47 protein-coding genes (2 of these 47 running past the window's edge) are annotated in these 57,671 nt (G+C 65.3%); 31 read left to right on the forward strand and 16 right to left on the reverse strand.

What is annotated here, in order from left to right; translation table 11 throughout:
• From IC762_RS11525 to alkB, 7 genes are all read left to right on the forward strand, one after another.
• Positions 1 to 350: the 3' portion of an ABC transporter ATP-binding protein gene (locus IC762_RS11525; RefSeq protein ID WP_195788918.1), read on the forward strand. The gene continues 370 nt to the left of window position 1, outside the view; only the last 350 of its 720 coding nucleotides appear in the window; the start codon falls outside the window, past its left edge; its stop codon occupies positions 348 to 350.
• A complete protein-coding gene (locus IC762_RS11530; protein WP_195788919.1) occupies positions 350 to 1,687 on the forward strand; it encodes an acyclic terpene utilization AtuA family protein in 1,338 nt (445 codons plus the stop codon). The genes IC762_RS11525 and IC762_RS11530 overlap by 1 nt, the downstream gene beginning before the upstream one ends.
• Before the next feature lies 1 nt (position 1,688).
• The gene (locus IC762_RS11535; RefSeq protein WP_195788920.1) at positions 1,689 to 2,027 is read left to right on the forward strand and encodes an AtuA-related protein; all 339 of its coding nucleotides are present in this window, start codon (positions 1,689 to 1,691) and stop codon (positions 2,025 to 2,027) included.
• Positions 2,028 to 2,032: 5 nt separating this feature from the next.
• Positions 2,033 to 3,382, forward strand: a complete 1,350-nt coding sequence (locus tag IC762_RS11540) for an amidase (protein WP_195788921.1) — start codon at positions 2,033 to 2,035, stop codon at positions 3,380 to 3,382.
• Complete coding sequence (locus IC762_RS11545) at positions 3,375 to 4,061, forward strand: DUF2848 domain-containing protein (protein ID WP_195788922.1); 687 nt, start codon at positions 3,375 to 3,377, stop codon at positions 4,059 to 4,061. The genes IC762_RS11540 and IC762_RS11545 overlap by 8 nt, the downstream gene beginning before the upstream one ends.
• Positions 4,062 to 4,276: 215 nt before the next feature.
• Positions 4,277 to 5,017, forward strand: a complete 741-nt coding sequence (locus tag IC762_RS11550) for a 2OG-Fe(II) oxygenase (protein WP_195788923.1) — start codon at positions 4,277 to 4,279, stop codon at positions 5,015 to 5,017.
• 16 nt (positions 5,018 to 5,033) lie between these two features.
• Positions 5,034 to 5,687, forward strand: a complete 654-nt coding sequence (gene alkB / locus IC762_RS11555; RefSeq protein ID WP_195788924.1) for a DNA oxidative demethylase AlkB — start codon at positions 5,034 to 5,036, stop codon at positions 5,685 to 5,687.
• A gap of 13 nt (positions 5,688 to 5,700) precedes the next feature.
• Here alkB and IC762_RS11560 read toward each other — a convergent pair whose 3' ends face one another.
• The 6 genes from IC762_RS11560 to hpaH form a co-directional block, all read right to left on the reverse strand.
• Positions 5,701 to 7,329: a thiamine pyrophosphate-dependent enzyme gene (locus tag IC762_RS11560; protein WP_195788925.1), complete on the reverse strand. Its 1,629-nt coding sequence runs from the start codon at positions 7,327 to 7,329 to the stop codon at positions 5,701 to 5,703.
• Positions 7,330 to 7,352: 23 nt separating this feature from the next.
• On the reverse strand, positions 7,353 to 8,225 hold the full coding sequence (locus tag IC762_RS11565) for a fumarylacetoacetate hydrolase family protein (RefSeq protein ID WP_195788926.1): 873 nt from the start codon (positions 8,223 to 8,225) through the stop codon (positions 7,353 to 7,355).
• Positions 8,226 to 8,386: 161 nt separating this feature from the next.
• Positions 8,387 to 9,370 (reverse strand): 3,4-dihydroxyphenylacetate 2,3-dioxygenase, encoded by a 984-nt coding sequence (hpaD, locus tag IC762_RS11570; RefSeq protein ID WP_195788927.1) that lies wholly within the window; start codon positions 9,368 to 9,370, stop codon positions 8,387 to 8,389.
• Between the two features lie 126 nt (positions 9,371 to 9,496).
• Entirely contained in the window at positions 9,497 to 11,041 is a 1,545-nt protein-coding gene (gene hpaE / locus IC762_RS11575) for a 5-carboxymethyl-2-hydroxymuconate semialdehyde dehydrogenase (protein ID WP_195788928.1), read from the reverse strand.
• A complete protein-coding gene (locus IC762_RS11580) occupies positions 11,034 to 11,432 on the reverse strand; it encodes a 5-carboxymethyl-2-hydroxymuconate Delta-isomerase (RefSeq protein WP_195788929.1) in 399 nt (132 codons plus the stop codon). Before IC762_RS11580 ends, hpaE begins: the two co-directional genes overlap by 8 nt.
• A gap of 22 nt (positions 11,433 to 11,454) precedes the next feature.
• Positions 11,455 to 12,261 carry a 2-oxo-hept-4-ene-1,7-dioate hydratase gene (gene hpaH / locus IC762_RS11585; protein ID WP_195788930.1) on the reverse strand — a complete coding sequence of 269 codons (807 nt, stop codon included), beginning with the start codon at positions 12,259 to 12,261 and terminating at the stop codon, positions 11,455 to 11,457.
• A 109-nt stretch (positions 12,262 to 12,370) separates the two neighbouring features.
• Here hpaH and hpaR point away from each other — a divergent pair, with 109 nt between their 5' ends.
• Positions 12,371 to 12,907: a homoprotocatechuate degradation operon regulator HpaR gene (hpaR, locus tag IC762_RS11590; protein WP_195788931.1), complete on the forward strand. Its 537-nt coding sequence runs from the start codon at positions 12,371 to 12,373 to the stop codon at positions 12,905 to 12,907.
• A gap of 24 nt (positions 12,908 to 12,931) precedes the next feature.
• On the opposite strand, the gene IC762_RS11595 is transcribed toward hpaR, so the two are convergent.
• Entirely contained in the window at positions 12,932 to 13,927 is a 996-nt protein-coding gene (locus tag IC762_RS11595) for a GntR family transcriptional regulator (protein WP_195788932.1), read from the reverse strand.
• Positions 13,928 to 14,217: 290 nt separating this feature from the next.
• Between IC762_RS11595 and IC762_RS11600 the strand changes: the two genes are divergently transcribed.
• The 7 genes from IC762_RS11600 to IC762_RS11630 all read left to right on the forward strand — a co-directional run bounded on the left by IC762_RS11600 (position 14,218) and on the right by IC762_RS11630 (position 22,547).
• Positions 14,218 to 15,360 (forward strand): ABC transporter substrate-binding protein, encoded by a 1,143-nt coding sequence (locus IC762_RS11600; RefSeq protein WP_195788933.1) that lies wholly within the window; start codon positions 14,218 to 14,220, stop codon positions 15,358 to 15,360.
• Positions 15,361 to 15,532: 172 nt separating this feature from the next.
• On the forward strand, positions 15,533 to 16,408 hold the full coding sequence (locus IC762_RS11605) for a branched-chain amino acid ABC transporter permease (RefSeq protein ID WP_195788934.1): 876 nt from the start codon (positions 15,533 to 15,535) through the stop codon (positions 16,406 to 16,408).
• Complete coding sequence (locus tag IC762_RS11610; RefSeq protein ID WP_195788935.1) at positions 16,405 to 18,177, forward strand: branched-chain amino acid ABC transporter ATP-binding protein/permease; 1,773 nt, start codon at positions 16,405 to 16,407, stop codon at positions 18,175 to 18,177. Before IC762_RS11605 ends, IC762_RS11610 begins: the two co-directional genes overlap by 4 nt.
• Positions 18,177 to 18,905 (forward strand): ABC transporter ATP-binding protein, encoded by a 729-nt coding sequence (locus IC762_RS11615; protein ID WP_195788936.1) that lies wholly within the window; start codon positions 18,177 to 18,179, stop codon positions 18,903 to 18,905. The genes IC762_RS11610 and IC762_RS11615 overlap by 1 nt, the downstream gene beginning before the upstream one ends.
• Before the next feature lie 18 nt (positions 18,906 to 18,923).
• Positions 18,924 to 20,009, forward strand: a complete 1,086-nt coding sequence (locus tag IC762_RS11620) for a malate/lactate/ureidoglycolate dehydrogenase (protein ID WP_195788937.1) — start codon at positions 18,924 to 18,926, stop codon at positions 20,007 to 20,009.
• A gap of 49 nt (positions 20,010 to 20,058) precedes the next feature.
• Positions 20,059 to 20,835, forward strand: a complete 777-nt coding sequence (locus IC762_RS11625) for an HpcH/HpaI aldolase family protein (protein ID WP_195788938.1) — start codon at positions 20,059 to 20,061, stop codon at positions 20,833 to 20,835.
• A gap of 188 nt (positions 20,836 to 21,023) precedes the next feature.
• Positions 21,024 to 22,547, forward strand: a complete 1,524-nt coding sequence (locus IC762_RS11630; protein ID WP_195788939.1) for a UxaA family hydrolase — start codon at positions 21,024 to 21,026, stop codon at positions 22,545 to 22,547.
• Positions 22,548 to 22,670: 123 nt separating this feature from the next.
• Here the strand turns inward: IC762_RS11630 and IC762_RS11635 are convergent, their stop codons facing one another.
• The 4 genes from IC762_RS11635 to IC762_RS11650 form a co-directional block, all read right to left on the reverse strand.
• The gene (locus IC762_RS11635) at positions 22,671 to 23,597 is read right to left on the reverse strand and encodes a lipase family protein (protein WP_195788940.1); all 927 of its coding nucleotides are present in this window, start codon (positions 23,595 to 23,597) and stop codon (positions 22,671 to 22,673) included.
• 102 nt (positions 23,598 to 23,699) lie between these two features.
• A complete protein-coding gene (gene asnB / locus IC762_RS11640; protein WP_195788941.1) occupies positions 23,700 to 25,601 on the reverse strand; it encodes an asparagine synthase (glutamine-hydrolyzing) in 1,902 nt (633 codons plus the stop codon).
• 74 nt (positions 25,602 to 25,675) lie between these two features.
• Positions 25,676 to 27,334, reverse strand: a complete 1,659-nt coding sequence (locus IC762_RS11645) for a hypothetical protein (protein WP_195788942.1) — start codon at positions 27,332 to 27,334, stop codon at positions 25,676 to 25,678.
• Positions 27,331 to 27,609 carry a hypothetical protein gene (locus IC762_RS11650; RefSeq protein ID WP_195788943.1) on the reverse strand — a complete coding sequence of 93 codons (279 nt, stop codon included), beginning with the start codon at positions 27,607 to 27,609 and terminating at the stop codon, positions 27,331 to 27,333. The genes IC762_RS11645 and IC762_RS11650 overlap by 4 nt, the downstream gene beginning before the upstream one ends.
• On the opposite strand from IC762_RS11650, the gene IC762_RS11655 reads away from it, so the two are divergent.
• The 6 genes from IC762_RS11655 (at position 27,608) to IC762_RS11680 (ending at position 36,720) form a co-directional block, all read left to right on the forward strand.
• Entirely contained in the window at positions 27,608 to 28,333 is a 726-nt protein-coding gene (locus tag IC762_RS11655; RefSeq protein WP_195788944.1) for a class I SAM-dependent methyltransferase, read from the forward strand. The two genes, IC762_RS11650 and IC762_RS11655, sit on opposite strands and share 2 nt — an antisense overlap.
• Positions 28,330 to 29,193 carry a glycosyltransferase family 2 protein gene (locus IC762_RS11660; RefSeq protein WP_195788945.1) on the forward strand — a complete coding sequence of 288 codons (864 nt, stop codon included), beginning with the start codon at positions 28,330 to 28,332 and terminating at the stop codon, positions 29,191 to 29,193. The genes IC762_RS11655 and IC762_RS11660 overlap by 4 nt, the downstream gene beginning before the upstream one ends.
• Before the next feature lie 250 nt (positions 29,194 to 29,443).
• Complete coding sequence (locus IC762_RS11665) at positions 29,444 to 32,704, forward strand: DUF2126 domain-containing protein (RefSeq protein WP_195788946.1); 3,261 nt, start codon at positions 29,444 to 29,446, stop codon at positions 32,702 to 32,704.
• A 20-nt stretch (positions 32,705 to 32,724) separates the two neighbouring features.
• Complete coding sequence (locus IC762_RS11670) at positions 32,725 to 35,256, forward strand: circularly permuted type 2 ATP-grasp protein (RefSeq protein WP_195788947.1); 2,532 nt, start codon at positions 32,725 to 32,727, stop codon at positions 35,254 to 35,256.
• A complete protein-coding gene (locus tag IC762_RS11675) occupies positions 35,253 to 36,131 on the forward strand; it encodes a transglutaminase family protein (RefSeq protein WP_195788948.1) in 879 nt (292 codons plus the stop codon). The genes IC762_RS11670 and IC762_RS11675 overlap by 4 nt, the downstream gene beginning before the upstream one ends.
• Positions 36,132 to 36,219: 88 nt before the next feature.
• Positions 36,220 to 36,720 (forward strand): DUF3592 domain-containing protein, encoded by a 501-nt coding sequence (locus IC762_RS11680; RefSeq protein ID WP_195788949.1) that lies wholly within the window; start codon positions 36,220 to 36,222, stop codon positions 36,718 to 36,720.
• 14 nt (positions 36,721 to 36,734) lie between these two features.
• Here IC762_RS11680 and IC762_RS11685 read toward each other — a convergent pair whose 3' ends face one another.
• Positions 36,735 to 38,441: a methyl-accepting chemotaxis protein gene (locus IC762_RS11685; RefSeq protein WP_195788950.1), complete on the reverse strand. Its 1,707-nt coding sequence runs from the start codon at positions 38,439 to 38,441 to the stop codon at positions 36,735 to 36,737.
• A gap of 342 nt (positions 38,442 to 38,783) precedes the next feature.
• On the opposite strand from IC762_RS11685, the gene eutB reads away from it, so the two are divergent.
• The 3 genes from eutB (at position 38,784) to IC762_RS11700 (ending at position 44,745) form a co-directional block, all read left to right on the forward strand.
• A complete protein-coding gene (gene eutB, locus IC762_RS11690; protein WP_195788951.1) occupies positions 38,784 to 40,184 on the forward strand; it encodes an ethanolamine ammonia-lyase subunit EutB in 1,401 nt (466 codons plus the stop codon).
• A gap of 194 nt (positions 40,185 to 40,378) precedes the next feature.
• Positions 40,379 to 41,965, forward strand: coding sequence for a B12-binding domain-containing radical SAM protein (locus IC762_RS11695; protein WP_195788952.1), 1,587 nt, complete (start codon positions 40,379 to 40,381; stop codon positions 41,963 to 41,965).
• A gap of 395 nt (positions 41,966 to 42,360) precedes the next feature.
• Positions 42,361 to 44,745 (forward strand): efflux RND transporter permease subunit, encoded by a 2,385-nt coding sequence (locus IC762_RS11700; RefSeq protein ID WP_195788953.1) that lies wholly within the window; start codon positions 42,361 to 42,363, stop codon positions 44,743 to 44,745.
• A 79-nt stretch (positions 44,746 to 44,824) separates the two neighbouring features.
• On the opposite strand, the gene IC762_RS11705 is transcribed toward IC762_RS11700, so the two are convergent.
• On the reverse strand, positions 44,825 to 45,328 hold the full coding sequence (locus tag IC762_RS11705) for a hypothetical protein (protein WP_195788954.1): 504 nt from the start codon (positions 45,326 to 45,328) through the stop codon (positions 44,825 to 44,827).
• Positions 45,329 to 45,733: 405 nt separating this feature from the next.
• Between IC762_RS11705 and IC762_RS11710 the strand changes: the two genes are divergently transcribed.
• From IC762_RS11710 to IC762_RS11735, 6 genes are all read left to right on the forward strand, one after another.
• Positions 45,734 to 45,970 carry a hypothetical protein gene (locus tag IC762_RS11710; protein WP_195788955.1) on the forward strand — a complete coding sequence of 79 codons (237 nt, stop codon included), beginning with the start codon at positions 45,734 to 45,736 and terminating at the stop codon, positions 45,968 to 45,970.
• Positions 45,971 to 46,164: 194 nt separating this feature from the next.
• Complete coding sequence (gene hpnC / locus IC762_RS11715; protein ID WP_195788956.1) at positions 46,165 to 47,043, forward strand: squalene synthase HpnC; 879 nt, start codon at positions 46,165 to 46,167, stop codon at positions 47,041 to 47,043.
• Positions 47,040 to 47,879: a presqualene diphosphate synthase HpnD gene (hpnD, locus tag IC762_RS11720; RefSeq protein WP_195788957.1), complete on the forward strand. Its 840-nt coding sequence runs from the start codon at positions 47,040 to 47,042 to the stop codon at positions 47,877 to 47,879. Before hpnC ends, hpnD begins: the two co-directional genes overlap by 4 nt.
• Positions 47,879 to 49,129, forward strand: coding sequence for a hydroxysqualene dehydroxylase HpnE (gene hpnE, locus IC762_RS11725; protein WP_195788958.1), 1,251 nt, complete (start codon positions 47,879 to 47,881; stop codon positions 49,127 to 49,129). Before hpnD ends, hpnE begins: the two co-directional genes overlap by 1 nt.
• A gap of 167 nt (positions 49,130 to 49,296) precedes the next feature.
• Positions 49,297 to 51,273, forward strand: a complete 1,977-nt coding sequence (gene shc, locus IC762_RS11730) for a squalene--hopene cyclase (protein WP_195788959.1) — start codon at positions 49,297 to 49,299, stop codon at positions 51,271 to 51,273.
• A gap of 50 nt (positions 51,274 to 51,323) precedes the next feature.
• Positions 51,324 to 52,025: a phosphorylase gene (locus IC762_RS11735; protein ID WP_246801520.1), complete on the forward strand. Its 702-nt coding sequence runs from the start codon at positions 51,324 to 51,326 to the stop codon at positions 52,023 to 52,025.
• Between the two features lie 116 nt (positions 52,026 to 52,141).
• Here the strand turns inward: IC762_RS11735 and hpnH are convergent, their stop codons facing one another.
• Together hpnH and ispH are read right to left on the reverse strand one after the other, a co-directional pair.
• The gene (gene hpnH / locus IC762_RS11740) at positions 52,142 to 53,302 is read right to left on the reverse strand and encodes an adenosyl-hopene transferase HpnH (RefSeq protein WP_195788961.1); all 1,161 of its coding nucleotides are present in this window, start codon (positions 53,300 to 53,302) and stop codon (positions 52,142 to 52,144) included.
• 42 nt (positions 53,303 to 53,344) lie between these two features.
• On the reverse strand, positions 53,345 to 54,271 hold the full coding sequence (gene ispH / locus IC762_RS11745; protein ID WP_195788962.1) for a 4-hydroxy-3-methylbut-2-enyl diphosphate reductase: 927 nt from the start codon (positions 54,269 to 54,271) through the stop codon (positions 53,345 to 53,347).
• A 453-nt stretch (positions 54,272 to 54,724) separates the two neighbouring features.
• On the opposite strand from ispH, the gene IC762_RS11750 reads away from it, so the two are divergent.
• The gene (locus IC762_RS11750; protein ID WP_195788963.1) at positions 54,725 to 57,340 is read left to right on the forward strand and encodes an MMPL family transporter; all 2,616 of its coding nucleotides are present in this window, start codon (positions 54,725 to 54,727) and stop codon (positions 57,338 to 57,340) included.
• A gap of 37 nt (positions 57,341 to 57,377) precedes the next feature.
• Here IC762_RS11750 and IC762_RS11755 read toward each other — a convergent pair whose 3' ends face one another.
• Positions 57,378 to 57,671, reverse strand: partial view of a DUF2147 domain-containing protein gene (locus IC762_RS11755; protein ID WP_195788964.1) — the final stretch only. 330 nt of this gene lie beyond the right edge of the window; the window shows 294 of its 624 coding nt (coding positions 331-624); the start codon falls outside the window, past its right edge; it ends in the stop codon at positions 57,378 to 57,380.

Consider the following 57,671-nt stretch of genomic DNA (forward strand, 5'->3'; position numbering starts at 1 on the left):
GCCTGTTCCCGGTGCTGCGCGACAAGCGGCGCGATCCGGCCTCCAGTCTCTCCGGCGGCCAGCGCAAGATGCTCGGCATCGCCAAGGCGCTGTCGGCCGAGCCGAAGCTGCTGGTGATGGACGAGCCGTCGGCCGGGCTGTCGCCGCTGTTCGTCAAGGAGGTGATCCGCGCGCTCACCAGCCTGCAGGGGCGCGGATTGGCGCTCTTGATCGCCGAGCAGAATATCAGCTTCCTCGATGTCGCCACCCGCGTCTTCGTGCTGGAGGGCGGACGCATCCAATTCTCCGGCACGGTGGCCGAGATGAGCGGCAACGAAGAGCTGCATCGCGCCTATTTCGGGCTGAAGTGATGCGAACGATCAGGATCGGATCCGGCGCGGGCTATTCGGGCGACCGCATCGAGCCTGCGGTCGAGCTCGCCGAGAAGGGCGAGATCGATTATCTCGTGTTCGAATGCCTCGGTGAGCGCACGGTCGCGCTGGCCCAGCAGGCACGGATGAAGAACCCGGACAGCGGCTATGATCCGTTGCTCGAGGAGCGCATGCGGGCGGTGCTGCCGCTCTGCTCTGCGAAGGGCATCAAGATCGTCACCAATATGGGGGCGGCCAATCCCGAGGCCGCGGCGCGCCGCACCGCCGAGATCGCAAAGTCCCTCGGATTGTCGTTGAAGGTCGCCGCAATCGTGGGCGACGACGTGCTGGACGCTTGCAAGGCGAGCGATCTTCCGATCATGGAGTTCGACGGCACCATCAAGCAGCTCGGCAACCGGCTGTTGTCGGCCAACGCCTATCTCGGCGCGGAGCCGATGGCGGATGCGCTCGCGGCCGGCGCCGACGTCGTGATCACCGGGCGCGCGTCCGATCCCGCGCTGTTCCTGGCGCCGATGATCCACGCCTTCGGCTGGAAGATGGACGACTGGAATCTGCTCGGGCAGGGCACCGTCGCCGGCCATCTGCTGGAATGCGCCGGCCAGATCACCGGCGGCTACTTCGCCGATCCCGGCTACAAGGATGTCGCGGGCCTCGCGCGTCTCGGCTTTCCGATCGGCGAGATCGGCGAAGACGGCTCGCTGGTCGTGACCAAGGTGCCGGGCAGCGGCGGGGCCGTCACCGCGCAGACCTGCAAGGAGCAATTGCTCTACGAGGTCCATGACCCGACCAAATACTTCCAGCCGGACGTGGTCGCGGATTTCTCCGAAGTCACCGTCGAGGAAATCGGTCCCGATCGCGTGCGGGTCAGCGGCGGTCGCGGCAGCAAACGCACGGATACGCTGAAGGTCTCGGTCGGCTATGTCGACAGCTATATCGGCGAAGGCCAGATCTCCTATGCCGGTCCCGGCGCCCTGGCGCGCGGCCGGCTGGCGCTCGAGATCGTCCGCGAGCGGCTGCAGCTGACCGGCGTCTCGACGAGCGAGTTGCGGTTCGACCTCATCGGCGTCGATGCCTTGCACGGCAGCGACGTCTCCGCGCGGGCCGGCGAGCCTTACGAGGTCCGTGTGCGCGTGGCGGGCCGCACCGAAAACCTCGGCGAAGCCGTGCGTATCGGCAACGAGGTGGAGACGCTCTACACCAACGGTCCGGCGGCCGGCGGCGGTGCCTGGAAATCGGCCCGCGACGTCGTCGCGGTGGCCTCGGTGCTGCTGCCGCGCGAGCTTGCCAAGCCGCAAATCCGGTTCGTGGAGGCGTGAAGTGAAGTTGCGTGAGATCGCCCATTCCCGCACCGGCGACAAGGGCAACACCTCGAACATTTCGGTGATCGCCTACGATGCCGCCCATTATCCGCTGCTGCTCGTCCAGGTGACGAGCGCGCGGGTGAAGGCGCATTTCGCCGGCGTCGTGGAAGGCGAAGTTACCCGTTATGAACTGCCTAGGATTGCGGCGCTCAACTTCGTGATGACCGACACGCTGGGTGGCGGCGTGACGCGGTCGCTTGCGCTCGACGCTCACGGCAAATCGCTCAGTTCGGCACTGCTCGATCTGGAAATCGACGGCGATCCGGGTGACAATCGGCCGCCACCCACCAAGTGAAAGCCATGCCGCACAATCCGACACTCGCCTCCCTTGCCGCTGATCTTGCCAGCGGCGCCACCACGGCCCGCAGGCTCGTCGAGCAATGCATCGCCAGGATCGCCGATCCCGCCGGCGAGGGCCAGCGCGTCTTCATCCACGTCGACAAGGACGCCGCGCTCGACGCCGCCGACGCCATGGACCGGCTGCGCAAGGCCAATGCTGCGCCGTCGCCCTTTGCCGGCATCCCGGTCTCGATCAAGGATCTGTTCGACATCAAGGGGCAGGTGACCCGCGCCGGTTCCCGGGCGCTGGATGATTCCGCGCCGGCCGAGGCCGACGCGCCGGTCGTGGCGCGGCTGAAGCGCGCCGGTTTCATCGTGATCGGCCGCACCAACATGACCGAGTTCGCCTATTCCGGCATCGGCATCAATCCGCATTACGGCACGCCGAAGAGCGCCTGGAACCGGGGCGTCGGTCACGTGCCCGGCGGCTCGTCCTCGGGCGCCGCGGTCTCGATCGTCGACGGCATGGCGTTCGGCGCGCTCGGCACCGACACCGGCGGCTCCTGCCGGATCCCGGCGGCGTTCAACGGCATCGTCGGCTACAAGCCGACGCAGCGCCGGATCCCGCTCGACGGCGGCGTGCCGCTGTCGTTCACGCTCGACAGCTACGGCCCGCTGGCGAACTCGGTGGCCTGCTGTGCCGCGCTCGACGCCGTGCTGGCGGACGAGCCGCTGAAACCGTTGACGCCACGCCCGGTCAAGGGCATGCGGCTCGCGGTGCCGACCACGGTCGCGCTCGATGACCTCGATGATGCCGTGGCAAAAACCTTCGAGCGCGCGTTGACGGCGCTGTCGCGGGCCGGTGCGCTGGTCGAGCGCATCGAAGTGCCGGAACTGCTCGACGTCGGCGTCATGAATGCCAAGGGCGGCTTCGCCGCGGCCGAGAGCTATGCCTGGCACCGCTTCCTGATCGCGAGCAAGGGCGACGATTACGATCCCCGCGTCTCTTCGCGCATCCTGCGCGGCGAGGGTTTTCTCGCCGCCGACTACATCGATCTGCTCAACGCGCGGCGTTCCTTCATCGCCCGCACCGAGCAGCGCATCGCGCCCTATGAAGCGATGGTGCTGCCGACCACCGCGAACCTGCCGCCGGTCATCGCCGATCTCGCCGACGACAAGGCGTTTGCCACGCAGAACCTGCGCGCGCTGCGCAACTGCACGCTGATCAATGTGCTTGACGGCTGCGCGATCTCGCTGCCCGCCCATCGCGAGGGCGAGGCGCCGGTCGGCCTGATGCTCGCGGCAGCCGGCGGCTCGGATCGGCGCATCTTCGAACTGGCCGCCGGAATGGAGACCGTGATCCGTGTTTGATCTCACCTTCAATGTCGACGACAAGGGCGCCGCGACGCCGCTGACGCTGGAAATCCGCGAAGCCGTGATCGCCGGCTGGACCGGCCGCGATCCGGTGGCGCGCGACAAGCACATCGCCGAGCTCGAAGCGCTCGGCATCGCGCGGCCGGCGACGACGCCGATCTACTATCGCTGCTCGGCACGCCGGCTGACGTTTGCCGACGCGATCGAGGTCTGCGGCGAGGACTCCAGCGGCGAGGTCGAGTTCGTCCTGATCGGCTGGCAGGGCCGCACCTTCGTCGGCTGCGGCTCCGACCACACCGACCGCAAGGTCGAGAGCTACAGCGTCACCGTCTCGAAGCAGATGTGCGACAAGCCTGTCGCGTCCGAGCTCTGGGAGCTGGAGGACGTCATCGGTCACTGGGACCAGCTCATCCTGCGTTCCTGGGCCACCATCGGCGGTCAGCGCATGCTCTACCAGGAAGGCACGCTCGACCACATGCTGCCGGTGAAGGACCTGATCGCCGGCGGATTCGAGGGCAAGGGCCTGCCCGATGGCTGCGCGATGTTCGGTGGCACTTTCGCGGCCAAAGGCGGCATTCGCCCCGCCAGCCGCTTCGATTTCGAGCTGGAAGACCCGGTGCTGAAGCGGACGATCAGCCACGGCTACGACGTGATCACGCTGCCGGTGCTGGGCTAAGCTCTTCCCACGAGTCGTCCCTGCGAAAGCAGGGACCCATAACCACAGGGCATCGTGGTTGGCACGCTGTGGCCTCAGCGATCTCAACAACGAGCAGCGGTGGTTATGGGTCCCTGCTTTCGCAGGGACGACAGCGGAACTTGCAGAGCTGTTCCGGGCCACATCCTCCCGGAAATCGGGTGGTGCGAACCGCGATCATGAGCCAGATTCAGCCCATGAAAGCAACAGCCCGAGACATCCAATCCGCCCCCGCCATCCCGGCCCGCGTCGACGCGCTCGACTGGGGCCACATCACCGCGGACCTCGACGCGCAGGGCTGCGCTGTCCTCAACGGGCTGCTGACGCCGCAGGAATGCGACGCCATCGCCGCGCGCTATCCCGACGACAGCCAGTTCCGCAGCAAGGTCGTGATGGGCCGCCACGGGTTTGGCCGCGGCGAATACAAGTACTTCGATTATCCGCTGCCTGACCTGATCGCGGAGCTGCGGCCGGCGTTGTATGCGCAGCTGACAATGACGGCCAACCGCTGGAATGAGACGATGGGGATCGACATCAGCTACCCCGCTTCGCACGAGGCATTCCTGAAGCGCTGCCATGATGCCGGGCAGACGCGGCCGACGCCGCTGCTGCTGCAATATGGCGAGGGCGACTACAATTGCCTGCATCAGGATCTCTACGGCGAGCACGTATTCCCGATCCAGGTCGCGATCCTGCTGTCGCAGCCGGGCCGCGACTTCAGCGGCGGCGAGTTCGTGCTGACCGAGCAGCGGCCGCGGATGCAGTCGCGGCCCGAGGTGGTGCCGCTCGCGAAGGGCGACGCGGTAGCATTTGCCGTGCATCATCGTCCGGTGCAGGGGACGCGCGGTGCCTATCGCGTTAATCTGCGCCATGGCGTCAGCCGTATCCGCTCAGGTCATCGCCACACCGTGGGCGTGATCTTCCACGATGCGAAGTGAGTGCAAGTGAGTGTAAGTGACTGCTGATCTGTTCGAGACTGTTGGAGATGCACGACCCTCGCGCGAGACGATTGCTGAGGGCGCGGTGCTGCTGCGCGGTTTTGCCAGATCATTCGAAGCCGAGCTGATCCCCGCGCTGCGCGCGATCGTGAAGCAGGCGCCGTTCCGGCACCTGATCACGCCGGGCGGCCACCGGATGTCGGTCGCGATGACCAATTGCGGCAGCGCAGGCTGGGTCTCCGACGCGAGCGGCTATCGCTATGACCCGATCGATCCGGACACCGGAAAGCCATGGCCGGCGATGCCGCCGGTGTTGAGCAGGCTCGCCGCCGGCGCTGCCGCTGAGGCCGGCTTCACCGGCTTCGCGCCGGAAGCCTGCCTGATCAACCGCTATGTACCGGGCGCCAAATTGTCGCTGCATCAGGACAAGGACGAGCTCGATTACGGCGCGCCGATCGTCTCCGTCTCGCTCGGGCTGCCGGCGACCTTCCTGTTCGGCGGCCTGAAGCGCAGCGACACGCCGCGCCGTTATCGCCTCGAGCACGGCGATGTCGCGGTGTGGGGCGGCCCCTCGCGGTTATTTTATCACGGCGTCGCGCCGCTGGCCGATGGCGAGCACGGCGTGCTCGGCCGCCAGCGCATCAATTTGACCTTCCGCAAGGTGCGCTGAGGCGCCGCTGGTCTCAGATATTCTTCGCCGGATGGATGAACGCCCACGGCGAGACTTCGGAGCCCGTCGGCACTTCCACCGAGATCACATAAGGGCCGCCGTCGGCCAATGCCTTCTCCAGCGCGGGGCGGAAATGGTCGGGTGAGGTGACCCGCGCGGCGCCGGCACCGAAGGACTCGGCAAGCTTGACGAAATCAGGATTGACGAGATCGGAGGCGACGATGCGGCCATCGAAGCGCTCGCTCTGGTCGCGGCGGACATTGCCATAGGCGTTGTTGTTGAACACCAGCGTCACGACACCGATCTTGAACTGTACGGCGGTGGCGAGCTCCTGCACGCCGAACATGAAGCCGCCGTCGCCGGTGATCGCGACCACCGGCTTGGTCGGATTGGCGACCTTGGCGCCGAGCGCGGTCGGGAAGCCGGAGCCGAGCGCGCCCTGATAGCCCGAGGTGACGAAGGTGCGCGGCTCATAGATCGGAAAGCCGTACCAGGAGGCGAACCCGACCTGCGACAGCTCGTCGGTGACGATGGCGTTCGCCGGCAGCACCTCGCGCAGGATTTTCAGATATGCCATCTGCGGCTGGATGCGCTGAATTTCGTGCTCCGCCGCGGACGTCGCTTCGCGGATAGCTGCGCGCCGGCCGGTGGTCTTGCTGGTGCCGGCCTTGCGGACGGCGGCGACGAGATCAGAGGTCGCGGCCCTTGCATCCGCGATCACGGCGACGTCGGTCGAGACGCGGCGCATCTCGACCGGATCGATGTCGATGCGGACGCTTTTCAGGCCGGCCGGCTGATAGGGCCAGCGCGACATTGTCGGCAATTCCAGCCGGGTCCCGATACCGATCATCAGGTCGGTCTTCGGCCAGAGCTTGTAGGCGGCGGCCATGGTGAGCCCGAGCTCGTGCGCGTTGGAGACGATGCCGCGGCCGCTGCGGAACGCCACCACCGGTGCGTCGATCATCTCGGCGAGCTCGACGATCTCCTCGCGCGCATCGATCGCGCCGCTGCCGACGAAGATCATCGGCGTCTTGCTCGCCTTGATGAGATCGGCGGCCGCCTTGATGCGATCCGGGTCGGGCTGCGGCGCCGGCAACGGATCGAACGGTTTTGCCGTCCCGACCTGGGCACGCTGGGTGAACACGTCCCACGGCATCTCCAGCGAGGCCGGGCCGCGCCGGCCGGACAGCATCTCCTGGAATGCGCGCGAGACCATCGTCGGCGCGTTATCAGGATATTCGATCCGCTCGGCCCATTTCACGAAGGTGCGCAAGGTCGCGAGCTGGTCCGGCATCTCGTGCAGGTGGCCACGGCCCTTGCCGAGGAATTGCGTCGGCACCTGGCCGGTCAGGCACAGCACCGGCTCGTTGCAGCCGAACGCGGTGAGCAGCGCCGCCGAGGCGTTGAGCACGCCGGGACCGGGCACCACGCTGAACACGCCGGGCTTGCCGGACGAGCGTGCATAGCCGAACGCCATATAGCCGCAGGCCTGCTCGTGGCGGGCGCCGATCACCTTGAGCTGGGCCTGGTGGAACGCATCGAACAGGCCATAGATCTGCGCGCCGGGCAGGCCGAACACGGTGTCGACGCCGTGAGCGACGAGACCGTTGACGATCGCTTCGCCGCCGGATGTTGAGGTCATGGCACTGTCCACTTTGCTTGCGGTTAGTTGGCTTCGTCGACGACGCCGTTGCGTAAAGTTCCGACGCCTTCGGCCTCGACCTCTATCGTGTCGCCGGGCTTCAGATAACGCGGCGGATCGAACCGCGCGCCTGCGCCGGTCGGCGTGCCCGTGACGATGATATCGCCGGGCACCAAGGTCGTGAAGGTCGAGATGTAGTTGATGAGGTAGCGGAAGCCGAAGATCAGCCGCGAGGTGCGGTCGTCCTGCCGGACCTCGCCGTTGATCTTCGTGGTCAGGCGGATGTCGGCGATCTGTGCCTCATCGGTGTAGGGCACGATCCACGGGCCGAGGCTGCCGGTGGAGTCGAAATTCTTGCCCTGCGTGACGTTGAATTTTGCGTGGCGGACCCAGTCTCGGATGGTGCCTTCGTTGCACAGCGTGAGCGCGGCAATGTGGTCGAGCGCGGTGCTTTCCGGAATGTGCCGGCCGGGCTTTCCGATGACGAGCACCAGTTCACCCTCGTAATCGAGCTGCGGCGAGATGCGCGGCCGCACCACGGGCGTGTTGTGGCCGACGAAGGAGCGCGGCACCCGCAGGAACATGCTGGGATATTTCGGCGCGTCGGAGCCGTCCTTGTATTCGGCATTGCGGTCCGGATAGTTGACGCCGATGCAGATGATTTTTTCCGGTGCCGGGATCGGCGGCAGCCAGGCGACCGCGTCGAGCGCGTGATCGGGCGAGCGCTTGGCCGCCTCCTCCGCGAGCTTGCTCAGCGCGCCGGCGGCGATCGCTTCGCGCAGTGTCGGGTAGTCCTTGGCGAAGCGCGACGAGAGATCGACGATTCCGGTGTCGGTGAGGGCGCCATAGCTGACGTTGCCGTTGACGGAGTAGGTAGCGAGGCGAGGTGTGCGCATTAGCAGTCCAATCATTGGTGTCGTCCCGGCGAAGGCCGGGACCCATACTCCGCGGCCATCGAAAGGGGTACGCGGCCAGACATTCGTTCAATAACCCTATCCGGTGGTTATGGGTCCCGGCCTTCGCCGGGACGACGTGGATGGAGTCGAGGTGTTCGTGTCTAATCCGCAACCAGCACCTGGGCGACGAAACGCGGCTCGCGCACCTCCTGGCCGGCGAACGGCGAGCCTTCCTCGAACCAGGAGCGCGGCGCCGGCGCGCCCCACAATGTCTGGCGGCGCGGATCGCGCAGCGACCAGCGCAGCGGCTCGTGGTCGAGATCGCCGGTGAAATAGTCGCTGGTGTAGAGCTCGATGCGGTGGCCGTCGGGATCCCGGATGTAGAGGAAGAAGGCGTTGGAGATGCCGTGCCGGCCCGGCCCGCGCTCGATATTCGCAAGGAACCCGGCGGATGCCATCACGTCGCAGAGATGCACGATGTTCATCGCGGTCGGCGTCCAGTAGGCGATGTGGTGCAGGCGCGGACCGCGGCCGTTGGTGATGGCGAAGTCATGGACGTTGCCCTTGCGATGCATCCAGGCGGCGGCGATGCGCCCCTGGTCGCCATCCTCCTCGGCGTATTCGGTGAGGCGGAAGCCGAGCCGCGCGTAGAAATCGACGGTGTCCTGCACCTCGGCCGCGAACACGTTGAAATGGTCGAGCCGCTGCGGATGGCAGCCCTTGTAGAGGTCGTAGCGTCGCAGCAGGTGCGGGCGCTTCTCCATCGTGGCGTAGAGCTCGATCTGGAAGCCGAACGGATCGGTGAACTGCAGCGTGCGGCCCTGGAACGGCTGATCGGAGAAGGCGTAAGCGATGCCGTTCTCTGAGAAGAATGCGGCGGCCTTGTCGAGGTCGGTGTCATTGCCGACCTTGAAGCCGAGCCGGTTGCAGGCGGCCTTTGGCGCCTTGCGCAGCACCACCGAGTGATGCTGGTGCTCCTCGCAGGCGCGCAGGTAGACCGCCTTGTCGTCGCGGTCCTCGATGTGCAGGCCGACGATATCAGAATAGAAGGCCGCGCTCTTCTCGAGGTCGGTGACGTCGAGCACGGCATGGCTGGAGCGGATGATATTGAACGGCGGATCGAAGACGTGCGTCGGAACGGGCATGGTGTTTCCCCTCAAAATTCGTCATTCCGCGATGCGCCTCTTGGCGCAGGCCTGGAATCCATATTCACGATCGTGGTTATGGATTCCGGGCTCGCCGCTGCGCGTCGCCCCGGAATGACGGTGTTGCTACATTCCCAGTTTCTGAATTTTATGCGTCCCGCGCGCGAGCGAGACGTGCTTTGTTTCCATGTAGAAGTCGAACGAATAGTCGCCGCCGTCGCGGCCGATGCCTGACGATTTCATGCCGCCGAACGGCGTCGGCAGATGGCGGACGTTTTCCGAGTTGAGCCAGATCATGCCGGCCTCCAGCGCGTCGGCAACGCGCAGCGCGCGGCCCATGTCGCCGGTCCAGACATATCCGGTCAGGCCGTACTGTACGCCGTTGGCGATCTCGACGGCGTCCGCCTCATCGCGGAACGGGATCACGGTCAGGAATGGGCCGAACACCTCTTCCTGCGCGACGCGCATTTTTGCGCTCGCGCCGGTGACCAGCGTCGGTTGCACATAGTGCCCGCCGCCGGGGCCGTCATGCGGCTTGCCGCCGACCGCGATCGTCGCGCCGTCCTTTTTCGCAACGTCGAAATAGCTGCAGACCTTTGCCAGATGCCGCTCATGGATCAGCGGCCCGATCTCGGTCGCGGGATCCAGGGGATGACCGACCTTGAGCGCCTTCACCCGCGCGGTGAGCTTCTCGATGAACGTGTCGGCGATGCTCTGCTGGACCAGCAGGCGGCTCGAGGAGGTGCAGCGCTCGCCATTGAGCGAGTAGATCATGAACACGACGGCATCGAGCGCGCGGTCGAGATCGGCGTCGTCGAACACGATCACCGGGTTCTTGCCGCCGAGCTCGAAATGCACCCGCTTCAGGGTCGGCGCGCCCTGTGCCATGATCGCGGAGCCCGTCGCGCTTTCGCCGACGAAGCCGATCGCCTTGATCGCGAGATGTTGCGTCAGTGCCTTGCCGGCGTCCTCGCCGAAGCCGTGCACCGTGTTGAACACGCCGTCGGGGATGCCAGCCTCTGTTGCCAGCTTGACCAGCAGGTCGGCGGTGATGGGCGACCATTCGGCCGGCTTGTGCACGACGGTGCAGCCGGCGGCCAGCGCCGGCGCGATCTTCCACGTCGAGAGCATGAACGGCGTGTTCCACGGCGTGATCACGCCGACCGGGCCGATCGGCACGCGGGTCGAGATGTTCCAGTGCTCGTCCGAGGGCGTGTTGAGGCCGTCACGTGCTTCGGCACATTTGTCGGCGAAGAAGCGGAAGTTCTCGGCGGCGCGGATCGCGGCCTTGGCCATGAAACGATGCGCCTGGCCGGTGTCGATGCATTCGAGCACCGCGATGTCGTCCGCGTGGTCCTCGATCGCGTCGGCGACGCGATGCAGCAGCTTGCGTCGCTGGGCGGCCGGCATGTCGCGCCAGGCCTTGAACGCCGTGGCAGCTGCGGTCGCGGCCCGGTCGATATCTTCCGCGTTGCCGCGCGCCACCGTCGCGAGAACAGCGCCATCGATCGGCGACTTCGTCTCGAAGGTCTCACCCGAGACCGACGGCACGACCTTGCCGTCGATCACGTGCCCGATGCCCTCGGCCTTCAGCTTCGCGAGCAGCGGGCCGGCGCGATCGCGGTTGGCCTGGAACACGTCGGCCGCGGATTTCGGGGTGGCTTTATCCATTGACCGTCTCCACTTTCAGCGCTTCGTGGATGTTGTTGCGTTTCCAGCTCGTGTCCTTGTCGTTGATCTGCATGTCGAACGACAAAGCGAACTTGCTCTTGCTGAACACCGGATCGAGATGCGCCGACAGCGCCCTGAAGATGTGCTCGCCGGCCTTCTTGCGGGTGGCGAGATCGCGGCCCTCGCCGAGCCGCAGCACCATGTCGAGGAAGCCGTGGTCGGCGCGTCCGTCGGCGATCGCATAGTGCTCGCATCTGACGGCGCGGACGCGGATGCCGCCGAGCGGGAAGATGCCGGTCTCGACCGCGGCCCTGCGGACCACTTCGACGGTCTTGCCCATGTCGACGAGGCCGTCGAGATTGGCGGAATATTCGATCGTGAAATGCGGCATGCAGCTCTCCTGCTTGGGTGCGTCAGGCGAAATAGCAGCTCACGGACCCGTAAGGCCCGTAGTCCGCCTGGATGGTGTCGCCCTTGCGGGTCTCGATCGGGCGGATGAAGGAGCCCGCCAGCACCACCTGGCCGGCCTCCAGCGCCAGCCCGTTCGGCGCAATCTTGTTGGCGAGCCACGCCACCGCGGTCGCCGGATGATTCAATACGCCGGCGGCCAATCCGGTTTCCTCGAGTTGGCCATTGCGGAAGCAGAGCGCGCCGATCCAGCGCAGATCGGCGTCCAAGGGGCGGATCGGCCGGCCGCCGAGCACGATGCCGGCATTGGCGGCGTTATCGGCGATGGTGTCGAAGATTTTTCGCGTCGCCTTGGTCTCGGGGTCGACGCGCTCGACCCGCGTATCCAGGATCTCCAGCGCGGGCACCACGAAATCCGTGGCGTTGAGCACGTCGAACAAGGTGCAGTCGGGGCCGGCAAGCCGATGCTTCATCACGAAGGCGAGCTCGGCCTCGACCCGGGTCGCGATGAAGCGATCGCTCGGCACCAGCCCGCCATCGGCAAAGAACATGTCGTCGAGCAGGATGCCGGAATCCGGCTCGCCGATATTGAGCGCGCTCTGCATCGCCTTCGAGGTCAGGCCGATCTTGTGGCCCTTGACGACGCGGCCGTGCGCCACCTTGATCTCGACCCAGGCCTTCTGAATCGCGTAGGCGTCATCAAGGGTGATGCCGGGAAATTGCAGCGAAAGCTGCCGGATCTGCTTGCGGGTCTTTTCCGCCTGGTCGAGCCTGTTGGCGGCGTTGCGGATATCGTCCTGGGAAAGGGCCATGCGTGCTACACAAATGGGGTGCTGGCGAGATGATTAACATGTTAAGTGAATTTCCGCAAACTGAATCCATGTATGCTGCATCGCAAAAATCTGCGGCTGTGAACTGAGCATGGCGCGCAAGAATTCACCGAACGATATGCGGCCGGGGCAGGGCGACGAGGGGCCGTCGCCGCGTGCGCCGATGCGCGAATTCTCACGCTCGCTGCCGATGTCGCTGCTGCGTGCGCGCGAAGCGGTGATGCGGCAATTCCGCCCCTCGCTGCGCAATCACGGGCTGACCGAGCAGCAGTGGCGCATCCTGCGCGCGCTCACCTCGGTCGACGAGATCGAGGTCACCGAGCTTGCGCGGGTCGCGTTCCTGCTCGGCCCGAGCCTGTCGCGCATCCTGCGCGATCTCGAAGGCCGCCAGCTGATCGAGCGCAAGACCGCCGAGAACGATGGTCGGCGCGCGGTGGTCTCGATTTCCGCCAAGGGGCTGAAGCTGATCGAGGCGGTGGCGCCGACCTCGGAGACGATCTATGCCGAGATCACCCGGCGCTACGGCGCACGCAAGCTCGCGGAATTGCAGGAAATGCTGGGCGTGCTGGAGGAGAGTCTGGCCGCCATGACCTCGACCGATGAGGTCGAGATTGAGGCCGAAGAGTAGTCCGCGACATCGTGCGGTGATGCACTAGACCATGTAAGACACGCGCGAGATCACGTTGATGGCGCGGAATTCGGCAATCCAGCCAGCGACTTTCGATTGCGACCATTCGATGTGACGACGCAATGTCGCGGCCGCCGCATCACCGTCGCGCGCGCGCAATGCCTCGATGATCAAGAGATGTTCATCCATGAAGGAATCGATCTGCGGCGCGGTCAGGGCCACCTGGATGTGCTTGCCGATCACGAAGGCGCAGTGGGTCCGCTTGAGCGCTTCGAGCATCTCGCGGTTGATGCCGTAACCGAGGCAGCGGATGTGGAGCTCGCCCTCGATCTCGTCGAGCTCGGCGACGCCGATGCGGTCGCGGAATTGGATCCCTTCGCGCAGCCGATCGGCCATCCGGTCCAGCAGCGCCGCCGGAATCGTCGCGGCGGCTGATTTCAGCAGCAGCGGCTCCAGCGCTGCACGCAGCTCGAAGATGTCGCGGACGCGGTCCTCGTCGAGCGGCACCACATACCAGTGGGCCTTGGCGCCTTTTTCCAGGATTCCGATCGCCTGCGCGCGCAGCAGCAGGTTGCGGGCGACGGTGCGTCCGACCCGGAAATGCCGCGCCAGCGCCAGCTCGCTGACGCGGAAGCGTCCGAACAGCGATCGGTAGATGATCTCACGTTCGAGTTCGTAATAGAGAGCGTCCCAGGCGTCGCTCCTGACCGCCTCGACCGGGCCGTCGGTGAGCCCCAGCATTTGCGGTGTGATCGGGACGCGCCGGGGTTCGACCTGGCGCTTGCCCGCGATGACGCCGCGGCCGTCGAACCGGCGCACCAGCCCGATATCCTCCAATTGCTCGAAGGCCTGCCGCACCGGAGAGCGGCTGGAGCCAAACAGGCTCGCGATCGCCGATTCCGAGAGAACGGTGCCGGCCGGCACATCGCCGGCGCGGATGCGTTTCGCCAATGCGGCCTTGATCAGCGCATAGGCGGGCTGCTTCCGTCTGGTCTGCGATTTTACTCTTGGCATCGGCATGGATGACTAATCGATAGGCACACTATCACGTGATCGCGTTGCGGTCGCCCACAGCAGGCATTTACGCACCGCCCATGGTGGACCTTCTGACTATTGCGTGCAATGTGCAATCATGATTAGCTCCTCGATACGCTTGGATTGATCTTCGCCGTTGCGCGTCAGGTGCGCTGCAGCGGCGCGAATGCTTGTCCGCCATGCCGTCTCACGGCGTGGACAGGGCGGCAAGTCGAGCGTCGGACTCGTTTCAATGCAGCCGACAGGCAAGTTCGGCATTTTACAGGGAGGATTGAATGAAACTGACGAGACGTGAGTTTTCCGCCGGCTTGGCGGCAGGTCTCGCTGCTCCCGCGCTGATTGGCAGCGCGCGCGCGCAGGGTGCGACGATCAAGATCGGCATGTGCGCGCCCGTCACCGGCCCCGCCGCCGAGTCCGGCGGTTACGCCGTCAAGGGTGCCAAGCTCGCGCTCGACGCCGTCAACAAGGCCGGCGGCATTCTCGGCAAGCAGGCGGAATTGATCGTCGAGGACGATCAGACCACCAATCCCGGCATCGTGCTGGCGTTCTCCAAGCTCGCCGCGCAGTCCGACATCGTCGGCTTCCTCGGCTCGATCCGCTCGACTCAAGTCCACGCGATGGCGCCTGACGTCATCAAGCTCGGCAAGCCCGTGATGATCGGCGGCACCGATCCGAACCTCACCCACATGGGCAACAAGTGGCTGTTCCGCTGCCGCCCGAACGACAGCTATTCCGGCCGCGTCATCGCCGAATACGGCGTCAACACGCTCGGCAAGAAGAAATGGTTCGTGCTGCATTCGACCGATGCGTTCGGCACCGCCGGCGGCAAGGCGCTGACCGAGGCGCTTGGCAAGCTCGGCGCGACGGCGACCGATCAGGGCTACGCCAACCAGAGCCAGGACTTCACCCCGGTCGTGCTCGCGATCAAGCAGTCTGGCGCCGATATTCTCGGCTCCTACTTCACCTTCGAGAACGACCTCGGCATTTTCGGCCGTCAGCTGCGCCAGCTCGGCGTCAACATTCCCTGGGTCGGCTCGCCCTCGATCGTCAACATCACCGCGCTGAAGCTCGCCGGTCCCGCGCTCTACAACACCTTTGGCGTTGCCGATTACGCCGAGGAATCCAGCGACGCCTCGAAGGCGTTCGGCAAGCTCTACCGCGATGCGGTCAAGGTCGCACCCGACAACCAGAGCTCCTGGACCTACGACGCGATCAACGTGCTGGCGGCCGGCATCAACAAGGCCGGCTCGACCGAACCGGACAAGGTCCGCGAGGCGATCCTGTCGATCAAGAAGTTCGCGGGTGCCGAGGGCGAATACAATTTCGACCAGAACGGCGACGGGCTGCACGGCTACAACATCGTGAAGAACGACAAGGGCAGCATCGTCTTCGACAAGCATATCGAGTTCAACGACTGAGTCAGGGACGCGCGACTGGATCGGTTCCCTCCCCCCTTGCGGGGAGGGTTAGGGAGAGGGGTACCGCACGGGCGGTGTTCGTGGCTTACCCCTCTCTCCAACTCTCCCCTGCAAGGGGAGAGAGCCTGACCACCGCCCGTGTGGCTCCTAACCCTCAAACCGAACGCTTGTCATGGATCTGGTCCTTCAACTCCTGTTCACGGGCATCGGCATCGGCGCGGTCTACGCGCTGGTCGCGCTCGGCTTCGTGCTGATCTTCCGCGCCACCAACGTCGTGAACTTCGCGCAGGGCGAATTCTCGATGGTCGCTGCCTATCTGATGGTGGTGTTCGCCGTCGATCTCGGCTGGCCCTACTGGCTGTCGTTCCTGATCTCGCTGGCCGGCATGGCGCTGCTCGGCGTCATCTTCAATCTCGGCGTCTATTATCCGCTGCGCCACCGCACCTATCTGCCCGTGATCATCGCGACCATCGGCGCCTCGATCCTGCTGGCGAACTCGGTGCTCGCGATCTACGGCCCGCAGCCGCAGGTGCTGCAGGGCTGGTTCGAGACGCCCGGCATCCAGCTCGGTCCGGTCTATCTCGACAGCCAGTATCTGCTGATCATCGGCGTCACGATCCTGCTGGTGATCTTCAACTTCTGGTTCTTCGAGAAGACGCTGCTCGGCAAGAAGCTGCAGGCCACCTCGCAGGACAAGGAAATGGCCTCGCTGCTCGGCATTTCCGTCTCCACCATGATCATGATCACCTTCATCTATTCGGCGGTGCTCGGCGGTCTCGCCGGCATCCTGGTCGCCCCCGTGCTGTTCGTCTCGATCCAGATGGGCTCGACCATCGCGCTGAAGGCGTTCGCCGCCACCATCATCGGCGGCTTCGGCGACGTCACCGGTGCCATCATCGGCGGGCTTGCGCTCGGCGTGATCGAGACCTTCGGCGCCGCCTACATCTCGGTGCCGTACAAGGACGGCTTCGCCTTCCTGGTGCTGATCGCATTCCTGATCTTCCGTCCGCAGGGCATCTTCGGCGAACGCGTCGCGGAGAAAGCATGACCGCCAGCGAGAACATGATTCCGGCGCCGGCGGTGCGGTCGCGACCGTTGCTGCTGCGGCACCTGCCGTATTTCATCGGCGTCGTCATCGTGGTGGCGCTTGCCGCCAGGATGCAGTTCGACGGCTACGTCCTCAACATCCTGATGCAGGCCACGACGTTTTCGATCGCGGTGTTCGGGCTCTCGGTCGTGCTCGGCCTGTGCGGCCAGATCAATCTGGCACAGGCCGCGTTCTTCGGCTTCGGCGCCTATGCCGTCGGCATCGGGACCGCCGATCTGCACCTGAGCTTCTGGCTCTGTCTCGTCGCGGGCTGCCTGATCGCGCTGCTGGCGGGCGCATTCCTCGGGGCTTCGACGTTGCGGCTCGGCGGGCACTATCTGGCCATGGTCACGATCTCGTTCCAGCAGATCGTGACGCTGGTCATGATCAACGCGATCTGGCTGACGCGCGGGCCGGACGGGGTCTCCAACATCGGCCGTCCCGTTCTGTTCCAGAGCTCGCAGAGCTATCTCGCCTTCTGCGTCGCGGCGCTCGGCATCGTCGGCTATCTGGTCTGGCACCTGCCGGACACCAAGCTCGGCCGCGCCATGCGCGCAGTGCGCGACAACGAACTCGCTGCCGGCGTCAACGGCATCGACGTGTTCCGCACCAAGATTTATGCATTCGCGCTGTGTGCCTTGCTCGGTGGCCTCGCCGGCGGCCTGTTCGCCGGTGGCTTCGCCTATGTCAGCCCGGACCAGTTCTCGTTCGCGGAATCGATCGTGTTCCTGACCATGTCGCTGCTCGGCGGCGTGGCCTCGCCGATCGGCTCGGTGATCGGCACCGGGCTGCTGATCCTGATCCCGGAATGGCTGCGCTTCCTCAAGAGCGTGCCGGGGCTGTACCTCGCGATCTACGGTCTGTTCGTGATCCTGATCATCCGCTTCATGCCGGATGGCATCTGGGGTTTCGTTTCCGATGCCTTCACGCGCTGGCGTGCGCACACCAAGGCACCGCCGGTGGCGGCTGCCTTGCACCTCAAGCCGGCTGCGACCGGCGGCGACATCGTGCTCGAAGTGACCGGGCTCGCGAAGCATTTCGGCGGCCTCAAGGCGGTCGACGGCGTCGACATCGCGGTGAAGCGCGGCGGCGTGCATGCGCTGATCGGGCCGAACGGCTCGGGCAAGACCACGACCTTGAACGTGCTGTCCGGCCTCTACAAGGCGACCGCGGGCAAGATCGTGCTCGACGGCACCGACATCACCAACATGGCGCCGCATCAGCGCACCGCCGCGGGCCTCGGGCGCACCTTCCAGAACATCCGCCTGTTCCGCTCGATGACGGCGCTGGAGAACGTCGAGATCGGCGCCGAGCGACCCGGCAACACCATGGTCGGGAAGGGCGACGACGCGCTGACCGAGCGTGCGATGGAGGCTCTCAGCTTCGTCGGTCTCGGCAGCCGCGCCAACGAGCTGATCTCGAGCTTCTCCTACGGCCACCAGCGCCTGATCGAGATCGCCCGCGCGCTCGCGTCGAACCCGACGCTGCTCTTGCTCGACGAGCCGGCCGCCGGCCTCAACTCGACCGAAAAGCTCGAGCTGCACGAGCTGCTCAAGCGCATCGCAGCCCAGGGCCTCACCATCCTGATCATCGATCACGACATGACGCTGGTCTCGGAAGCGGCCCAGCACATCACCGTGCTGAACTTCGGACGCCGTATCGCGGACGGCGAGTCGATGGCGGTGCTGCGCCATCCCGACGTCGTCTCCGCCTATCTCGGGAGCGAATGATGCCGCTGCTCGAAATCCGCAATCTCGTGGTCCGCTACGGCGAGATCGAGGCGCTGCGCGGCGTCACCATCGTCGTGGAGCAGGGGCAGGTAGTCACGCTGCTCGGCGCCAACGGTGCCGGCAAGTCGACCACGCTGCGCGCGATCAGCGGCCTCGCCAAGCCGACCTCCGGCGAGATCCTGTTCGACGGCCAGTCGATCGCAGGCCTCGGTCCGGAAGCGATCGTCCGGCTCGGCATCTCGCACGTGCCGGAAGGCCGTCGCGTGTTCCCGGGCCTGACCGTGAAAGAGAACATCATGCTCGGGGCGTCGAACCGGAAGGTGTCGGCGTCGCAGATCTCGCGCGAGGCCGATGCGATGTTCGATCTGTTCCCGGACATCCGGACCTTTTCCAACGCGCTCGGCTGGACGCTGTCCGGCGGCCAGTTGCAGATGGTCGCAGTCGCGCGCGGCCTGATGGCCAAGCCGCGGCTGTTGCTGCTGGACGAGCCCTCGCTCGGGCTGGCGCCGGTGATCGTGCAGGCCGTGTTCCGCATCATTTCGCAGATCAGGAAAGACACCACGGTCTTGCTCGTCGAGCAAAATGCGCGCATGGGACTCTCGGTTGCCGATCACGGTTTCGTTCTCGAAACCGGGCGGATCGTGCTCGGCGGCAAGCCCGACGAATTGTGGGGCAACGAAGCCATCGCAGCCGCCTATCTCGGCGGCCACGCCAAAACCCACGCCTAACCAGCGAGCTGATCCTTCATGGTCACCATCAAGGTCGATAACCTCATCGATTTCGTTTCCGAAGTGTTTTCCCATTCGGAGTCGTCTCCGGAAGAGGCGAGGCGTATCGCGACTTACCTCACGACCGCGAACCTTACCGGGCACGACAGCCATGGCGTGATCCGTGTTCCCGTCTATGTCCGGTGGAAGAAGATGGGCTCGATCGTGCCGAACCAGACCCCCGAGGTCGTGGTCGACACGCCGTCGCTCGCCGTCGTCGACGGCAAGTACGGCTATGGCCAGACCGTCACGCCGGTCGCAGTTCGGCTCGGGATCGAGAAGTGCAAGAAGGCTGGCCTCGCCGCAGTCGCGCTGCGCAACTCCGGCCATCTCGGCCGTGTCGGTGATTGGGCCGAAATGGCCGCCGCCGAAGGCCTCGTCTCGATTCATTTCGTGACCGCGGCGGGCTCGCTGCTGGTTGCGCCTTACGGCGGCGTCGAGAAGCGGCTGTCGACGGCGCCGTATTGCGTCGGCATTCCGCGCCAGGGCCAGGATCCGATCGTGCTCGATTTCGCCACCTCTGTCGTCGCGGAGGGCAAGTGCCTCGTGGCAAGCCGCGGCGGCAAGAAGCTGCCACCAGGTGCGCTGGTCGATGCCGACGGCACGCTGAGCCAGGATCCGCACGTGCTGTACGGCCCGTACACGCCGGACGGACCGCGCGACCACACCAAGGGAACCGGCGCGATCCGCGCCTTCGGCGATCACAAGGGCTCGGGCCTGGCCTTCATCTGCGAGCTGCTCGGCGGCGCGCTGACCGGCACCGGCGCGACGTCGTCGGACCGGCGTTTCGCCAACGGCATGATGGCGTTCTACATCGATCCCAAGGTGATCGACACCAGCAACTTCTTCGATGGCGAGATCACCCGCTACAGTGATTTCATCAGAGAAACAAAGCCGATCGCCGGCACGGATTCCGTGCTGATTCCGGGCGATCCCGAGCGCAAAACCCGCGCCGAGCGCACCAAGAACGGCATCCCCTTGCCTGACGACACCTGGGCGGCGATAGTGAATACCGCACGCGAAGTCGGCGTCAGCGAAGTCTCTATCCAGCGGGCGACCAGCTAGGGTTCGTCCTCCAAGAAGCTCACAAGAAGCACAAAAGGGAACGCGATCTATGGCAAACAAGGTCAAGCAGGTCTGGGCATCAGGCAAGGCAGTGGTGAACGGGTGGCTCGCGATCCCCTCCGGGTTTTCCGCCGAGGTGATTGCACAGTGCGGCTTCGACAGCGTCACCGTCGACATGCAGCATGGCGTGCAGGATTATCTCTCGATGGTGCAGTGCTTCCAGTCGATGCACGGCCATCCCGTGACGCCGATGGTCCGCGTGCCCTGGAACGAGCCCGGCATCGTCGGCAAGGTGCTCGACGGCGGCGCCTACGGCGTGATCTGCCCGATGGTCAACACGCCCGCGGAAGCCAGGAACCTGGTCTCCTACGCCAAATATCCGCCGAAGGGCGTGCGCTCCAACGGCCCGATCCGCTCCGGCATGTACGGTTCGGCCGGCTCCTATCAGAAGACCGCGAATGACGAGATCGTGCTGCTGCCGATGATGGAGACCAAGACTGCGGTCGAGAACATGGAAGCGATCCTCGATGTCGAGGGCATCGACGGCGTCTATGTCGGCCCGTCCGATCTCGGCTTCTCCTACGGCCTGGTGCCAAAGCTCGATCGCGACGAGCCGGAGATCCTCGCGATCTACGAGAAGATCGTCAAGGAATGCGGCAAGCGCGGGCTGAACCCGGGCATCCACTGCTCCGGCGCCGAAGGCGCGGCGCGCGCGATCAACATGGGCTTCAAGCTCGTCACGCTCTCGAACGAAGTCGGCCTGATGCAGACCTACGCCAGGATGCAGGTCAACGCGACCCGCGAGAAGTCCGGCGGCAAGGCGTAAATCTTTCCTCCCCCTCTCCCCGCACTTCGCGGGGAGAGGGTTGGGGTGAGGGGCCTCTATCCGGCGAGCACTTTGTTCGCGATTGCGCGCGTGCCTTGCCCCTCACCCGAATTCTCGCTGCGCGAGAATTCGACCTCTCCCCGCAAAGGGCGGGGAGAGGTGAAGAAGAACTCCGAAGGAGAACCACCATGGCCTCGGCACAAACAATCCGCCTGCATCCCGACGACAGCGTGCTGATCGCGCGCGCAAGTCTGCCGCCGGGGCTCGAGGTTGCCGATGGCGTCACCACGGTCGATCGCATTCCGGCCGGCCACAAGGTCGCCATCAAGCCGATCGCGACGGGCGAGCCGATCAAGCGCTACGGTCAGATCATCGGCTTCGCCACGCAGCCGATCGCGCCGGGGCAGCACGTGCACACGCAGAATTGCGGCATGGGCGATTTCGACAAGGACTACGCCTATGGCGTCGACGTCAAGCCGGTGCCGAACTTCGACCTGCCGGCGACCTTCGACGGCATCCGTCGTCCGGATGGCCGCGTCGCGACCCGTAACTATATCGGCATCCTCACCTCGGTGAATTGCAGCGCCCATGTCGCTGGCCTCGTCGCCGATGTCTTCAAGAAGAATCCCTTCACCGGCGACAATCCGCTGGCCGACTTTCCGAACGTCGACGGCGTTGTCGCGCTGACCCACAAGACCGGCTGCGGCATGACCCAGGACGAGCCCTTGGCGCTGCTTCGCCGCACGCTCGGCGGCTACGCGCGTCATGTGAACTTCTCCAACGTCATCGTGCTCGGCCTCGGCTGCGAGGTGAACCAGATCGGCGGGTTGATGGCCGAACAGAAGCTCGCCGGCCGGCTGCGCGCGATGGACATCCAGGAGGTCGGCGGCACCCGCAAGACGGTCGAGGCCGGCGTTGCCTTCGTCAGGGAGGCGCTGACCGACGCCAACAAGGTCAAGCGCGAGCCGGTGTCCGCGAGCGAACTCACGGTGGCGCTGCAATGCGGCGGCTCCGATGGTTACTCCGGCGTGTCGGCGAACCCGGCGCTGGGCGCAGCCAGCGATCTCTTGGTCCGCCACGGCGGCACGGTGATCCTGTCGGAAACCCCGGAGACCTATGGTGCCGAGCATCTGCTGACCCGCCGCGCGGTCAGCCGCGAGGTCGGCGAGAAGCTGGTCGGCCTGATGCGCTGGTGGGAGGAATACACCCAGCGTGAGCGCGCCGAGATGAACGCCAATCCGAGCCCCGGCAACAAGGCCGGCGGCCTCACCACCATCCTGGAAAAATCATTGGGTGCGATGGCCAAGGCCGGCAGCACCAATCTCGTCGACGTCCTGAATTACGCCGAACCCGTCACCAAGAAGGGCTTTGTCTTCATGGACACGCCCGGCTACGACCCGGTCGCGGCGACCGGGCAGGTCGCCGGCGGCGCCAATCTGGTCTGCTTCACCACCGGCCGCGGCAGCGTGTTCGGCTGCAAGCCGGCGCCCTCGATCAAGCTCGCGACCAACACGCCGATGTACAAGCGGATGGAAGACGACATGGACGTCAATTGCGGCACCATCCTCGACGGCGAGGAGAGCGTGCAGGAATGCGGCCAGCGCATCTTTGACCTGATCCTCAAGACTGCCTCCGGCCAGCCGACCAAGAGCGAGAGCTTTGATTTCGGGGGCGCCGAGTTCGCGCCCTGGGTGCTCGGCGCGACGATGTAGATGTAGGAAACGGTCGTCGCTACACCGTCATTGCGAGCGTAGCGAAGCAATCCATCTCGCCGCGCGCGGAAACATGGATTGCTTCGTCGCTTCGCTTCTCGCAATGACGGTGACGGGCGTCGTTCACCGCAACGGAATCCCCAGCGCGCGGAAATAGCTCGCAGGCACATGGTCGCGCACGATCCGCGGCAGCACGCTTGCGAACATGTCGAGCGGGCGCGGTCCGATGCGGCGGATGAAGCGCAACGAGGCGATGGCGCGGACGTCGTCGAGGCCGGCCTGGACCAGGCCGTCGACGAAGCCGGGATCGTTGCCGCTTGTCGCGGACAGGGTGGGCGGATCGGCAAACGTGCTGTCGGTCGGGCACTGCTCCATTCTTCCGACATGGAGGAAGGTGTTGAGCAGGGGCGGCGGCACCGTCGGCACCACGTCGTCGCCATGCACCATGCGGAAGGTGCGGTCGCCCAGCGCCGGCGTGTAGCTGTTGAAGAAATCCAGTCCGCCGACGCGCGGACCGCCGAACGTCGTGACCGCGGCCGCGGTGGCGCCGAGCTCGCGCATGGCGCGTTCGGCTGCGATCACCGCCAGCGCGCCGCCGAGGCTGTGGCCGGTGAAGAACAGGCCGCCGGCCGGACGCTGCCGGACGATGGGCGCGATCTGCGGCCAGACGGTATCGACCGCGTCCTTGAACCCGCCATGCAGGCCGTCGACGGAGCGGATCGCGGTGAAGTCGGTGATCCAGTCCTCGATCTTGAGCGGATCGGTGCCGGAGAAGGCGATGATGGTGGCGTTGCGCCCCGCCGCGGCCACGAAGCAGGCGCTGTGCGGCGGCAGCCCGGTGACCGGGTCGTTGCTGGCCAGCCCCTTCAGCTCGAGCTGCCAGGCGGTCAGGATGTCCTTCACCTTGCCGGGGTCGTTGGTCTCGTAGGCGAGCTGCGACATCCACATCATCGCCTTGGCGTCGTCGATGGCGAATGACGGGCTCGCTGCGAAAGTCTTGAGCGCGGCGTCGGGATAGGCGCCTCGGCTGATCGCGACCAGAAAGCTCATTGCGGCATCTCCTGCCACGAGCGGGATCGATGTGATCAATTCAACCACGGGTAGATGATATCGACAACCGGGAGTTTGGGCCGCATCCGGGCTACCGGTAGGTTAGGCGAGGCTGCGGCCCTCGAGCTCGGAGCGCCACAGCGCGAAGCTCAACAGCGGCCACAGCGCATAGGCATGATTGGTCTTGAGATCGGCGTGCTCGCGCCACAGCGCGCGGACAGCGTCAGGCTGGAGATAAGGCGCAAAGATATCCGTGGAACGCTCGAACGTCCGCTCGGCGAGCGGCCGCAGCGCGCCGCGCAGCAATCCCGACAGCGGATTGTTGAAGCCGCGCTTCGGCGCCTGCCAGATCGCGGCGGCCGCGCCCTTGTCGCGCAGCGCCTGGCGCAGCAGCGGCTTGGTCGGGCCGCCCGGCTGCACGATCAGCTCCGCGCTGCAGGCGCCCGACAGTTCCATGATCCGCCGGTCGAGGAACGGCACCCGGATCTCGACGCCGTTGGCCATGCTCATCGCGTCGGTCTTCATCAGGAGACCGGCGGGCAAATGATAGGTCTGGTCCGCGATCAGGCAGCGGTCGAGCAGGGCTGGACCATCGGCCTGCTCGATCGCCGTGCGATAGCCCGCCATCGGGCTGACGCCTTCGAGGTGCCGCAGCGCCGGCCCGTAGATCCGTCGGACCAGGAATTCGGGAATGTAACGCCGCCATTCCGCATGCGCGAGCGGACCGCCGGCGGCGAGCCCGAGCAGGAAGCGGGACAGCAGCGCGGTCGCGGGCAGGCGGGTCTCGTCGGCGCCCGAGGCGCGGTACATCAATCGCCCGACCGACCTGGCGATCCCGGTCGGAATGGCGCCGCCGAAACGCTCGGCCATGCGCGTCGCGCGATAGGTCGGGTATCCGCCGAAGAATTCGTCGGCACCGTCGCCGGACAGCGCCACGGTGGAGTTGCGGCGCAGCTCGGCGGTCAACAGCAGCAACGGGCCGGCGCTTTCATCGGCAACCTGGCCGTCGAAATGATGCACGACGCGCGCCAGGGTCGCGGCAGGATCCGGGTCCTCGCTGATCGGAACGATCCGGTGCGGCAGCGCGGTCTGCTGTGCCACCAGCGAAGCGATCTTGCTCTCGTCGTGCGACTGCTCGGCGAAGGAGGCCGTCACCAGCGGAAACTGCCCGCGCTTGGCCAGCGAGTAGGCGATCAGCGAGCTGTCGATCCCGCCGCTCTGCAGCACCCCGACCGGGACGTCGCTGACCAATTGATCGCCGACCACGCGCTCGAACAACGGCAGGAACGTCTCCACGGCCTCGTCGAGCCGGCGAAAGCGGGCGGTCCGGCGCGGTCGCCAGAAGCGCCGCGCGCTCTCGCTGCCGTGCTGGAAGATCGTCAGCGCACCGGGCTCGACCTGGCGGATGTGCCGCATCGTGGTCGCGGTCGGCCCGACATAGCCCATCGCGAGGAAGCGGTGCAGGCCGTCGGCGTCGAACTCGCGCGGATGGGCCGGGTCGGCCAAAATTCCCTTGATCTCGCTGGCGAAGCGCACGGTGCTTTCGACCCGCGAAAAGAACAGCGGCTTGGTTCCGATCGAATCCCGCGCCAGCACCAGGCGCCTCTCGGCGTTGTCCCACAGCCCGATCGCGAAGATGCCTTCGATGCGGGAGAACAATTCATCGCCCCAGGCGAGATAGCCGGCGGGCAGCACCTCGGTGTCGCAATGCGAGCGGAACACCACGCCGAAATCGCGCTCCAGCTCTCGGCGCAACTCGGCCTCGTTGTAGATCTCGCCATTATACGTGACGGTGATCCGGCCGCTCGGGTCGCTCATCGGCTGGCGGCCGGCGTCGGTCAGATCGCGAATGGCGAGCCTGCGATGCGCGAAGCCGATGGCGCCGTCGCACCATGTCTCGCCGGCATCGGGGCCGCGATGCACGAGCGTTGCGTTCATCCGCTCCAACAGGGCGCGGTCGACGTTGCGGCCGTCGAGATGAAGGATGCCGGCAATTCCACACATGGGGCGAGATTACATCATATCGGCCGGCGAGCGACAGCGCGACGGTCGTCGCGGGTGCGGCCGGGCGGTGAAGTTCAGGAGCAGCTCTGCGCCTTTCCCTTGTAATGCGCAAACCGGAGCAGCCGGATTCTCCCGGTGTCGATCACCTCGGTCGGCGGCCGCGAGCCGAATTCGCCGGGGTCGGTGCCTTCCGGCAGCGCAACGACGACGTTGAAGTCACCGCAGACGCGCTCGACCAATTTGTCGACCTCGGCGAAGTCCTTCACGGGATGGACCAGCTTGTAGGATGCGCCGATCGCCGTACTCATTGGCCCGGCTTCGAGAGCCGGCGAAACGACGACGTCCTGATAGGCCGTCTTCTCGCCGATATCCGTCCACATCTGATAGCTTTTCGGATCGACGCGTCCGAGCAAATACCATTTCTCGTCGGTGATCTGCTTGGCGTTGACGATCGCGACAATGCCGACGGCAAGGCCCACGACCGGCAAGGCCGCGCGGACCAGCACATTGCTGCCGCCGGCCAGCCGGATCGCCGTCAGCGCGGCGATCGGGAGCAGGGCGAACGGCACCAGGCCGTAGGCCAGCATCACCTTCATCATCGCCCAGCGATGGATATAGGTGTGCTCGTACAGGATGATCATGTGCAGATAGAACGGCACGCTGACCAGGACCAGCATCGCGCCGGTCACGAACACCGCCTTGCGCTCCTCCTGATCGCGCGCCAGGCGGAACGAGATCACCACCAGCAGCAGGGTCGCCAGTGCGGATCCCATGATCAATGAGAACGCAATGGCGTTGTAGTGGCTGGTGTGCATTTCCCCGACGAACACGTGGGTGAAGCCCGTGATCGGGCTGTCATTGGTCAGGTTCATCCGCTGCGCGATCTTGAAGAGCAGGTGATTGATCGAGGCACGCATCCCCGATGTTCTCGCCATCGAGCCCGGAGCGCCGAATCGCCACACCAGGTACAGGACGAACGCGCTCGCCGGGATCAGCCACAGCGTGAGCACGCGGCGCAGCTTCAGCCGAGGTTCCACGCCGAGATAGCCTGCCGCCAGCCGGCTCAGGATCCAGAATGCGAACAGCGTGTAGGACAGCCAATCGACGAAGAACGCGATGTAGATCGTGACCAGCTGCAGGGCGGTGATGACCCATTTGTCACGCGCGGACTGCGCGCTGTAGTACAGCGTCTCGAGCACGAGGAAGATCGCCAGGTAGACCAGCACGGCGTTGGTGACGTCGTAGATCTGCGACATGACGTACAGCGGACCGCGCGAGAGCAGGATCGGGAAGCTGACGCCGACCGCGAGCAGCGCGCTGGTCACTTTCCCGAGCCGGTTCAGCAGGCCGACATTGTAGGCGATGAAGGCCGCCGCCATCGCGATCAGCCCGTGCTCGGTGGTGTTGATCCAGTTCACCATCGGAATGCTCGGCGGGACACCCATCACGAGCGCGGTCAGATAGATCGGAACGAAGGCGCCCGGCGGCCATGACTCATACAGCGAGCGCAGCGGGGCTTCGATCGAGGGCGGATTGAACGGTGTCGAGAACCACAGCTTGAACGGGCCTTCGTCCCACCAGATGCGGGCCCACATCGACGCTTCCGATGTCATGGCATCGCCGTCGAACACCGGGACCTGATTCATGTAGGGAAGGCGGATACCGAGGGAACGCAGCCAGACGAGCGCTACCCCAATGGCCACGAGGCAGCCCACCAGTCGTCGCAGCGTCATGGAATACCCGGAAAAATGCTGAAAAACACGGCGGTTGATGTTGCAACCGAGGGGAGATATGCACTACCCGCTAGCCAAATGCAAACGCGTTTGGAATATTCCAGTTTTGTTCCATTAGCCCTTCGACCAATATGAAAACCATCGATCGCAGCAGCCGAAAACAGCGCCATCCGGCATCCATCCGTCGCCGGATGCTTATGCATGCCGATCGCCGCGACGGCGAACTGGACGCGCGCATCCGCAGCGACGATCGCCCGTCGGCCAGGGGTCATCATGGAGTCTGACACCGCTCGCACCGACCCGCTCGCGCCGACATTCTCGAGCGCGATCGCCGATGCGCACAACTACATGGAATGGATCGTCAGCACGCTCAGTCCCTATTTCGGGCGCGACGTGCTCGAGGTCGGCATCGGCCATGGCAGCTACTACGAATATCTGAGCAAGCGCGGCAGCTATCGCGGCGTCGATATCGATCCCGCGAATGTCGAGGGCTCGCGCGCGAAGTTTCCCGGCGGCGATTTCTCGTTGGCCGATATTACGTCGGAAGAGTTCAGGTCGCGCTTCGGGCCGGGCAAGGTCGACACGGTCGTGTGCTGCAACGTCATCGAGCACATCGAGGACGACAATCGCGCGGTCACCAATCTCGCGCACGCGCTGGCGCCGGGCGGGCATCTGCTGCTGCTGGTGCCGGCGCTGCAGCAGCTCTATGGCGAGCTCGATCGTCTCGCCGGCCATTATCGCCGCTACGACAAGCCGATGATGCTGAAGGCCTGCAAGGACGTGCCGATCGAGATTCTCGAGCTGCGCTATTTCAATTCGATCGGCGGCCTCGCCTGGTGGGTGAATCGCTTTGCCGGGCACCAGTCGCTCGACGACGGCGCGGTCAACGCGCAGATCCGGATTTTCGACAAGTACATTCTTCCCATTTCCAGGATGGTCGATCCGCTGACGCGCGGCTTCTTCGGCCAGTCCCTGATCTGCGTGGCGAAACGCAAATGATCTCGGTTGTGATCCCCGCCCTCAACGAGGAAGCTTCGATCGGCGCGACGGTCTCGGAAATCTCGAAGGTGCTCACCGCGGCCAATCTGGTGCCGTTCGAGGTCGTCGTCGTCGACGACGGATCGCGTGACGGGACCGGGAAGATCGCCGCGGAAGCGGGCGCACGCATCGTCCGGCACCCGCACAATATCGGCTACGGCCGCTCGCTGAAGGACGGCATCGACGCCGCGCAGTACGACACGATCGCGATTTGCGATGCGGACGGCACCTATCCGATCACGGCCATTCCGGAACTGGTGCGGCTGCATCGCGAAGGCTTCGATATGGCGGTCGGTCAGCGGCACGGGCCGCACTACCGGGAATCCTGGCTGAAGATGCCGCTGCGGGCGATCCTGCGCTTTCTGGTCGAGTGGTCGGCCGGACGCCGGATCCCGGACATCAATTCCGGCCTGCGCGTGTTCAGCCGGACGGCCGTGATGCGCTACTTCCCGCATCTCTGCGACACCTTCAGCTTCACGACGTCGATGACGCTCGCCTACATGATGACGGGCCGCTTCGTCGCCTACTCGAAGATCGACTATTTCGAACGGGCCGGCCGCAGCAAGGTGCGGCTGTTCCGCGATGCGCTCCGCACGTTGCAATACGTCATGGAGGCGATCGTCTACTACAACCCGCTGAAGCTGTTCCTGTTGTTCAGCCTGATCTGCCTCGCGGCCGCCACCCTGATGATGGTGATCTCGCTCTACTTCAAGATCGTCACCGGCGTGATGCTGGCCGTCGGCACCGCGATGGTCTCGATCATCATCTTCGCGATCGGGATGCTGGCGGTGCTGCTCAAGCAGATCATGGACCGGGCCTGAGCCCGCTGCAGGCGCAGGCCACGGGCCCTTGCACGATTTCTGAATATTGGAATAATGCCTCTGATTTGCCCGACGTGTCAAGTTGCCGTTTCGAACGGCGGCAGCCGCCGGCACCTTTGCATGGGGTTGTTTTCGACAATTTGGCATTGCGACCCCAGCCCGACCCATAGGCATCGCGTGCCGCTTGTTAGTGCTTGATCCGCCCCGGCAGCAGTGTTCTGCTCAAAAAAGCTGCTGGAGCTCCCCGCCCGTGTCGATATCCGTCGCACTGCATCACGTCACCCACTACAAATACGACCGGCCGATCGACCTTGGGCCCCAGACCATTCGGCTCCGCCCCGCCCCGCACACCCGCACGCCGATCTCGAGCTATTCGCTGAAGGTGACGCCGGCCAATCACTTCGTGAACTGGCAGCAGGATCCGCAGGGCAACTGGCTCGCGCGCTACGTCTTCCCGGAGAAGGCGACCGAACTCAGAGTCGAGGTCGACTTCACGGCCCAGATGGTCGTGATCAATCCGTTCGACTTCTTCGTCGAACCCTATGCCAGCAGCTTTCCATTCGACTATGCCGGCGATCTCACGATCGAGCTTGCGCCCTATCTGGAGGCGGACGAGCCCGGTCCGTTGCTTGCGGCTTACCTCAAGGAGATCCCTCGCAAGGCCGATTCGACGGTCAATTTCCTGGTCGAGCTCAACGCGCAGCTGCAGAAGCGGATCAGCTATCTGATCCGCATGGAGGCCGGCATCCAGACGCCGGAGGAGACGCTGGCCGCGGGCTCCGGCTCCTGCCGCGACTCGGCGTGGCTGTTCATCCAGACGCTACGCCATCTCGGGCTCGCCGCGCGCTTCGTCTCCGGCTATCTGATCCAGGTCAGGCCCGACATCGATCCGCTCGAAGGACCGCGCGAGGTCGAGAACGATTTCACCGACCTGCACGCCTGGGCCGAAGTCTATCTGCCAGGCGCCGGCTGGATCGGGTTCGACGTCACGTCGGGAATGCTGACCGGCGAGGGACACATCCCGGTCTGCGCCACGCCGCATTATCGCTCCGCTGCACCGGTGACCGGCTCCGCCGGCGCCGCCAAGGTCGAGTTCGGCTTCGAGATGAGCGTGAAGCGGATTCGTGAGGCGCCGCGGATCACCAAGCCGTTCTCGGATCAATCGTGGGCACGGCTCGACAGGGTCGGCGAGCAGATCGATCTCGATCTGAAGCAGGATGACGTCCGGCTGACGATGGGCGGCGAGCCGACTTTCGTCTCGATCGACGATCCGGAATCGCCGGAATGGAACGTTGCCGCGGTGGGCCCGACCAAGCGCGCGCTCGCCGACGACCTGATCCGCAAGCTGCGCACGCGCTTTGCGCCGGGCGGCCTGCTGCATTACGGGCAGGGCAAATGGTATCCGGGCGAGAGCCTGCCGCGCTGGGCATTCGGTCTCTACTGGCGCAAGGACGGCAAGCCGATCTGGAACAATGCCGACCTGATCGCCGGCATCGGCAACCCGCGCAAGGCCGAGGTCGCGGATGCCAGGCGTTTCGCCGAAGGCACGGCAAGCAAGCTCGGTCTCGGTGCCGACTACGTGCTGGCCGCCTATGAGGACCCCGCTTTCTGGCTGCAGCGGGAGGCGGGCCTGCCGGCCAACGTGACGCCCGCCAACTCGAAGCTCACCGATCCGGAGGAGCGCGCGCGGCTGGCGCGGGTGTTCGATGAAGGCCTGACCACGCCGAAGGGCTTTGTATTGCCGATCCAGCGCTGGACGCCGCTCGGCGACCGCGTGCCGGCGCGCTGGCGCAGCGAGCATTGGAAGATCCGGCGCAGCCATTTGTTCCTGTTTCCGGGCGATTCCCCGCTGGGCTTGCGGCTGCCGATCGCCTCGCTGGAAGACGTCCCGCCGGAGGACTACCCCTACGTCGTCGAGCCCGATCCGATGGCGCCGCGCGACGCGCTGGCGGACGCGGCGCTGCGGCAGGCGCTGAAGGACATTCCGGAGCCGCTGCCGGTGCGCACCGCGATGTCGATCGAGGTTCGCGACGGCGTGCTGTGCGCGTTCATGCCGCCGGTCGAGAAAGTCGAGGATTATCTCGACCTGGTCGCCGCGCTCGAGGCGACCGCGGAAGAGCTGCAATTGCAGGTCCATGTCGAGGGCTACGCGCCGCCGTTCGATCCGCGCATCGAAGTCATCAAGGTGACGCCCGATCCCGGCGTGATCGAGATCAATGTGCAGCCGGCGCAGAGCTGGCGCGAGGCGGTCGACATCACGCTCGGTCTCTACGAGGACGCCGCCAAGACGCGGCTCGGCGCCAACCGTTTCCTGATCGACGGCCGTCACACCGGCACCGGCGGCGGCAATCACGTCGTGGTCGGCGGCAGCAAGCCGGAGGACTCGCCATTCCTGCGCCGGCCCGATCTTTTGAAGAGCCTCGTGCTGTACTGGCAGCGCCATCCGTCGCTGTCCTATTTGTTCTCCGGCATGTTCATCGGCCCTACCAGCCAGGCGCCGCGCATCGACGAGGCGCGGCACGACGGGCTCTATGAACTGGAGATCGCGCTGTCGCACGTGCCGCCGGCGGGCATGGAGGCGCCGCTGTGGCTGGTCGACCGCCTGTTCCGGCACATCCTGGTCGATATCACCGGCAACACCCACCGCGCCGAGATCTGCATCGACAAGCTGTATTCGCCCGACGGTCCGACCGGCCGGCTCGGCCTGGTCGAATTCCGCGCGCTCGAGATGCCGCCCGATCCCAGGATGTCGCTGGCGCAGCAGCTGCTGATCCGCGCGCTGATCGCGAAATTGTGGCGCGAGCCGCAGCAGGGAAAGTTCGTGCGCTGGGGCACCGCGCTGCATGACCGCTTCATGCTGCCGCATTTCCTCTGGGAGGATTTTCTCGGTGTGCTCGCCGAGCTCAAGCAATCCGGCTACGAGGTCGAGCCGGAATGGTATCAGGCGCAGCTCGAATTCCGCTTTCCCGCTTTCGGCCGCATCCATCACGGCGGTGTCACAATGGAGCTGCGGCAGGCGCTGGAGCCCTGGCATGTGTTGGGCGAGGAGGGCACCGCCGGCGGCACGGTGCGCTACGTCGACAGCTCGGTCGAGCGGCTGCAGGTCAAGGCGACCGGCTTCGTCGAAGGCCGCCACATCATCACCTGCAACGGCCGGCGGATGCCGATGACCGGGACCGGCCGCGCCGGCGAGGCCGTCGCCGGCGTCCGCTTCAAGGCCTGGCAGCCGGCCTCCGGGCTGCACCCGACCATTCCCGTGCACGCGCCGCTGACCTTTGACATCATCGACACCTGGAACGGCCGCTCGCTCGGCGGCTGCGTCTATCATGTCGCCCATCCCGGTGGCCGCAATTACGAGACCAAGCCGGTCAATTCCAATGAAGCCGAGGCGCGGCGGCTGGCGCGCTTCCAGGACCACGGCCACACCCCCGGCAAGATCGAGCTGCCGCCGGAAGAACGCACAATTGAGTTTCCGCTGACCCTCGACTTGCGGACGCCGCTCCTGCACTAATTGCGCTGTGGGGAAGTGCGATGACCGGATCGGGCGGCCAAGGCAACAGTCAAGAGAGCAGGGCCCGTCCCGGTCAGCGCCGGATGGCGCAATGGGCGCGCGACTATGTCCGTCTTCCCGGCATCCCCGACGAGTATATCGGTGACGGCGACATGCCGCGGCCGGTCTGGAGCCGCTTCTTCGATGCCTTTGCCGCGCTGTCGCCGGCTGACATCGAGCGGCGTTTCGCCGCGGCCGATCGTCATCTGCGCGAGGCGGGTGTCACCTACCGCGCGCCGGGTGATGCCACCGACCGGATCTGGCCGCTCAGCCATCTGCCGCTGATCATCGATGCGGCCGACTGGCGGCAGCTCGCCGCCGGCATCGCGCAGCGCGCGCAGCTGCTCGAGATGGTGCTGGCCGATCTCTATGGCGAGGGGCGACTGGTCCAGAGCGGCGCGGTCCCGGCCGCAGCGATCGCCGGCAGCAGCGAATATCTGCGCGCGGTCAGCGGCATCAAGCCGCCGGGCGGCCGCTATCTGCATCTCTATGCAGCCGACATCGGCCGCGGCCCGGACGGCCGCTGGTGGGTGCTCGGCGACCGCACGCAGGCGCCGTCGGGCGCCGGCTACGCGCTGGAGAACCGCCTGGTGCTGTCGCGCGCCTTCTCCAATCTCTACAAGTCGATGAATGTCGAGCGTGTCGCGCCGTTCTTCGAATCCTTCCGCGATTCGCTGCGCGCCAGCGCCGACCGCGACGAGCCGCGGATCGGCCTGCTGACGCCGGGCGCATTCAACGAGACCTATTTCGAGCACGCCACGCTGGCGCGCTATCTCGGCTTCCTGCTGGTCGAGGGCGACGATCTCGCGGTGTCCGGCGACCGCATCCACATCCGCACCGTCGCAGGATTGAAGCGGCTCGACGTGCTGCTGCGCCGGGTCGATTCCAACATGCTCGATCCGCTCGAGCTCGATGCCTCGTCCTATCTCGGCGTGCCCGGCCTGATCGAGGTGTTGCGCAAGAGCGGCGTCGTGGTCGCCAACATGCCGGGTTCGGGCGTACTGGAAGCGCGGGCGCTGCTCGGCTTCCTGCCCAATCTCTGCCGCCGCCTGCTCTCCGAAGATCTGATGATGCCGCATATCGCGACCTGGTGGTGTGGCCAGAAATCCGCGCGCGAGGAGGTGCTGTCGCGGCTCGATGCCTTCGCGATCGAGGGCGCCTACGGCCGCGGCGTGCCGGATTTTCCCGGCAACGGCCCGGTGCTTCCGAGCGAGCTGTCGCCCGCCGAGCGCGACCGCCTCAAGGACGCGATTGCCCATCGCGGCATCGACTATGTCGGTCAGGAGCTGGTGCGCCTGTCCACCACGCCGGTCTGGGAGAACGGCCGCATTGCGCCGCGCCCCTTCGTACTGCGGGTGTTCGCCGCTGCCACCCCCGATGGCTGGACCGTGTTGCCCGGCGGCTTCTGCCGGATCGCCGAGCGCGCCGATGCGCGCGCGGTGTCGATGGGCGACGGTGCCGTCTCCGCCGACGTCTGGGTGGTCTCCGACAAGGCGGTGGCGACCTCGACCTTGCTGCCGGCGGTCGATACCGTGCGGATCCGCCGTATCGCCGGCGTGCTGCCGAGCCGCGCCGCCGATAATCTGTTCTGGCTCGGCCGTTACCTCGAGCGCGCCGAGGCGACGATCCGGCTGATCCGCGCATTGTCGACGCCGCTGCGCGATCCAGCCCGCGCGAGCGCGACCGGCGCCGCGACGACGATGCATTCGGCCGAGCGCATCCAGCGCATGCTGGTGACCTGGGGAGCGGCTTCGCAGACCGCGCGCGCCAATCCCGCCAAGGTCGCGCTCGAAGCGCTGCAGAGCGCGGAAAAATTCGGCTCGGCACTGTCGCTGGTCCGCTCGGCACAGCGCACCGCCACCGGCCTGCGCGAGCGGTTGTCGCCGGATGCCTGGCAGGTCATCACCGAGATGACCGAGCGGCTGGCGATCGAAGTCCATGACGATGACGGCGTCATCAGCGCTGCAGAACTGACGCTGCAGGAGCTTGCAAGCTTCGCCGGGCTCGCGCAGGAGAACATGAACCGCGCCGCCGGCTGGCGCTTCCTCGAGATGGGCCGCCGCGTCGAGCGCGCCATCAACACCACGCGCTTCGCGCGCCAGTTCGCCTATGACGAGGCCGGCGACGAGGACCTCGACATCCTGCTGACGCTGGTCGACTGCCAGATCACCTATCGCTCGCGCTATCTGCTGCAGCCACTGCTCGCACCGGTGCGCGATCTCGCGGTGCTCGATCCCTACAATCCGCGCTCGGTCGCATTCCAGGTCGCAAGCCTCAACGAGCACATCGCGGCGCTGCCGAGCCTGAAAGAACACGGCCTGATCGAGCGGCCGCAGCGGCTTGCAGTCGCGACCGAGGCGATGCTGACGACGGCGGAAGCGGCGAGCCTCGACGTCAAGACGATGTTTGCGCTGGAGCAGGATCTGTTGAGCCTGTCCGATGCGATCGGGTCGCATTATTTTCCGCACGGACCGAATGCCAGCCGGCCGGAGAAGCTCACGGGGCTGGCGTGATCTACGACATCCGTCACGTCACCACCTATAGCTACGAGACGCCGGTCGGCTTCGCGCGCTGCGCGCTGCGGCTCGAGCCGATGACGGGCGACGGCCAGCGCCTGATCTCCCATTCGGTCGAGATCCGGCCGAAGCCGGCGGAGCGCACCGCCCGGCGGGATTTCTTCGGCACGCTGACCGAAAGCGTCCTGATCGAGACCTCGCACCGCAACCTCCGCATCGATTCCCGCTCGCGGGTGGCGGTGGCGCGGCAGCCGCCGCCGCGCGATGCCGCGAGCCCATCATGGGAGAGCATGCGCGACATCGCCGCGGAGGCAACGAGCCTCGGCTCGGATTCGCCGGTCGGCTATATTTTCGCCAGTGCGCTGGTGCCGGTGCTGCGGCCGGTGACGGACTACGCGGCCACGAGCTTTCCGCCCGGCGGCGGCATCCTGTCTGGCGCAGCCGATCTGATGCGGCGCATCCGCAGCGAGTTCAAATACGACCCCAAGGCGACCGTGATCTCGACGCCTCTGAAGGAAGCGTTCGAGAAGCGCCACGGCGTGTGCCAGGATTTTGCCCATGTGATGATCGCGGGCCTGCGCGGGCTCGGCCTGCCGGCGGCCTATGTCAGCGGCTATCTGCGCACCATCCCGCCGCCGGGCCAGCCGCGGCTGCAGGGCGCCGATGCGACCCATGCCTGGGTCTCGGTCTGGTGCGGCAGCGAACTCGGCTGGATCGGCTTTGATCCGACCAACGATCTGATGGTCGCAAACGACCACATCATTCTGGCGATCGGCCGCGACTTTGCCGACGTTTCCCCGGTCGACGGCGTCATCGTCGGCGCGCGCAAGCAGAAGCTCGCGGTCGCGGTGGATGTGTTGCTGGTGGACTAAGCCGTTGGCTTGAATTGCATCGTCCCCGTTAATCTCGCTCTCCCAATTCCCGTGTAGGATTTCCCTGTTTTTCTTGCTGGGGGCTTCCATGGGGCAGGCCGGAAACAGCTTCTCGGAAAGCGTGACGGCGGCGGTACACCACGCCCTGTCACCGCTGCGCGTGGTCGCCGAAGCGTTCGGTTATTCGCCGGCCGACATGCAAATCTGGGCGTTCATCTGCGGCCTGCTATTGTTGGCGCTGGTGTTTCCGCAGAGTTACGGCGATCTCGTGCTGCGCCGCCGCCGCGCCGTCGCCAGCGGCAAGGTGGTGGGAATCGACACCGGAGGCGACGGCCCCGACACGCCGATCATCGAGTTCGCGGACCGCTCGGGCAAGATCAGGCGCTTCGAGTCGCACTTGCCGGTCAATGCAGCAACCGATTGGGTCGGCGCAAGGGTGAGCGTGATCTACGATCCGCTTCATCCGACGCGGGCGCGCGAGGATGGACGCGCCTTCATGAAAGTCCTCCACGCAGCGGCATGGTATGCGATGGTCCTCGGCCTGTTCGCGTTCGCTTTCTGGCCCGGTGCGATGGCCGCGTTGCGCTGACAGGCTGCGCCTGGTCAGGTCCCCGTCCGCCGCGCGCCATCCGCCGCTTCGGCGCGCAGGCTGCGGAAGAACTGCTCGACCTCGCGCGACAGCGTCTCGGCGGTCGCGGTCAGGTCGTTCGAGGCCGTGAGGACCGATTCCGCCGCGTGGCTGGTCTGGCCGATGTCGTCGCGCAGCGAGCCGATGTTCTGGACCAGCGTCTCGTTGCCCTGTGCGGCCATCTGCGCGTTGACGGAGATTTCCCGCGTGGCGGCGTCCTGCTGGCCGATGGCGCTGGCGATGTTCGCGGTGACGCTGTTGATCTCGCGCACGGCCTGGCCGATTTCGCGCACGGCGGCGACCGAAGAGCGGGTCGAGGCCTGGATCAGGCCGACATTCTCGCCGATCTCGGCGGTCGCCTTCGCGGTCTGGCCGGCCAGCGCCTTGACCTCATGCGCGACGACGGCAAAGCCGCGGCCGGCTTCGCCGGCGCGTGCCGCCTCGATGGTGGCATTCAGCGCCAGCAGATTGGTCTGCTCGGCGATCGCCTGGATCAGGCTCAGCACGCCGTCGATCCGCTGGGTGGTGGCGGCAAGCCCCTCGATCTCGGTGATCGAGCGGTCGGTCCGGGTGCCGGCCTGCTCGACCGCGCCGGAGGATTGCTTGACCTGGCGGCCGATCTCCTGGACCGAGGCGGAGAGTTCTTCGGCTGCGCCTGCGACCGCCGAGACGTTGCTGGAGGCCTGCTCGGTCGCGCTCGCGGCGGCAACCGCGCGCCCGCTCGCGTTTGCCGCGACGCTGGCGATGGTCTGCGCGGTTCCGCGCATCGTGGCGGCATTGTCCTGGACTGCGCGCAGCACCGAGCCGATCGCGCCGCGAAACGTCTCGACCGAGCTTTCGATCTGCCGGCCGCGTGCGTCGCGCGCCTCGGAGTCCTGCACGACCTGCGCGTTGAGGCTGCGGTTGCGCGCCATCGCCTCCTGAAACACGCCGATGGCGCGGGCCAGCGCGCCGATCTCGTCGCTGCGGCCGACATGCGGGACCTCGATATGGTCGGCGCCGTCGGCGACGCGCTTGATCGTCGCGGTGATCTGCGACAGCGGCCGGGCGATCGAGCGGGCGATGATCAGGACGCCGAGCACGACCGCGATCAGCGCCGCAGCGCCGAGCCCGGTCAGCACCAGCGCCATCTCGCGGTTGGCGTCGCTCTGCCGCGCCAGCCGCTTGCTGCGCTCGGCATAGACCTTCGACAGCGCCTCGAGATCCTTGTTCAGCGCGCTGCGCACCTCGCGGTTGGCGTCATTGTCGCCCCATTCGCGTCCGGCAGCGGCATTGATCTCGACACCGCGGCGGACCAGCTCCTTGCGGAAGTCGATGAACTGCGCGATGCGCTTCTTGAAGGTTGCGAACTGCTCGGCGTCGTCGGCCCGGACCAGGGTTTCCCAGTTCTTGACCACGGCGAGGATGCTGTCGTTGAACCTCAGGAGGCCTTCGCCATACTTCTTCACTGTCGCGGGTTCGCTCGACATGTAGATGCCGCGGGATTCCATGACCACCGCATAGACCAGCGAGTTGACCCGCTCGACATTGAGCGCGGCGCGGCTTGCGAGGTCGACGGCTTCGGTCAGCTCGGCATTCCGCCGCGTGTTATAGTCGGAGAGCGCGGCGATGGCTGCGGTCAGCACCGCAATCAGCGCGAATGTCGAATATAGCCGGGCTGCGAGCGAGAATCGGGATGCCATCGGGGGACGGGACGACAGGGCGGTGGATGCAGGGGAAATTGACATCGGGGCACTCCAAGAGGCCGGGGAGTACCTTCGGCCGATTAGGAATTATGGAAAATCTTCATGGATGTTTTCTTAACGCAGGTGCTTTTCGGCGATACAATTTTTGAAACTTTTTCCAGCAATGCCAATTGCTTACCGACAACTCTGAGTCTCACCGGCTAAAACCACGGCGCATTACTGCGGCAGCTTGTCACACCCCGGCTTTGCGAATTGCATGCGCAGGGGCGGCAAGCCGGCTCGGACTTCGCAAAGAGGTGCTAGGTTACGCCGGCCTGCTTTTCAGGTCCGAATTTCCCCATGCGCTATCGCCACACCCTCGACGCCACCAGCTACGCCTTCGATGACCTGCGCGACCTGCTCGCCAAGGCCTCAGCCCCGCGCTCCGGCGACCGTTTGGCCGGCATCGCGGCCGAGACGGCCGAGCAGATGTTCGCCGCCCGGCGCGCGCTTGCCGATGTGCCGCTCCGGCAGTTCCTCGAAGAGCCGGTGATCCCCTATGAGGACGACGAGGTCACCCGCCTGATCCTCGACAGCCACGATGTCGCGGGATTCGTGCCGCTGTCGTCGCTCACCGTCGGCGGCTTCCGCGACTGGCTGCTGTCGGAGGCCGCGACCGGCGAGGCGCTGCGGAAGATCTCGCGCGCCGTCACGCCGGAGATGGTGGCCGCGGTGTCGAAGCTGATGCGCAACCAGGACCTGATGCTGGTTGCGGCGAAATGCGAGGTGACCACCGGCTTCCGCAACACCATCGGCCTGCGCGGCAGGATGAGCGCCAGGCTGCAGCCCAACCGCCGGTTCGACGACGTCAAGGGCATCACCGCCTCGATCCTCGACGGGCTGCTGCTCGGATCGGGCGATGCCTGCATCAGCATCAATCCGGCGAGCGATGATCCCAATGTGATCGCAACCCTGCTGCGGCTGCTCGACGACATCATCGTGCGGCTGGCGATACCGACGCAGGTTTGCGTCCTCACCCATGTCACGACCACGCTCGGCCTGATCGGGCAGGGGCTGCCGATCGATCTGGTATTCCAGTCGATCGCCGGCACCGAGGCAGCGAACCGCAGTTTTGGCATCGACCTCTCGCTGTTGCGGGAAGCGCGCGAGGCCGCCCTCTCGCTCCGCCGCGGCACCGTCGGCGATCATGTGATGTATTTTCAGACCGGGCAGGGCTCGGCGCCGTCGGCCGATGCCCGCCACCAGGTCGACCGGCAGACCTGCGAGGCGCGCGCCTACGCCGTGGCGCGTGCCTTCGATCCGCTGCTCGTCAACAGCGTGGTCGGCTCGATCGGTCCCGAACATCCCCACGGCGGCAGGCAAATCATTCGCGCCGGGCTCGATGGCCATTTCTGCGGCAAGCTGCTCGGCTTGCCGATCAGTGTCGACGTCGGCCACATCGGTCACACCGAGGCCGATTCCGGCGACGCGGACAATCTGCTGACGCTGCTGGCAGCCGCCGGCATGACCTCGATGATGGGCACCGCGGGCGCTGATGACGTCATGCTGAACGGACAGATGAGCTCGATTCACGACGCGCGCTATGTCCGCGGCCTGTTCGGCCTGAAGCGGGCGCCCGAATTCGACGACTGGCTGATGCGCGAAGGGCTCGCCGGGCCCGACCTCCGCCTTGTCGGCGACGCAGGGCTATTGCCTGAATTTGCTTCCAGGCTGCTGACCGATATGAAAACCGCATCTTAAACCGCGGTGAGACTGAGTTGAATCGTCATCGCGCTTTTGCTTTTTGTTTGAGCGTGATCTTTTCGGAAAGCCGCGTCACACTTTTAAGCAACCATCCCGGAGTTGTGACGTTAGCTGGTGCCACAATGTTGAAGAATTTCTGGCCCAGCGTTCCGGCTCGTGGTTAGATTTGGGTGGTACTGCGGGGTCGATTGATGAGAGCTGAGCGCATTGCAACGGAACGGCGTATCCTGTGCGTCTTCCCGCGCTATACGTCCTCTTTTGGAACGTTCGAGCACTCTTACCCGCTCACCGACGGCGTCAAGGCGTTCATGCCGCCGCAGGGCCTGCTGCTGATCGCGGCCTATCTGCCCGAGAATTGGCCGGTTCGTTTCATCGACGAGAATCTTCGTCCGGCGACCCAGGCGGATTTCGAGTGGGCGGACGCCGTGTTCGTCAGCGGCATGCACATCCAGCGCCAGCAGATGAACGACATCTGTCATCGCGCGCACGACCACGACCTTCCGGTCGCGATCGGCGGTCCGTCGGTCAGTGCCTGCCCGGACTACTATCCCTCATTCGACTACCTCCATGTTGGCGAACTCGGCGACGCCACCAACGAGCTGTTCAGGCGCCTGGCCGAGGACACCACGCGGCCGGAGCAGCAGGTGGTGCTGACGACCAAAGACCGCCTGCCGATGACGGAGTTTCCGCTGCCGGCCTATGAGCTCGCCGAAACCAAGAAGTACTTTCTCGGCAGCATCCAGTTTTCCTCCGGCTGCCCCTATCAGTGCGAGTTCTGCGACATCCCGGGTCTCTACGGCCGCAATCCGCGCCTGAAAACGCCCCAACAGATCATCGCCGAGCTGGACAAGCTGCGTGCCTGCGGCGCGACCGATACGGTCTATTTCGTCGACGACAATTTCATCGGCAATCGCAAGGCCGCAAGCGAGCTGCTGCCACATCTGATCGCGTGGCAGAAGCGGACCGGCTACGTCACCCGGCTCGCCTGCGAGGCGACGCTCAACATCGCCAAGCGGCCGGAGATCCTGGAGAAGATGCGCGAGGCCTTCTTCGTCACGATCTTCGTCGGCATCGAGACGCCGGATCCGGATGCGCTGAAGGCGATGCACAAGGACCAGAACATGATGGTCCCGATCCTGGAGGGCGTGCGCACCATCAATTCCTTCGGGATGGAGGTGGTCTCCGGCATCATCATGGGGCTCGATACCGACAAGGCCGGGACCGGCGATGCGCTGTTGTCCTTCGTCGACGAGTCCCACATTCCGCTGTTGACCATCAATCTGCTGCAGGCGCTGCCGAAGACGCCGCTGTGGGATCGCCTGGAAAAAGCGGGAAGGCTGATCGACGACGACAGCCGCGATTCCAACGTCCAGTTCCTGCTGCCGTATGACGAGGTGGTCAGCTCCTGGCGCAAATGCATGGAGCTCGCCTACGAGCCTGCGAAGCTGTTTGCGCGCTACCAATACCAATGCGACTACACCTATGCCAACCGCATCAAGATGCCGGTCAGCCCGGAGATGAAGACCTGGCCCAATATCCGCCGCGGCCTGATCATGCTGCGCAACATCTTCTGGAAGGTCGGCGTGCTCGGCGACTACAGGCGCGTGTTCTGGAAGTTCGCGCTGGGCCGGATCAAGCGCGGCGACATCGAAGGCCTGATCGGAGCGACTCTGGTCGCCCATCATCTGATCACCTTCGCGCGCGCCGCCTCGAGCGGGCGGCAGAATGCGTCGAACTACTCGCTTCGGCTGCGCGAGGCCTCCGTCCCCGCGGAATAGCCGCAATCCCGGCCGCGCCGGTACTATGTCCCGTCCAGACGCCGTATCAGGGGCGCCGTATCAGGACCCCGTTCAGGACGCCTTGGGCTTGTGCGCGACGATCCGGCACGCCAGATCACGGCAGTCGCGCCGAACAGCAAAAGGCGCCGGGGACGGTGCCGGAATGCGATACCTGAGTGTGGCAAATCAGATACTTGGCGACGGTATTCGACGGTTCCGGACCGATTTGGGCAAGCGGGCGCGCTTGCGAGCAAAGGGTCTGATCTGTAAAACCGGCGCCGGTCAATATTCGCGTGTTTTCAAGGACTAGCGCCGATCAACCGCGCTCGCGAGCCGCATCGCGCCACAAGACCCCAGCGAAACAGACTGCGCCGATTTCAGGAACTGGACAGGGCATGCTCGAAAAGAATTCCGAAAGTCAGGTCCACGTCGAGAAGGTCGAAGAGCCGCGCTCGGGGCCGAGCATCGCGTTCGGGATCGAACGGCTTGGCCTGATCCCGATGCGGGCGCCGATCCTGTCCTGCATCGTGCTCGTGCTGCTGTTGATCGGCGCCGTGTTCGGCGTGCACCGGATCAAAATCGACGACTCGCTGTCGCAGCTGTTCCGTTCCAACTCCAAGGACTACAAGCAGTATGAGGCGGTGACCAAGCGCTTCCCGGCGACCGAATTCGACGTCCTCGTCGTGGTCGAAGGCAAGACGCTGCTGGCGCGCGACAATCTCGGCAAGCTGCGCGACATGGTCACCGATTTGCAACTCGTCGACGGAGTGCGCGGCCTGGTGTCGCTGTTCTCGGCGCGCCAGGCACCGGCGCCCGGCAAGCTGCCGGCGGCGCTGTTCCCGAACGAATTGCCGGAAGGCGACGCCTACGCCAAGTTCATCGAGACCGTCAAAAGCAACGAGATCATCCGCGGCAAGCTGTTGTCGGAGGACGGCACGCTGGCGCTGATCGTGCTGTCGCTCGATCCCGAGGTGGTCGGCAGCAACAAGCTCTCGACGGCTGTCGGCGACATCAGAAAGATCATGGCCGACGATCTCTCCGGCAGCGGGCTCAATGCCCAGCTCTCCGGCGTGCCGGTGATGCAGCTCGAGATCCGCAACGCGGTCGAGCGCGACGGCCTGACCTACAACATCCTCGGCATCCTCGCCGGCTGCATCATCGCCATCATCTTCTTCCGCAAGATCTCCTTTATGGTGGCGGCGGCGTTCCCGCCGATGATCGCGATCCTGCTTGCGCTCGGCGGCCTCGGCTGGGCCAATTTCAATCTCAACATGTTCCTCAACGTGATGACGCCGCTCATCATGGTGATCAGCTTCTCCGATTCGATGCAGCTGACATTCGCGGCGCGCGACCGGCTGATCGCGGGCCAGGACAAGTTCACCGCGTTCAAGAACGCGGTGCTGGTGGTCGGCCCGGCCTGCGTGCTGACCCACGGCACGGCGGGCATTTCCTTCATCGCGCTGCAATTCTCGGATTCCGACCTGATCCGCAAGTTCGGCGAAGCCGGGCTTGCGGCCACCATCATCGCGCTGGTCGCGGTGCTCTCGCTGGTGCCGGTGTTCGGCATCCTGCTGGTGCGCAACGAGAAGGTCTTTGCGGTCAAGTTCCAGAGCGCCGATGCCGGCGTGCAGGCGCTGCGCAATTTCTGCTACTGGATCGCGGTGCGCATGGTCGGCCGTCCCGGGCTGTTCAGCCTGATCGCGCTTGTGATCGTCGGCAGCCTCGGCGTCGTCTATGCCAATCTGCAGCCGCGCTACCGGCTGGCCGACCAGGTGCCGGACAAGCGGCAGGCGGTGGCGGCATCGAACCGGCTCGACGCCAAGCTGACCGGCGCCAATCCGATCGACGTGCTGATCGAATTCCCCAAGGGCGCCTCGCTCTACGCACCGGAGACGCTGAACACGATCGCCGATGTCCATGCCATGGTGGAGAAGAGCGCCGGCGTCGGCAACGTCTGGTCGCTGGAGACCCTGCGCCGCTGGCTGGCGGAGAAGGCCGGCACCAGCGACGTCAACACGCTCAAGGAATATGTCGACCTGATCCCCGAACATCTGGTGCGCCGCTTCATCGACAAGGCCCAGGACGCGGTGGTGGTGTCGGGCCGCGTGCCCGACCTCGATTCCAGCCAGCTTCTCCCGGTGGTCGAGAAGCTCGATCACGAGCTCGACAAGGTCCGCGCCGAGCATCCCGGCTACGAGATCGCGGTCACCGGACTTTCGGCCATTGCGGCGCGCAACAGCGCCAGCATGATCGAGAAGCTCAACCGCGGGCTGACCGTCGAATTCGCGCTGGTCGCGATCTTCATCGGGCTCGCGTTCCGCTCGGTCGTGGTGATGTTCTCCTGCATCCTGCCCGGCATCTTCCCCGTGGTGCTGTCGGGCACCGTGCTCTATCTGCTCGGCGAGGGGCTGCAGTTCGCCAGCGTCGTGGCGCTCACGGTCTCGTTCGGCCTGGGCCTCAGCGCCACCATCCACTTCCTCAACCGCCTGCGGCTGGAGACCAAGCCCGGCGTCACGCCGGAGCTCGCGGTGGAGCGTGCCACCGTGCTGGTCGGCCCGGCGCTGATCCTGACCACGGTGGTGCTGGCCTGCGGCCTCGTCGTCACCGTGTTCTCCGACCTGCCGTCGCTGCGGCTATTCGGCTGGCTCAGCGCGTTCTCGATGGTCGCAGCCCTGGTCGCGGATCTCTTCATCCTGCGGCCGACCTCGATGTTCCTGATCAACCTGTCGCAAAGGCTTCGCGGCAAGCCGGGGCAACCCGCGCCGATCGAAAAGGCCTGATCTCCGGACAATGAAAAAGGCCCGGTTCCGAGATCATCGGAACCGGGCCTTTTTGCTGTAAGCCGGTGAGGGGCGAACCTCAGCTCTTCGTCATCGTGATCGTGACGCCGCGGATCTCGCCCTTGGAGTCGATCTGCACGACCTGCTTGGAGCCGTTGGTCTGCAGGTTCAAATTCGCGGCAAAGCCCGAAGCCTCGACGAACACGTCGATGCGGCCGCCGCCGGCGGTGCCCTGCAGATTGCCGAAGATGTTGCGGCTCGCCTCGCTCCAGTTGCCGGAGATGCGATCGCCCTGGCTGGTGACGTCGCTGGAGAGGTCGAACTTGTAGCTGTCGCTGGCGCAATGCAGGGTCTGCTTCAAAGCCATGCCCGACGGGGCGACCTTGTAGTCCGCCTTGCAACGAATGCGTTCAGTGGTGCCGTTGGACAACGCGACCGTGCCCGTTCCGGCCCACGACCCGGCAAAGCCGGCGAACGGACCCGTGGACTGGGCGTGGCCCGCGGAGGCGGACAGCATCAATGCGGCGCCGACGCAAGCCAACTTGAGGGCCTGGCCAGAAAGGCTGGAACCAAACAGTTTCATCGTGAATTTTCCCATGAAAATCAGCGCTTCTTGAGAGCCGAGAAAGCGCCTCGCCGCATCGAAGGTTTAGTGTCACCGCAGTATGTTAGGTTCAAACGACAGGACTGTGTGGGCGCCGCCGTCCGTGCGGCGCGGAATCAAGTCCGTCGGCGCGATGCGGCATCTAGCTTTGCGCAGGCGTTGCCCGCAATCGCCCGAACGCGTGCTGCGCAAGAGAATAAATAAATGTTTTGGATCAATAGCTTGGTCGGGGGTTTACAGCGTCGCAAATTTAGCCGCATTTAGCGGTCCTTGTGTCAGTCCGTTGCTGCTTTAAGCCGCGTCTACATCCCCCAAATCTGACCCGGTCATGCCGAAGCGCTTTTTCGGGGTCAGATTCTCTGCTGTCGGAAACGAAGGAATACAATGCGTAAATTTGTCCTGGCTTTCGCCCTGTTGTCGATCCCGCTTTCATCGAGCGCATTCGCTCAGCAAGAGCAGCGTGGCACGGCCGAGGAGCAGAAGGCCTGCACGCGCGACGTCCAGCGCCACTGCCGCGCCGTGATCGATCAGGGCGATTTCACCATTCTCGCCTGCCTGCAACAGAACCGCGCCAAGATCAGCTCCGCCTGCGACGCGGTGCTGAAATCCCACGGCCAGTAAGGCCGCAATTCGGGTCTCCAGGAACCGTTAGCCAAGCTCCGCGGCCGGCATCCGTGCCGGCCGCGGCCATGCATGGCGACGGTCACAGATGGCATTGGTTTTGGTGGCGTATTCCCCTATATGGGGCTCGCAAATCCCTCGCACGCGCCCCGACCATTCGCGCCTGCGTCAGAACCCGTGCAGCCAAAATTCCAATGACCACCGCGAGCGACCTGCGATCCGGCAAGACCCACCGCGACGAGAATTTCCCGGTCGCGTCGTGGATCATTCATCCGCAGCATCGCGGCCTGATCCTGGCCTTCTATAATTTCGTCCGCACCGCCGACGACATCGCCGACCACGCCACCCTGCCGGCGGAGGAGAAGCTGCGCTATCTCGACCTCATGGAGGCTGAGTTGCTCGGCAACGGCGACACCCAGAAAGAGGCCGTCACGCTGCGCCGCGCCTTCGCCGAGCGCGGAATGCCGCCGCGGCATGCGCTCGACGTGCTGGTCGCGTTCCGCATGGATGTCACCAAGCTGCGCTACGAGACCTGGGACGACGTGATCGACTATTGCCGGTATTCGGCGATGCCGGTCGGCCGCTTCATGCTCGACGTGCATGGCGAGGATATCTCGACCTGGGCCGCCTCGGACGCGTTGTGCGCCGGGCTGCAGATCAACAACCATCTGCAGGATTGCGGCAAGGATTTTCGTAATCTGAACCGCGTCTACCTGCCGCGCGATGCGCTGGCCGCGTCCGGCGCGACGGTCGAGATGCTCGGCGAGGCGAAGTCGCCACCGGCCCTGCTCAAATGCCTGCAGGCGCTCGCGGTGCGCACCGAGACGCTGCTCGAGGACAGCAGGTCGCTCGCCGCCGAGGTGAAGGATTTCAGGCTCGGCCTCGAGATCTCGGTGATCCAGGCCTTTGCCGACAAGATCGTCGGCCTGCTGAAGGTGCGCGATCCGCTCAGCGAGCGCGTCCATTTGAGCCCGGTCGAACTGCTGCTGCAGAGCCTCGGTGGCGTCGCCGGCGAGACCGCCCGCCGCGCCGTCGGGCGCCGCGCGGCGGCCAAGACGGCGGCCGGCGCATGAGCGTCGAGGCGGCGGCCAACGCAGCGGATTACAACAGCACCGCGTCCGGCAGCTCGTTCTATGCCGCGATGCGCATCCTGCCGCGCGCGCAGCGCGACGCCATGTTCCAGATCTACAGCTTCTGCCGGCAGGTCGACGACATCGCCGATTCCGACGGCCCGCGCCCGGAGCGGCTGGCCGCGTTGCAGCGATGGCGTGACGACATCGACGCGCTCTATGCCGGCCATCCGCCCGACAGGCTGAGGGACACCGCCGCCTCGGTGAAGACGTTCAACCTGAAGCGCGAGGATTTCCTCGCCATCGTCGACGGCATGGAGATGGACGTGCCGCAGGACATCCGTGCGCCCGACCTCGCCACGCTCGACCTCTATTGCGACCGGGTCGCGAGCGCGGTGGGCCGGCTGTCGGTGCGGGTGTTCGGCCTGCCCGAGGAGGATGGCATCCAGCTCGCCCATCACCTCGGCCGCGCGCTGCAACTCACCAACATCCTGCGCGACATCGACGAGGATGCCGGCCTCGGCCGGCTCTATCTGCCGCGCGAATGGCTCTGGCACGCCGGCATCACCAACAATGATCCGGCCCGCGTGACGGCTGACCGCAATCTTCCGAAAGTGTGTGCGCCGCTCGCCGAGCGCGCCAAGATGCATTTCCAGAAGTCCGACGAGATCATGAAACGCAATTCGCGTCGCGCCGTGCGCGCGCCGCGGATCATGTCGAAATACTACCGCGCGATCCTCGACCTGTTGATTGCACGCGGCTTCGCCGCACCGCGCACACCGGTGCGTGTCTCCAAGGCCGCCAAGATCGGCATCCTGCTTCGTTACGCGATCATCTGATGCAAAACACCGTTCATATCATCGGCGCCGGTATTTCCGGCCTCTCGGCCGCCGTGCGGCTCGCCAACGGCGGCACCATGGTCGCCGTCCACGAGGCGACGCAACAGGCCGGCGGCCGCTGCCGATCCTATTTCGACGCCGCCACTAACCTCACCATCGACAATGGCAACCATCTCCTGCTGTCGGGCAACCGTCACGCGCTGAGCTATGCGCGTTCGATCGGCACCGAGGCCGGGCTGGTCGGACCGGCCAGCGCGCAGTTTCCGTTCGTCGATCTCAGGACCGGCCAGCGCTGGCAGCTCGACCTCGGCTCGAGCCGCCTGCCGCTCTGGGTGTTCGACGAAGCGCGCCGCGTCCCCGACACCAGCTTGCGCGACTATCTCGCGCTGGCGCCGCTGGCCTGGGCCGGCACCGACAAGCTGGTCGGCAACACCATTCCCTGCAAGGGCACGCTGTATGACCGCCTGGTGCAGCCGCTGCTGCTCGCCGCCCTCAACGTCGATCCGCCGGAAGGCTCGGCCGGGCTCGCCGGCGCCATCGTGCGCGAGACGCTGCTGGCGGGCGGGCAGGCCTGCCGTCCGCTGATTGCGCGCGACGGCCTGAGCTCGGTGCTGATCGAGCCCGCCGTGAAGCAGTTGCAGGAGCGCGGCCACAGCGTCCAGTTCGGCCATGAGCTGCGCGCCTTCGCGATGGCGGGCGATCGCGTCGGTGAGCTCGATTTCGGCGGCGGGGACACGATCGCGCTGGCCGATGGCGATGCCGTCGTGCTCGCGGTGCCGCCGCGCGCAGCGGCGTCGCTGCTGCCGGGCCTGAAAACGCCGTCCAAGTTCCGCGCCATCGTGAATGCGCATTTCCGCATCGATCCGCCGCGGGACGCCGCGCCGATCCTCGGCGTCGTCGGCGGCCTCGTGGAATGGCTGTTCGCGTTCCCGCAGCGGCTGTCGGTGACGATCTCGAATGGCGATCGCCTGGTCGACATGCCGCGCGAGGAGCTGGCGCAAGCGATCTGGCGCGACGTCTGCAAGGCCGCGGGCGTTTCCGGCGAGCTGCCGCCCTGGCAGATCGTGCGCGAGCGCCGTGCCACATTTGAGGCCACGCCGGAGCAGAACTCCTTACGTCCGGGGCCTGAAACGAGCCAAAAAAACCTGTTTCTCGCCGGCGACTGGACTGCTACCGGGTTGCCGGCAACCATCGAGGGATCGGTGCGGTCGGGTGATCGCGCCGCCGATCTGGTTCTCGCCAGACGCTAGAGCCCTTTCCGTACCGATCAAATCGGGATGGGGTTCTGGATTTAGTTTGACGCGTTTTCTTCACGCGAACCGGTGTCCACTTCGCTCGAAAACGCTCTGGATTTGACCTGTTGCAGCGACGCCGGCTCCGTGTGAGCCGGCCCGCGATGAAGAGGATATCGAGCGAAATGCTTTCGAGCGATCACAGCGTCGCAGCCGACCCCGTCGCGCCAGTCGACCCCGTCGCGCTGCAGACCAGCATCTCCAGGGCGACCGAGGCGCTGCTCGGCTATCGCCAGGCCGATGGCCATTGGGTGTTCGAACTCGAGGCCGACAGCACCATTCCGGCCGAATATGTCCTGCTGCGCCACTATCTCGCCGAGCCGGTCGATGCCGCGCTCGAAGCCAAGATCGCCACCTATCTGCGCCGCGTCCAGGGCGCGCATGGCGGCTGGCCGCTGGTCCATGACGGCCCGTTCGACATGAGCGCCAGCGTGAAGTCGTATTTCGCACTGAAGATGATCGGCGATTCCGTCGGTGCGCCGCACATGGTCAAGGCGCGCGAGGCGATCCGCGCGCGCGGCGGCGCCTCGGGCAGCAACGTCTTCACGCGCTTCCTGCTCGCGCTCTACGGCGTCGTGACCTGGCGCGCCACGCCGGTCTTGCCGATCGAGATCATGCTGCTGCCGATGTGGTCGCCGTTCCACATCAACAAGATCTCCTACTGGGCGCGCACCACGATGGTGCCGCTGATGGTTTTGGCCGCGCTGAAGCCGCAGGCGAAGAACCCGAAGGGCGTCGGCATCGACGAATTGTTCCTGGAGGATCCGAAGACGATCCGCATGGCGCCGAAGGCGCCGCATCAGAGCGCGAGCTGGTTCTATCTGTTCCGTTCGCTCGACGCCGTGCTGCGCGTGATCGAGCCGATGTTCCCGAAGCGCCTGCGCCAGCGCGCGATCGACGCCGCGCTCGCCTTCACCGAGGAGCGGCTGAACGGCGAAGACGGCATGGGCGCGATCTATCCGCCGATGGCCAACATCGTGATGATGTACGAGGCGCTCGGCAAGGACGAGAATTATCCGCCGCGCGCCACCACACGGCGCGGCCTCGACAAGCTGCTGGTGATCGGCGAGCACGAGGCCTATTGCCAGCCCTGCGTCTCGCCGGTGTGGGACACCGCGCTGACTTGCCACGCGCTGGAGGAGGTCGGCGGCGACAGCTTTGCCAGGGCGAAGGAAGGGCTCGACTGGCTGAAGCCGCGCCAGGTGCTCGAGCTGAAGGGCGACTGGGCGGTCAAGGCGCCGGACGTTCGCCCCGGCGGCTGGGCGTTCCAGTACAATAACGACCACTATCCCGATCTCGACGATACCGCCGTGGTCGTCATGGCGATGGACCGCGCGCGGCGCCAGACCGGAACCAAGGAATATGACGCTGCGATCGCACGCGGTGTCGAATGGATCGAGGGGTTGCAGAGCCGCGACGGCGGCTGGGCTGCGTTCGACGCCAACAACCTCGAATACTACCTCAACAACATCCCGTTCTCCGATCACGGCGCGCTGCTCGACCCGCCGACCGAGGATGTCACCGCGCGCTGCATCTCGATGCTGGGCCAGCTCGGCGAGACCGCTGATAGCAGCAAGGCGATGGCCGACGGTATCGCCTATCTGCGCCGCACCCAGCTCGCCGAGGGATCCTGGTACGGCCGCTGGGGCCTGAACTACGTCTACGGCACCTGGTCGGTGCTATCCGCGCTCAATGTCTCAGGCATCGGCCGCAACGACCCGATGATTCGAAGGGCGGCCGACTGGCTGCTGTCGATCCAGAATCAGGACGGCGGCTGGGGCGAGGACGCCGTCAGCTATCGCCTGGACTACAAGGGTTACGAGACGGCACCATCCACATCCTCGCAAACGGCATGGGCCTTGCTTGGCTTGATGGCGGCCGGAGAGGTCGAAAATCCCGCAGTTGCCCGGGGGGTGGAGTACCTAAAGGCAACACAGACGGAAAAAGGGCTGTGGGACGAGCAGCGATACACGGCTACGGGGTTTCCGCGGGTGTTTTACTTGCGATATCATGGCTACTCGAAGTTCTTTCCGCTCTGGGCGCTGGCGCGGTATCGGAATTTGAGAAGCACCAATAGCAGGGTGGTAGGGGTCGGGATGTGATTGAGGCGGGGGCCGCCGAGACCGTGGACAACAAAATTGATCCTCGGCCGGTGTTGATTGTGACTGGACTGGTGCAGGAGGCCCGTATCGCGGCGGGTCCCGGCATGATCGTGATTTGCAGCTCGAGCGACCCGCAGCAGCTCCGCGCGCTGCTGGCGACGCTGGATCCGACCACCTTCCGTGGCGTGATTTCGTTCGGCGTGGCCGGCGGGCTCGACCCGTCGCTGAAGTCGGGCGACGTCGTGGTCGCGACCGAAGTGATGTCCGGCGATACCAGGTTCCTGGCGGCATCCGCGCTGAACGAGGAAATGATCGCCAGCGCAGCGCTGAAGCGCCGCAGGATCGTCCGCGGCAGCCTTGCCGGTGTGGAAGAGGTGATTGCGGCGAAGGCCTGCAAGGCCGCGCTGCGTTCGATGACCGGTGCCGCTGCTGTCGACATGGAGAGCCACATCGCGGCGGCCTATGCCACCGATGCCGGCATTCCGTTCGCCGCACTGCGCGTGATCAGCGATCCGGCCCACCGCGCGCTGCCGGAACTGGCGAAATCCGCGGTCAAGCCGAATGGCGACATCGATCTGCGCAAGGTGCTGCGCGGCATCGTGCGCAATCCGCGCACGCTGCGCGCGCTGGTGTCGACCGGGATCGACTTCAACCGCGCGCTGCGCTCGCTGCGCGGCTGCCGCGGCTTCCTGCTCGGCAGCGACGTGCTGGTGCCGGTGGAAGACGTTCTGGTGACGGCGCAGGCGGCCTGATCCAGGTCGCGGCCCCGCGCCGGATCAACCGCAAACCAGCTCGAAGCACAAGCCCAAAGCAAAAGGCCCGATCGCGATGCGATCGGGCCTTTTTGATTCTCGCCTCGGGGCGCGACTTACGCGGCCGTCGAAGCCTTCTGGGCAGCCTTCTGCTCGGCGGCGACCGCTTCGTCGCGGCGGATCTCCGAGAGCTTCTTCTGGACCTGCTGCGAGAAGATGTACTGCGCCGGGCGCTGCTTCGACATGTCGATCTCGGGCGCCATCGGGCCCGACGTCTTGATGCCGCGCAGCGACACCCACATCGCCTTCAGCGGATTGTTGATCGCAGCGGTCGCCGCGGTCGGCTCGTAGCCGCAATGCGCCATGCAGTCGGCGCACTTCTCGTACTTGCCGGTGCCGTAGGTCTCCCAATCGGTGGTGTCCATCAGCTCCTTGAAGGTCTTGGCGTAGCCTTCACCGAGCAGGTAGCACGGCTTCTGCCAGCCGAAGATGTTGCGCGCCGGCATGCCCCAGGGCGTGCACTCGTATTCCTGGTTGCCGGCGAGGAAGTCGAGGAACAGGCCGGAATGCATGAAGTTCCACTTCTTGCCCTTGCCGAGCGCAAAGACGTCGCGGAACAGCTTCTTGGTCTTGGTGCGGTTGAGGAAGTGCTCCTGGTCGGGCGCGCGCTCATAGGCGTAGCCCGGCGACATCGAGACACCGACACCGAGCTCGGTGGTGAAGTCGAGGAATTTTGCGATCTCCTCGGCCGGGTGGCCGTCGAAGATGGTGGCGTTGACGTTGACGGTGAAGCCGCGGGCCTTCGCCGCCTTGATCGCGGAGACGGCGCGGTCGAACACGCCCTTCTGCGACACCGCCTTGTCGTGATGGTCCTTCAGGCCGTCGAGATGCACCGAGAAGAACAGGTACGGCGACGGCTCGAACAGATCGAGCTTCTTCTCCAGCAGCAGCGCATTGGTGCACAGCGAGACGAATTTCTTGCGCGCCACGAGGCCGCGCACGATCTCGCCGATCTCCTTGTGGATCAGCGGCTCGCCGCCGGGGATGGCCACCATCGGCGCGCCGCATTCATCGGCAGCGTCCCAGCATTCCTGCGCGGTCATGCGGCGGTTGAGGATCGCGTCCGGATAGTCGATCTTGCCGCAGCCGACGCAGGCGAGATTGCAGCGGAACAAGGGTTCGAGCATCAGCACGAGCGGATAGCGTTTGCGGCCAAGCAGCTTCTGCTTGATCAGATAACCGCCGATACGCATTTCCTTGAAGAACGGTATAGCCATTAGACGATTTTCTTTCTGCACTTTAACGGAAGTGGGTTCAGCTCAGCCCGCAGTCAGTTCGGCTGGCAGCCGGAATTCGATATTCTCTTCTCGGCCCGGAACGACCGAGACCGTGACAGGTCCGATACGCCGCAGCGCCTCGATGACATCGTCGACCAGAACTTCAGGCGCCGAAGCGCCCGCCGTAATGCCGACGGCCTTCGCATCCTTCAGCCAGTCCGGGTTGAGCGCGCTCCCATCGGCAATGAGGTAACTCGCGACGCCGACCTCGGTGCCGATCTCGCGAAGCCTGTTCGAGTTGGAACTGTTGGCGGCCCCTACCACCAATATGACGTCCACGAGCTTGCTGAGGTCCCTTACCGCAGATTGGCGGTTCTGTGTCGCATAGCAGATATCCCTGATGTCCGGGCCTTGAATATCTGTAAATTTCGCCTGAAGTGCCCCGATTATGTCCCTTGTGTCATCCACGGACAACGTGGTCTGGGTGATATAGGCCACCGGGGTGTCGGTCGGCAAGGTGAGTTCCGCCACGTCCTGGACGCTCTGGACCAGCAGAACCGGCCCGGGAACCTGTCCCATGGTTCCCTCGACCTCGGGATGGCCGGCATGTCCGATCAGGATCAGGGCACGGCCCTTGGCGATGTAGCGCTTGCCCTGGTTGTGGACCTTGGTGACCAGCGGGCAGGTGGCATTGAGCACCGGGAGGTCCCTTGCCGCAGCCTCCTCCTCGACGCTCCTGGCCACGCCATGGGCGCTGAACACGGTGACCGCCCGGGGCGGTACCTCGGAGAGATCCTCGACGAAGATCGCGCCCTTCTTCTTCAGGCTTTCGACCACGTATTTGTTGTGCACGATCTCGTGGCGGACATAGACCGGCGGGCCATATTTCTCGAGCGCCCGTTCGACGATCTCAATGGCGCGCACCACGCCCGCGCAAAAGCCGCGCGGCTGAGCAAGGAAAACTTCCATAGGACGTCTGTTACGCAAATTGCACCGGTCTCGTTCAATGCTCTTGCGGCCATTTCGGCGCCGCACGTCACCGGGCCGGAGACCGCAGTGTATGAGCTGCAATATCCACGCCGTCACGATTGCTGTACCAGTTCCACGTCCCAAGCGCATGGAAGTACAGGGCTTTGTGCCAAAAAGGTGGCGCCGCGAAAAGAGCCGTTGTCTGTGATGCGGATTTAATAGGTATTATAGTATAGAGGAATTGCCCCTGCGACCGTCGGTCTCTCTCACTTGTTCGTCACTTTATCGCCCAGTGAGGCGGTCTATACCGTCGGCTCGTAGCCGTTCCTGCTGTTTGGGTCCCTCACCGAGACGTCGAGGGCCGCAACAAAACAACATTAGATCGGCCCCGGGAACTCCGCTAGACAGCGGGCGTTTTCGGCCAACGCTTCCCAGAGATTAGAAAGATACGAAGTGCTGACAAATATTGTCGTCTCAGTTGTTCGGACGTGTACGCGCTTTGCCCTCCCTGTCGTCATTTTTTCGCTGATCCTTACGGTCGGTGCCGGCTTCTATACGGCCCGCAATTTTTCCATCAACACCGACATCAACAAGCTGATCGCGCCCGATCTGGACTGGCGCAAGCGCGACAACCAGTTCGAGGAAGCGTTCGATCGCGATCGTCTCATTCTCGCCGTGGTGGAGGGTGCGACGCCTGAACTGACCGGCGCTGCGGCGAAGGCGCTGGCCGAGAAGCTCACGGCCGACAAGAAGAACTTCGAATCCGTCACCCCGCTCGGCTCCGGCGAGTTCTTCGAAAAGAACGGGCTTCTGTTCCTGCCCACCGAAGAGGTTGGCAAGACGGTGCAACAGCTCGGGCAGGCCGCGCCGCTGATCGAGATCATGGCGGGCGATCCCTCGATCCGGGGCCTGACGGGCGCGCTTGAAACCGGCCTTGCCGGCGTCAAGCGGGGACAGGCCAATCTCGACAATGCCGCGCGTCCCTTCGGCCTGATCGCCGATACGGTCGATCAGGTTCTGACCAAGGGCGACGCGACATTCTCCTGGCGTGAACTGACCAGCGACACGCCGTTGACCGATGCGGACAAGCGCGCCTTCATCGAGTTCAAGCCGATCATCGATTATTCGGCGCTGGAGCCCGGCAAGTCGGCAACCGATGCGATCCGCCAGGCCGCCGCCGACCTGAAATTCCCGACCGAGTATCATGCGCGCGTCCGCCTGACCGGGCCCGTCCCGATGGCCAATGAAGAATACGCCACCGTGAAGGACGGGGCGATCGTCAACGGCATCGGCACCGTGGTGATCGTGCTGGTCATCCTCTGGCTCGCGCTGCACTCCGCCAAGATCATCTTCGCCGTGTTCGTCAACCTGTTCGTCGGCCTGACCATCACCACGGCGGTTGGGCTGATGCTGGTGGGATCGCTCAATCTGCTGTCGATCGCCTTTGCGGTGCTGTTCATCGGCCTCGGTGTCGACTTCGGCATCCAGTTCAGCGTCCGCTATCGCTCCGAGCGATTCAAGAACGACAATCTGGTGCTGGCGCTGGAGAACGCCGCTCACCGTTCGGCGGTGCCATTGTCGCTCGCGGCCATGGCCACCGCAGTCGGCTTCCTGTGCTTCCTGCCGACTGACTACAAGGGCATCTCCGAACTCGGCAAGATCGCCGGCGCCGGCATGCTGATCGCGTTCATCACCAGCATCACGGTGCTGCCGGCGCTGCTCGACCTGCTCAATCCGCCCGGCGAGAAGGAAGCCGTCGGCTACGCGTTCCTCGCGCCGGTCGATCACTTCCTGGAAAAGCATCGCATCCCGATCATCGTCGGCACGCTGCTGGTCGCGGTCGCCGGCCTGCCGCTGCTGCACTGGATGAAGTTCGACTTCAATCCGATCAACCTGCGCAACAAGAACGCGGAATCGATCGCGACCTTCCTCGATCTGCGCAAGGATCCGAACACCGGCGCCAACGCCATCAACGTGATGACGAACTCGGAAGCCGACGCCAGGAAAATCGAAGCCAAGCTCGAGAAGTTGCCGGAAGTGGCGCGCGTGATGTCGCTCGACAGCTTCGTGCCCGACGACCAGCCGGCCAAGCTGCAGCTGATCGCGAAGGCGGCCAAGACGCTCGGTCCCGCGCTCAACCCTGACTCGGTCGATCCGGCGCCCTCGGATCAGGAGAACGTCGAGTCGCTGAAGAGTTCGGTCGACAGCCTGCGCAAGACCGCCGGCGACGGCAAGGGACCCGGGGCCGTGGCCTCGCGCCGGCTGGCGGACTCACTGCAGAAGCTCGCCGATTCCAACCAGGCGACCCGCGACAAGGCGCAGAACATCTTCGTCGCGCCGTTGAAGATCGTGTTCGATCAGTTGAGGAACACGCTGCAGGCCCAGACCATCACGTTGCAGACGTTGCCGCCGGAATTCGTCGCGGTCTGGAAGACCAAGGACGGCCTGATGCGCGTCGAGGCGGAGCCGAAGGGCGATCCGAACGACAACGACAATCTGCGCCGCTTTGCCGACGCCGTGCTGGCTGCCGAGCCGACCGCGATCGGCGGCCCGGTCTCGATCCTGAAGTCGGGCGATGTCGTCGTGGACGCGTTCATCCACGCCGGCATCCTGGCGCTGGTCGGCATCAGCGTGCTGCTGTACCTGACGCTGCGGCGGGTGACCGACGTGCTGATGACGTTGGTGCCGCTGTTGGTCGCCGGCATCGTGACGATGGAAATCTGCGTGCTGATCGGCTTGCCGCTCAACTTCGCCAACATCGTAGCCCTGCCGCTGCTGCTCGGCGTCGGCGTCGCCTTCAAGATCTATTATGTCACGGCGTGGCGGCAGGGCAGGACGAACCTGCTGCAATCGAGCCTGACGCGCGCGATCTTCTTCAGCGCGCTGACGACGGCGACCGCGTTCGGCAGCCTTTGGCTATCCAGTCATCCCGGCACCGCGAGCATGGGCAAGCTGCTCGCGCTGTCGCTCGTCACCACGCTCGCGGCGGTGTTGTTGTTCCAGCCCGCGCTGATGGGCAAGCCGCGCGAGGTTGCGAGCGATGCCGCGCAAGGCGACGACGTCACCTGACGGGACGGCGACCGGTCACCTGTGACGCGTTGCCGATCTAACGCGTCGGTGTCGGCGCCGGATGCGCGATCTCTGGCAGCAGGCAGATATCGCCGATATCGGCCGGCGCGTTCGCAGCCTGCTTCTGGCCCTTGGCCGCAGGTACGGCTGCGCCCGTGGTCTTCGGCGGTGCCGATTTGGGCGCTGTGCCTTTCGCCGCCGGATTGCCGGCAACGCTCAGCGGAATCGGCGGACCGACGCGGGTCCAGGTCTCGCCGCCGCAGAGGAAGCCGAGCACGCAGCCCTGGATCTCGAGCTGGTCGGTGCCGACGGGCTTGATGGTCGAGCTGTA

The sequence above is a fragment of the Bradyrhizobium genosp. L genome (assembly GCF_015624485.1).
In the GTDB taxonomy this organism is placed as follows: domain Bacteria; phylum Pseudomonadota; class Alphaproteobacteria; order Rhizobiales; family Xanthobacteraceae; genus Bradyrhizobium.

Excerpts from the sequence above, each read along its gene's own strand:
- IC762_RS11660 (WP_195788945.1), top strand. The coding sequence starts at position 28,330 with ATGATCTCGGTTGTGATCCCCGCCCTCAACGAGGAAGCTTCGATCGGC.
- ispH (WP_195788962.1), bottom strand. The coding sequence starts at position 54,271 with ATGGAAGTTTTCCTTGCTCAGCCGCGCGGCTTTTGCGCGGGCGTGGTG.
- IC762_RS11565 (WP_195788926.1), bottom strand. The coding sequence starts at position 8,225 with ATGCGCACACCTCGCCTCGCTACCTACTCCGTCAACGGCAACGTCAGC.
- IC762_RS11695 (WP_195788952.1), top strand. The coding sequence starts at position 40,379 with ATGAGAGCTGAGCGCATTGCAACGGAACGGCGTATCCTGTGCGTCTTC.
- hpnH (WP_195788961.1), bottom strand. The coding sequence starts at position 53,302 with ATGGCTATACCGTTCTTCAAGGAAATGCGTATCGGCGGTTATCTGATC.
- asnB (WP_195788941.1), bottom strand. The coding sequence starts at position 25,601 with ATGTGTGGAATTGCCGGCATCCTTCATCTCGACGGCCGCAACGTCGAC.
- IC762_RS11530 (WP_195788919.1), top strand. The coding sequence starts at position 350 with ATGCGAACGATCAGGATCGGATCCGGCGCGGGCTATTCGGGCGACCGC.
- IC762_RS11705 (WP_195788954.1), bottom strand. The coding sequence starts at position 45,328 with ATGAAACTGTTTGGTTCCAGCCTTTCTGGCCAGGCCCTCAAGTTGGCT.
- hpnE (WP_195788958.1), top strand. The coding sequence starts at position 47,879 with ATGCAAAACACCGTTCATATCATCGGCGCCGGTATTTCCGGCCTCTCG.
- shc (WP_195788959.1), top strand. The coding sequence starts at position 49,297 with ATGCTTTCGAGCGATCACAGCGTCGCAGCCGACCCCGTCGCGCCAGTC.
- IC762_RS11685 (WP_195788950.1), bottom strand. The coding sequence starts at position 38,441 with ATGGCATCCCGATTCTCGCTCGCAGCCCGGCTATATTCGACATTCGCG.
- eutB (WP_195788951.1), top strand. The coding sequence starts at position 38,784 with ATGCGCTATCGCCACACCCTCGACGCCACCAGCTACGCCTTCGATGAC.
- IC762_RS11615 (WP_195788936.1), top strand. The coding sequence starts at position 18,177 with ATGCCGCTGCTCGAAATCCGCAATCTCGTGGTCCGCTACGGCGAGATC.
- IC762_RS11605 (WP_195788934.1), top strand. The coding sequence starts at position 15,533 with ATGGATCTGGTCCTTCAACTCCTGTTCACGGGCATCGGCATCGGCGCG.
- IC762_RS11600 (WP_195788933.1), top strand. The coding sequence starts at position 14,218 with ATGAAACTGACGAGACGTGAGTTTTCCGCCGGCTTGGCGGCAGGTCTC.
- IC762_RS11595 (WP_195788932.1), bottom strand. The coding sequence starts at position 13,927 with ATGCCGATGCCAAGAGTAAAATCGCAGACCAGACGGAAGCAGCCCGCC.
- hpaH (WP_195788930.1), bottom strand. The coding sequence starts at position 12,261 with ATGGCCCTTTCCCAGGACGATATCCGCAACGCCGCCAACAGGCTCGAC.
- IC762_RS11655 (WP_195788944.1), top strand. The coding sequence starts at position 27,608 with ATGGAGTCTGACACCGCTCGCACCGACCCGCTCGCGCCGACATTCTCG.
- hpaR (WP_195788931.1), top strand. The coding sequence starts at position 12,371 with ATGGCGCGCAAGAATTCACCGAACGATATGCGGCCGGGGCAGGGCGAC.
- hpnD (WP_195788957.1), top strand. The coding sequence starts at position 47,040 with ATGAGCGTCGAGGCGGCGGCCAACGCAGCGGATTACAACAGCACCGCG.
- IC762_RS11610 (WP_195788935.1), top strand. The coding sequence starts at position 16,405 with ATGACCGCCAGCGAGAACATGATTCCGGCGCCGGCGGTGCGGTCGCGA.
- IC762_RS11580 (WP_195788929.1), bottom strand. The coding sequence starts at position 11,432 with ATGCCGCATTTCACGATCGAATATTCCGCCAATCTCGACGGCCTCGTC.
- IC762_RS11650 (WP_195788943.1), bottom strand. The coding sequence starts at position 27,609 with ATGATGACCCCTGGCCGACGGGCGATCGTCGCTGCGGATGCGCGCGTC.
- IC762_RS11635 (WP_195788940.1), bottom strand. The coding sequence starts at position 23,597 with ATGAGCTTTCTGGTCGCGATCAGCCGAGGCGCCTATCCCGACGCCGCG.
- IC762_RS11540 (WP_195788921.1), top strand. The coding sequence starts at position 2,033 with ATGCCGCACAATCCGACACTCGCCTCCCTTGCCGCTGATCTTGCCAGC.
- IC762_RS11625 (WP_195788938.1), top strand. The coding sequence starts at position 20,059 with ATGGCAAACAAGGTCAAGCAGGTCTGGGCATCAGGCAAGGCAGTGGTG.
- hpnC (WP_195788956.1), top strand. The coding sequence starts at position 46,165 with ATGACCACCGCGAGCGACCTGCGATCCGGCAAGACCCACCGCGACGAG.
- IC762_RS11550 (WP_195788923.1), top strand. The coding sequence starts at position 4,277 with ATGAAAGCAACAGCCCGAGACATCCAATCCGCCCCCGCCATCCCGGCC.
- IC762_RS11680 (WP_195788949.1), top strand. The coding sequence starts at position 36,220 with ATGGGGCAGGCCGGAAACAGCTTCTCGGAAAGCGTGACGGCGGCGGTA.
- IC762_RS11620 (WP_195788937.1), top strand. The coding sequence starts at position 18,924 with ATGGTCACCATCAAGGTCGATAACCTCATCGATTTCGTTTCCGAAGTG.
- hpaD (WP_195788927.1), bottom strand. The coding sequence starts at position 9,370 with ATGCCCGTTCCGACGCACGTCTTCGATCCGCCGTTCAATATCATCCGC.
- IC762_RS11670 (WP_195788947.1), top strand. The coding sequence starts at position 32,725 with ATGACCGGATCGGGCGGCCAAGGCAACAGTCAAGAGAGCAGGGCCCGT.
- IC762_RS11700 (WP_195788953.1), top strand. The coding sequence starts at position 42,361 with ATGCTCGAAAAGAATTCCGAAAGTCAGGTCCACGTCGAGAAGGTCGAA.
- IC762_RS11710 (WP_195788955.1), top strand. The coding sequence starts at position 45,734 with ATGCGTAAATTTGTCCTGGCTTTCGCCCTGTTGTCGATCCCGCTTTCA.
- IC762_RS11630 (WP_195788939.1), top strand. The coding sequence starts at position 21,024 with ATGGCCTCGGCACAAACAATCCGCCTGCATCCCGACGACAGCGTGCTG.
- IC762_RS11645 (WP_195788942.1), bottom strand. The coding sequence starts at position 27,334 with ATGACGCTGCGACGACTGGTGGGCTGCCTCGTGGCCATTGGGGTAGCG.
- IC762_RS11560 (WP_195788925.1), bottom strand. The coding sequence starts at position 7,329 with ATGACCTCAACATCCGGCGGCGAAGCGATCGTCAACGGTCTCGTCGCT.
- hpaE (WP_195788928.1), bottom strand. The coding sequence starts at position 11,041 with ATGGATAAAGCCACCCCGAAATCCGCGGCCGACGTGTTCCAGGCCAAC.